The organism is Klebsiella sp. P1CD1 (assembly GCF_003790505.1).
GTDB lineage: Bacteria > Pseudomonadota > Gammaproteobacteria > Enterobacterales > Enterobacteriaceae > Klebsiella > Klebsiella variicola.
This window is the reverse complement of record NZ_CP033631.1, coordinates 2,337,555-2,394,759: the sequence shown is the minus strand read 5'-3', so window position 1 is coordinate 2,394,759 and position 57,205 is coordinate 2,337,555. Positions and strand designations below refer to the sequence as shown.

Here is a 57,205-nt window from a genome sequence, read left to right as displayed (position 1 = left end):
GCCAGATGAGTCGGGCGTTATCCAGCGGCGTCGGTAACAGGGAAGTGTAAAAATCCGGCAGTTCATCCCGCCAGTGGGTGGTAAAAGAAAGGGTCATGGTTCCTCCTTCCTTCAGTGTAGTGCCTCAAACAGCGGATTAACACGGGCGGAGTGCAGGGTTATCGGCATAAAAAAGGGAAGCGCTCGCTTCCCTCTTGCTTCTGAATGACGTTAGATACGCCGCGCCTGCCAGAACTTTTTGTTCCAGTAGACGTTATCCAGCGAGGAACGGGTGACGCCCTGGCTGGTGGAGGCATGGATAAACTGGTTGTCGGTATCGTAGATGCCAACGTGCAAACCGCTCTCCCCTGAGCCGGTTTTGAAGAACACCAGATCGCCGGGCAGCAGATCGCGCTTATCGATGCGGGTGCCGATTTCCGCCTGCTCGCGGGTTTCACGCGGCAGCTGGAGGGCAAATTTATCGCGAAACGTGCGCACCACGAAGCCGGAGCAGTCGACGCCGCGCGGCGTCATGCCGCCGTAGCGATACGGTGCGCCATGCCAGCTACGCAACTGCTCGTTCAGATTCGCCACCACCGTGATGGAGTCAGCCAGCCGTGGATTCGGCGGCGGTGCCCGATGGCTGCTGCAGCCGGCTAAAATTAACGCCGCCGCCAACATGAACCAGAAGCGCATTTCAGATGATCCCTCTGTCCCTAGTCTCTTTATCGCAATAATTTAGCTTGTTTATCAATACAGTGACAAGATAACTGCGTGCTACTGTGACGCGATGAGCATAATATGACCGGCCACCTCCACGCGCTGGAACGGGATCGCATAGGCAGCGGTTAAATTTTCCTCATTCAGCACCTCGGCGGTCTCTCCGCAGGCGATGGCTTCCCCCTGGCAGAGCAGCCAGCTTTGTCCGGCATGGCGCAGGGTATGGTTGAGATCGTGGCTGCTCATCACCACCGCAATCCCCGCCGCGCTCAGCTCACGTAACAGCCGATCCAGCGCCGCCTGCTGGGCCACATCCAGACTGTTCATCGGCTCATCCAGCAGCAGCAGTTGACCCGCGGGATGACTCAAGGGATCGATCTGCAGGATCACTGCCGCCAGCCGCACGCGCTGCCACTCACCGCCCGAAAGCTGATTAACCTGACGGTCCAGCTTATTGTCCAGACCAAGCCTGGCCGCGATATCGCTCAGACGGGCGCTATCGCCCTGCTGCTGCATATGCAGCGTTAGGTAGTGCCACACCGGCATGGCGAACGGCGGGGTCTGGTGTTGACATAGATATCCGCGACGGCGCGCCAGCTCCGTCGCCGGCCACTCGTCAAGCCGCCGTCCGTTAAAATGAACCGTGCCGGGGCCCTCGGACAGCCCCGCCATGCGGGTCAGCAGCGTGCTCTTCCCTGCGCCGTTCGGCCCCACCAGGTGGACAATCTCCCCGGCGCGAAAGGCCGCAGAAAACGGGGCCAGACGCCCCGCCGCTTCTACATCCTGTAGCTGCATCAGAAACGCCATTATTTCGCCAGCGCTCCTTTAATCGCCGCCACCAGCTGCGGATCGTCCGGCGTCATATCCGGAGAGAAGCGCTCAATGACGTTGCCCTGGCGATCGACGAGGAATTTTTCGAAATTCCACAGAATGTCGTCCACATACAGCGGCGCCCGGCCTTTGCTGGCCATCCGCTCATAAAAACCGCTGCCTTCCGGGGCCACCGCTTTCGGCGCGGCGGCAATCAGTTTTTGATACAGCGGCGCGCGATGTTCACCGTTGACGTCAATTTTGCTGAACAGCGGGAAGGTGACGCCGTAGGTGGTGCTGCAGAAGGTCTTAATCTCTTCTTCACTGCCCGGCTCCTGGCCGAGGAACTGGTTGCAGGGGAACCCCAGCACGCTAAAGCCCTCCCCGGCAAACTGCTTTTGCAGATCCTCGAGTTGCTCATACTGCGGCGTCAGGCCGCATTTCGAGGCCACATTGACGATCAACAGCACCTTGCCGGCAAAGGATGCCAGGGTGGTTTTCTCGCCATCAATGGTCGTCACTTCGGTATTCAGAATGTCATGTTGCATAGCCTGTCCTCAATGGATAAACCGGTTTCCGGTGAAGGTGATCCCTATCTACTGTAGCGGATTCAGCGGCCGCCATTCTACTGCCAATCCCCCCGAGTTGTCGCATGATGTAACAGCGCTTCGCTGGCCGCCAGCAACATGAAATCCTCTCAATTGGGCAGTCGACCATTTCCGTGTACAGTGTCCCGGTAATGTAATATGGTTTCGTTACTTGTTAATTTAAGAGAGTTTTATTGATGAAGAAGTTGTTTAGCCTGGCATTAATCGCCACCTCTGTCGCCCTGCTGAGCGCCTGCTCTCCGGATGAAGATAATAAAGTGAAAGTCGCTATCAATACCGGGCCGGACGAAGCCATCTGGAAAGTGGTGGAGCAGGTGGCGAAGGATAAATATCATCTCGACGTCGAAGTGGTCTCCTTCAATGATTATGTGCTGCCCAACGAAGCACTGAACAACAAAGATGTGGATGCCAACGCCTTCCAGACCCTGCCGTACCTTGAGGCGCAGTCGAAAGAGCGCGGCTATAAATTTGCGGTGGTCGGTAAAACCTTTGTCTTCCCTATCGCCGCCTATTCTCACCGGATCAAAAACATCAGCGAACTGCCCGAAGGGGCGACGGTGACCATTTCTAATGAAACCACCACCCTGGGCCGCAGCCTGCTGCTGCTCCAGGCGCAGGGGTTACTCAAGCTGAAACCGGGCGTCGGCTATTTACCCACCACGCTGGATATCATCGACAACCCGAAACAGCTGAAAATTGTTGAAGTGGATACCCCACAGCTGACCCGTACCCTTGATGATCCGAACGTTAGCTTGTCAATCATTAACACCAACTTCTCCGCCCAGGCGGGCCTGTCGGCCGCCCGCGACGGTCTGTTTATGGAGGGGCCGGATTCCCCTTACGTGAATGCGATTGTCGCCCGCGAGGATAATAAGGACAGCAAGAAAATTCAGGAGCTGAAAGCCGCCTTCCAGACCAGCGAAGTCGCGGAAAAAGCGAAGGAAGTCTACAAAGGCGACGCGATCAAAGGCTGGTAAGCCTGAACCGGCGCCGTCCCTGCCGACGGCGCCGCGCTATCCCCGCACCCGCGAACGCAGCAGCAACCAGATAAAGACCGGCGCGCCCAGCGTCGCCGTCACCACGCCAATCGGCAGCTCTGCGGCGGAAAGCGCCAGTCGGGCAATGATATCCGCCCCCAGCAAGACGCTCGCCCCGGCCAGCATGCAGGCCGGGAGCAACACCCGGTGATCGCTTAAACCGCATAGCCGCAGAATGTGCGGGATCACCAGGCCGATAAAGCCAATTGCCCCCGCCAGCGCGACGCTAACGCCGACCAACCAGCCGGTCGCCACCACCAGCAGCTTGCGCCATAGCCACAGCGGCAGCCCGAGCTGACGAGCGGAGACTTCGCCCAGCGCCAGTAAATTCAGGGGTTGCGACTGCAGACAAACCCAGCAAAGCACCGGCAGGAGGGCTATCATCAGCCACAGCTGCTGCCAGTCGACGCCGCCAAACCCGCCCATCATCCAGTACATCAGCTGACGCAGGTCAAAAGAGGTGGAGAAGTAGACCGCCCAGGTCATCAGGGCACTGCAGATGATCCCCAGCGCCACCCCCGCCAGCAGCAGACGGCTGGTAGAGAGATGGCGGCGGGCAAAACGCAGCAAAATAAAGGTGATCAGCAGCGCGCCGAGGATCGCGCACAGGCCGAGCGCCCAGCCGGGCAAGACTCCTTTGCCCAGCAGGACGGCGGCAATCAGCCCGACGCCCGCCCCGTTGGAGACGCCCAGCAGACCCGGCTCCGCCAGCGGATTTTCAAACAACGCCTGCATAATCGCCCCGGAGAGCGCCAGCGCCGCCCCCACCAGCACCACCGCCAGGGTTCGCGGCAGGCGGATCTGCCAGATGAACAACTGGCCTTTCGCGCTCAGCCATTCCCCAGGCGGGATCCATTGATCGCCCGCGCACAGGCTGACCAGCAGGGTGACCAGGAGCAACAGCGTTAATCCGAAGAGCCAACGCCGGCTGCGGCGCTGTTGAAGATGGGCGAGAGTCAGCATAGATTCCATTACGCAGTGGGAACAAGAGGCTGATTTTACGGTGGGTGTCGCGGTGAGAAAAGGAAAAGTTCCGCGAGGATTTAGTAAAAGACAACATAAAAAGAGTAAATATGACTTGTCAAATCCTATGCCAACCATCATATTTACTAAATTCTATAAAAAAAACAGTAAATTTAAGTGAGGGTAATCATGGGCGGTCAGGTACTTATCGAGTTAGCGCTTCAATCCACAGGCTTAACTCAAAAAGCTCTGGCAGAGAAGCTAGGTGTTTCACCTACACAAATCAGCAAGTGGAAAAAAGGCGAATATATATCATCAGAAATGGAGTCAGGTTTGCGCGCCATAACCGGTATTGGTGAACAAGACCCAGCCGTTATCCTGTGGTCAGGTTCGCTGGCCGATGCCAAAAAGTGGAATAAGTTAATTGGTTTCCTGGGCAAGCTGGCTTATGAAGGGGATGAAACAGGCTATGAAATTTACCCACTATTAGATGAACCTGAATCGCTAAGCAGCAGTATTTTTTACCTGCTTCACGAAATTGGCGTTAGTATTCCCTCCCCGTTCCCAACTGGGTTGGCTCTCGATTATGAAGATATGGAAGATGTTGAAGCCCAGGAAATTTTTGATAATTCTTTAGTTTCCCTGCTCAACCAAATCTTGAAAGCATACACCGACGTATATGGCTTTTACATGGCGTACATAGACGATCTGATACAAGATGATAGTCTGCAATTATATGATACGCCTGCAATAAATATTGAGTCCGAATTACTCGCTCTAGCGGCTTGCAAAGTCTCTATTTCAAGTAAGATAGCGCCTCAATACAGATCATTCAGGGCACGCACCTTATCAGATTATGAAGAGTGGCTCAGCATCGTCAAAGATCGAGCTTTCCGTGCCAATGTACCGCTAAAAGCAGAACTCCTCGATCTAATCCACGCCTCAAATGATGAGATAGGCGCCTGTGCAGAACAAGAGAGTTTAGGATTGAATGCCTCAAGGCTGCACCCGGACATCTACATGAATGAATTGCTGGTTGGAATGCGCGCAATCCACCAAGTACTTCCTGCGATAATTGAAAAGTTAGGTATCGATTTTACGCTCGATAGCTCCGTGTTTTCCCATAGTAAGCCCTCCTATACCTCCCCTAACGATGACTAAGTATTAACCTTAGATTCAGGACGATAGTTTTTAACCAGCAAAAAACGATTATCCCAATGTTCAATAAAGAAAAAGGCCGCAATGCGGCCTTTTTAATTAGTTCAGATTATTTGTCTTTCGGCGACGCGTTTTCGACACGGCTTTTCAGCTTCTGACCGGGTCTGAAGGTCACCACGCGCCGGGCTGTAATGGGAATATCCTCCCCCGTCTTCGGGTTACGTCCCGGGCGTTGGTTTTTATCCCGCAAATCGAAGTTGCCGAACCCGGAGAGTTTGACCTGTTCTCCGTTTTCCAGAGCACGACGGATCTCTTCGAAAAACAACTCGACCAGTTCTTTGGCATCCCGCTTGCTAAGCCCAAGCTTATCAAACAGATATTCTGACATTTCAGCTTTTGTAAGCGCCATAGGTTCAATCCCTCAATGATGCCTGGAATCGCTCTTTTAATGCCTCTACACATCTGGCAACGGTAGCGGCAATCTCCTCTTCTTCGAGTGTACGGCTGGTATCCTGCAGGATCAGGCTAATCGCAAGGCTCTTATACCCTTCCGCCACACCTTTACCACGGTACACGTCAAATAAGTTTACGCCAACTACCTGATTTACGCCAACTTTCTTACATTCGGCTAAAACATCGGCAGCAGCCACGTTTTCCGCGACCAGTACCGCGATGTCGCGACGGTTCGCCGGGAAGCGGGAAATATCGCGCGCCTGAGGCACCACGCGGTCTGCGAGCTTGTCCCACTCCAGTTCGAACACCAGAGTGCGACCGTTCAGATCCAGTTTACGTTCCAGTTCCGGATGAACAACCCCAATGAAACCAATGCGTTCACCTTTAAGATAAATCGCTGCGGATTGACCTGGATGCAGCGCGGCGATCGCTTCGCCACGGAACTCGATGTCGGCCAATTTACCGGTTAAATCCAGTACGGATTCCAGATCGCCCTTCAGATCATAGAAATCGACCGTCTCTTTCGCCAGCGTCCAGTGCTCTTCGTAACGGTTGCCGCAGATCGCCCCGGCCAGCATCACATCCTGACGAATGCCCAGCGGCGCCTGAGTATCCGGCACGAAGCGCAGGCCACTCTCAAAGATGCGCACGCGGCTCTGCTGACGGTTCTGGTTGTAGACCACGGTACCCAACAGGCCGGTCCACAGCGACAGACGCATCGCCGACATTTCGCTGGAGATCGGGCTTGGCAGGATCAGCGCCTCTTCCCCGGCGTGGATCAGCTGCTGGATTTTCGGGTCAACAAAGCTGTAGGTGATCACTTCCTGATAGCCTTTGTCGTTCAGCAGCGTTTTTACGCGCTTCAGCGACAGGTCGGCTTCACGATGGGTACCCATGATCAGACCCGCCTGTACTGGCTCATCAGGAATGTTGTTGTAGCCATAAACGCGAGCCACTTCTTCGACCAGATCTTCTTCGATCTCCATGTCGAAACGCCAGCTCGGGGCGACTGCCTGCCATTCGTCCTGACCCACCGTCACTTCGCAGCCGAGGCGCTGCAGAATGTCGGTGACCTGCGCGTCATCGATATGGTGGCCAATCAGGCGATCCAGTTTGCTACGACGCAGGGTAATGGTGGCGCGTTTTGGCAAGGTCTCTTCGTTTGTCACGTCGATCACCGGGCCGGCTTCACCGCCGCAGAGGTCGATCAGCAGACGCGTGGCACGCTCCAGCGCTTTATACTGCAGCGCCGGATCGACGCCGCGCTCATAGCGATGAGAGGCATCGGTGTGCAGGCCATGACGGCGCGCGCGGCCGGTAATGGACAGCGGGCTGAAGAACGCGCATTCCAGCAGCACGTTCTGGGTTTCGTCGTTAACGCCGGAGTGTTCCCCGCCGAAGATCCCGCCCATCGCCAGCGCTTTGTTATGGTCAGCAATAACCAGGGTGTCACTGTCGAGCTTCGCTTCAGAGCCATCGAGCAGCACCAGGGTTTCACCCTCTTTCGCCATGCGCACCACGATCCCGCCTTCGATACGGTCGCGGTCAAAGGCGTGCATCGGCTGGCCCAGCTCAAGCAGGACATAGTTAGTCACGTCAACCACCGCGTCGATGGAGCGGATCCCGCAGCGGCGCAGCTTCTCTTTCATCCACAGCGGGGTCGGCGCTTTGACGTTGATGCCTTTCACCACGCGGCCCAGATAGCGCGGGCACGCCTGCGGCGCGTCAACCTGAATCGGCAGCACGTCGTCAATGGTTGCGGCAACCGGATTGATTTCAGGCGCGTTTAGCGGCGCTTTGTTCAGCACAGCGACATCGCGCGCCACGCCGATGATACCCAGGCAGTCGGCACGGTTTGGCGTGACGCTGATTTCGATAGTGTTATCGTCAAGCTTGAGGTATTCACGAATATCAGTGCCGATCGGCGCATCCGCCGGCAGTTCGATGATACCGCTATGGTCGTCGGAAATACCCAGCTCGGAGAAAGAGCACAGCATCCCTTCTGACGGTTCGCCGCGCAGCTTCGCCGCTTTAATTTTAAAATCGCCTGGCAGCACGGCGCCGATGGTCGCCACGGCGACTTTCAGCCCCTGACGGCAGTTTGGCGCGCCGCACACGATGTCCAGCAGGCGTTCACCGCCCACGTTGACTTTGGTGACGCGCAGTTTGTCAGCATTTGGATGCTGGCCGCACTCCACCACTTCACCGACCACTACGCCGTTGAAGCTGCCGGCAACCGGCTCAACGCCGTCGACTTCGAGGCCCGCCATGGTGATCTGATCGGAAAGCGCTTCGCTGTCGATCGCCGGGTTAACCCACTCGCGTAACCACAGTTCACTGAATTTCATTGTTCTGTCCTGCCCTTATTTAAACTGTTTGAGGAAACGCAGATCGTTTTCGAAGAACGCGCGCAGATCGGTCACGCCATAACGCAGCATGGTCAGACGCTCCATCCCCATACCGAAGGCGAAGCCGGAGTAAACTTCCGGATCGATACCGACGTTACGCAGCACGTTCGGGTGTACCATCCCGCAGCCCAGCACTTCCAGCCATTTGCCGTTTTTACCCATGACGTCAACTTCTGCGGACGGCTCGGTGAACGGGAAGTAGGACGGACGGAAGCGCACCTGCAGGTCTTCTTCAAAGAAGTTGTTCAGGAAGTCGTGCAGCGTCCCTTTCAGGTTGGTGAAGCTGATATTTTTATCAACGATCAGACCTTCCATCTGATGGAACATCGGGGTGTGGGTCTGATCGTAGTCGTTACGATAGACGCGGCCCGGCGCGATAATGCGGATGGGCGGCTGCTGGTTTTCCATGGTGCGGATCTGCACGCCGGAGGTCTGAGTACGCAGCAGGCGAGTGGCATCGAACCAGAAAGTGTCGTGGTCAGCGCGCGCCGGATGATGACCCGGAATATTCAGCGCATCGAAGTTGTGGTAATCATCTTCGATTTCCGGGCCAGTCGCCACGGTAAAGCCGAGCTCACCGAAGAAACTTTCAATACGGTCGATGGTGCGAGTGACCGGATGCAGGCCGCCATTTTCAATGCGGCGTCCCGGCAGCGAGACGTCAATGGTCTCTGCGGCCAGACGCGCATTCAGCGCTGCGCCTTCCAGATCAGCTTTGCGCGCGTTCAGCGCCTGCTGCACCTGCTCTTTCGCTTCGTTGATGACCGCGCCGGCTGCCGGACGCTCTTCCGGCGGTAACTCACGCAGGGTGGTCATTTGCAGGGTCAGATGCCCTTTTTTACCCAGGTATTCCACGCGGACGTTGTCCAGCGCAGCAACATCTGATGCCTCGTTAATGGCTGCCTTGGCACTGGCAACCAGCTCTGCGAGATGTGACATGGTTTTCCTCATTATGTCGGTGCAGACACCGGTTATAGTGAAATTAATATCCCGAATCCATATACGAAAAAAGCCTCCACAGGGGAGGCTTTCTGGCGCTGTTTTCCGTTTCTTCTTTCACGCGCTAGCCTCCTGAGTTCAGGTGCTAAAGTAAAAAAAGAAGCGGAAAATAGCAGCATTCATGCTTGCATTACCTTGTCTGGTAAGAAACGTCAGACCTGTATTGAAAAGCCTGCGCCGATAAAAGTCAATGTATTGATGGTGTTGAAACGAAAAGAGGGAGACAAGCTCCCTCTTTCAACTGGCTTATGCCAGAGCTGCTTTCGCTTTTTCGACCAGAGCGGTGAACGCTACTTTGTCGAATACGGCGATGTCAGCCAGGATCTTACGGTCGATTTCAACAGAGGCTTTTTTCAGGCCATTGATGAATTTGCTGTAAGAAATACCGTTCTGACGTGCTGCTGCGTTGATACGTGCAATCCACAGTTGACGGAACTGACGTTTACGTTGACGACGGTCACGGTAAGCGTACTGACCAGCTTTGATAACAGCCTGGAAGGCAACGCGGTATACGCGAGAACGCGCACCGTAGTAGCCTTTAGCTTGTTTCAAAATTTTCTTGTGACGTGCACGTGCAATTACACCACGTTTTACGCGAGCCATGTGTGCTCTCCTGTATCTATTCTAAGTTAAAAAAGTTAAACGTTAACGACTTATGCGTACGGCAGGCACGCGATAACCAGGCCCAGATCGCCTTTGGAAACCATGGCTTTCGGACGCAGGTGACGTTTACGCTTGGTAGCTTTTTTAGTCAGAATGTGACGCAGGTTAGCGTGCTTGTGCTTAAAACCACCTTTACCGGTTTTTTTGAAGCGCTTAGCAGCACCGCGTACGGTCTTAATTTTTGGCATCTTAATAACTTCCACTTCGCATTGTTAATAAACGAAACATAGGCGAACAACATCAGTGAAGCCCTAAGGCTCCACTGACATCGCTACTTGAAGGCCTTACTGTTTCTTCTTAGGAGCGAGCACCATGATCATCTGGCGGCCTTCGATCTTCGTAGGGAAGGATTCGACTACTGCCAGTTCACTCAGATCGTCACGGACGCGCGTAAGCACTTCCATACCGATCTGCTGGTGGGCCATCTCACGACCGCGGAAACGCAGTGTGATCTTAGCCTTATCGCCATCTTCGAGAAAGCGAACCAGGCTGCGGAGTTTTACCTGGTAATCACCATCATCGGTCCCAGGACGGAATTTAATTTCCTTAACCTGGATAACTTTTTGCTTTTTCTTCTGTTCCTTAGAAGACTTACTCTTTTCATAAAGGAACTTGCCGTAGTCCATGATACGACAAACTGGCGGTTCGGCGTTAGGGCTGATTTCAACTAAATCTACTCCGGCCTCTTCAGCCTTTTCGAGAGCTTCTCTCAGACTCACAATACCCAAAGCTTCGCCTTCCAGACCTGTCAAGCGAACTTCCAGGGCGCGAATCTCGCCATTGATACGATTCGGACGTGCCGTTTGAACTCGTTTTCCGCCTTTAATACCTTATTCCTCCAGTTGTTGAAGACTGCGGCTGCGAATCTCTTGTTGCAGCTTCTCAATCACTTCACTTACGTCCATGCAGCCGAGGTCTTTCCCGCGACGGGTGCGCACGGCCACTTTGCCGGCTTCGACTTCTTTGTCGCCACAGACCAACATATACGGGACACGACGTAAAGTGTGCTCGCGGATTTTAAAGCCAATCTTCTCATTTCTCAAGTCTGCTTTTACACGAATGCCCGCATTTTGTAGTTTACGCGTCAATTCGTTAACGTATTCAGCCTGAGAATCGGTAATATTCATGACCACTACCTGCACTGGTGCAATCCAGGTTGGGAAGAAGCCAGCGAACTCTTCGGTCAGGATGCCAATGAAGCGCTCCAGGGAACCGAGAATCGCACGGTGAATCATGACCGGTACCTGACGCTCGTTGTTTTCGCCCACATAGGAGGCGCTTAAACGCTGCGGCAGAGAGAAGTCCAGCTGTACCGTTCCGCACTGCCATGCGCGATCGAGGCAGTCATACAGGGTAAATTCAATTTTCGGGCCGTAGAACGCCCCTTCGCCCAGTTGATACTCAAATGGGATGTTATTTTCTTCCAGCGCCACCGCCAGATCCGCTTCCGCGCGATCCCAGGTCTCATCGCTACCGATACGTTTTTCCGGGCGAGTTGACAGTTTGACGACGATCTTCTCGAAGCCAAAGGTGCTGTACATATCGTAGACCATACGAATACAGGCGTTCACTTCATCGCGAACCTGATCTTCAGTACAGAAGATATGCGCATCATCCTGGGTAAAGCCGCGAACGCGCATCAGACCGTGCAGCGCGCCAGACGGTTCGTTACGGTGGCAGCTACCGAATTCCGCCATACGCAGCGGCAGATCGCGGTAGGATTTCAATCCCTGGTTGAAGATCTGCACGTGGCCCGGGCAGTTCATCGGCTTGATGCAGTATTCACGGTTCTCAGAAGAGGTGGTGAACATCGCATCTTTGTAGTTGTCCCAGTGGCCGGTTTTTTCCCACAGCACACGGTCCATCATGAACGGACCTTTGACTTCCTGATACTGGTACTCTTTCAGTTTAGAACGAACAAAGGTTTCCAGTTCACGGAAGATAGTCCAGCCGTCGTTGTGCCAGAACACCATCCCCGGCGCCTCTTCCTGCATATGATACAGGTCAAGCTGCTTGCCAATTTTACGGTGGTCACGCTTGGCGGCTTCTTCAAGACGCTGCAGATAGGCATTCAGCGCTTTTTTATCTGCCCACGCGGTACCGTAGATACGCTGCAACATTTTATTGTTGCTGTCGCCGCGCCAGTAGGCACCGGCGGTTTTCATCAGCTTGAAGTGATGACAGAAGCGCATATTCGGTACGTGCGGGCCGCGGCACATATCGATATATTCTTCATGATGATACAGACCCGGCTTATCATCATGAGCAATGTTTTCGTCAAGAATAGAAACTTTATAGGTTTCGCCGCGCTTCACGAAGGTTTCACGCGCTTCGTGCCAGCTGACTTTCTTCTTGATGACATCGTAGTTTTTCTCGGCGAGCTCATGCATACGTTTTTCGAGCGCGTCGATATCTTCCTGAGTCAGGGTGTGGTCGAGGTCTACGTCATAGTAGAAGCCATTATCAACAACCGGACCGATAGCCATTTTGGTGTTGGGCCACAGCTGTTTAATGGCATGGCCTAACAGGTGCGCACAGGAGTGACGAATGATCTCCAGCCCTTCTTCATCTTTCGCAGTGATAATAGAGAGAGTGGAATCGGTTTCGATCGGGTCGCAGGCGTCTACCAGTTCACCGTTTACCCGCCCGGCAATGGTGGCTTTCGCCAGGCCTGGACCGATATCCAGCGCAACATCCATGGGGCTAACAGCGTGGTCAAAATGGCGTTGACTGCCATCAGGAAGCGTAATTACAGGCATTTTATGTCCTTATTTGCAGTGGTGCCCCACACGAAAGAGCACATACAAAACTATATAATCATAATTATCATCAGGTTAAGGCGCAGTTCCCGCTTCACTCTGCGAAAATAGGAGGACGACCGGATAGACCGTTCCCGCCTGCCACCGCCTGCTGATAACACCGGGGAGTAGTTTACACATCATTGGTACGTGATTAAAGCCGCAAGCGTATAAATGATGGCGGAATGTGGAGAAAACAAGAGAGATTGAGATAAAAAGACGAATATCCTGCTACTGCAGGCGAGAATAATCCCCGGCAAAGCCGGATAATATTATTCGGACGTGATAGTAGAGATGCAATGATATTGCATACTTAATCTTTAACACAGCGCGTTAAACCGGTACCGCTCCACCCGGCTTAATTGACGTATGACGAAATAAAGGTCTGGTATATTATGACCACTCGCCGGCCACCAGCGTATGCACATTAAAGGCATCGCTCATGGATTGTCCGGTAGTTCGGGAACCGGGGGCGATATTCGAGCCAGCCTCAACGTCAGTCGCTTTGGCGATGCCAACCTGAGTATGGTCCTGGTTGCCTGATGGCGGAACGGGCGTGGCAGCGGATGCACCAAAAGAAAGCACGCACAGCGCCAGGGCTGCGATGGTAAATGAAGTGTTTTTCATGATATTCATTCTCTTATTACGGAAGACAGACCGCGCGATTTCTCCGCCCGGTCAGTGCATATCATTATAGATCCAGATCACATATTTGTCCGTCGAATATTTAGCTTTTCTTGTCAAATAGAATGAATATTTGTCAACAAACCGGGAATAATGGAGAAAAGATGGAGGGCTATTTCTTTTTATAAAAACTAAAACGAAAGGCCAGAAAAAATAATGGCACTCATTGCTAAATTTAAAACGAACAGGCCGGGGAAACCCGGCCTGAAAATATTACATTTTATACCCAAGGGACAGCGACGTCCGGCGATCGGTATGCTCCGGCGCAGAGGAAGGCGGCGCCGAGTTCCAGGTCACGTTGTAGGCGACCTTCAGCGCGAAATGGGCGTTAATCGCCACGTTTAACGCGCTCTCAGAGTTGACGGTGGTGTCCTCAGCGCCAAACACCGAGACCCCTTGCGTAAATTTGGCGTTATCGGTCATCTGCCAGGCCCAGGTGCCGGAGGCGTAACCCAGCGGCTGAGTATCGGTTTCTCCATCGGTAAACTCGTCATAGCGAACGCCAGGACCGAATTCAAACCGCAGGCTGTGCACCGGACCGTTGAGGATCTGACGACCATAACCCGCCGTCAGGACATCACGCTGCTGATAGCCATTATAGCGGTCGGTCAGCCAGCTCCCCTGACCAAAGATATAGTTCATATCGGTCAGGTTGTAGCGGCTACGCCCACCGACTGCATATTTTTCTGAGGATCTCTCATCGTTGGAAGAGGTGTTGCTGGCATTCCCCCACAGCGACCAGGCGGTGGTATTACCATACCAGGTCAAGGTGGAATCTGCCGTCATCGAGGAGTTTTTGGTGTTGCCGGACTGCGCCAGGTAGCCTGCGTTAACCACACCTTCGAAAGGTTTTTTAGCAGCGGAAGGGTCATCCATGACGGTAAATACAGAATCATCGGCCATTGCGCCAACAGACGCAAAAAGCCCCCCCGCCAGCATAACCGCTGCGGGTACTGTCTTTAAAAGCTTCATTATAACTCTCTAAAATACATTTTTTAGGACAGTACAAATGATGAACAGACACAACCTGCCCGCTCATTGAATTTAGCGTCCGTACAACATAAAAGAGACCTGAGGGTCCCGGAAACTTTCGCGAGGATCGCGGTGTGCAGGTCCTAAGAAAGGTAGCAAATTATAAAAAAGCACGAATAACATAGCAATCACTTACTCTTTCGTTTTTTGAATAAGACAGCTCCGGAAACAATCTTTATTTCATAATGAAAATACAGGCTTCTTTGCAAATCTCTCAGGAACATCACTTTCCCTCCCGGAGCCATCGTGCCATGCTTAAATAAAGCACAGTCGCCGTATTAAGGAGGAGAAGGAATGACCAAAATTTATACGTTAACGCTGGCCCCCTCGCTGGATAGCGCCACGCAGACCCCACAGATTTATCCCGAAGGTAAACTCCGCTGCAGCGCGCCAGTATTTGAGCCCGGCGGCGGCGGGATCAACGTTGCCCGTGCCGTGACCTTTCTTGGCGGCAAAGCCACCGCCATTTTCCCGGTTGGCGGCGCCACCGGCGAGCACTTAGCAGCCCTGCTGGCCGATGAGCAGGTGCCGGTCGAGACCGTCGAAACCCGCGACTGGACGCGGCAAAACCTGCACGTTCACGTGGCCGCCAGCGGCGAACAATATCGTTTTGTCATGCCCGGCGCAGCGTTGACGGATGATGAGTTCCGTCGGCTGGAAGAGAAAGTCCTGACTATCGAACCCGGCTCACTGCTGGTGGTAAGCGGCAGCCTGCCGCCAGGTATCAGCGTCGAAAACCTGATGCAACTGGTGAAAAATGCGCAACAGCAGGGACTGCGCTGCATTATCGACAGTTCCGGCGACGCGCTGGCTGCGGCGCTGGACGTCGGCAATATTGAGCTGGTGAAGCCGAACCAGAAAGAGCTCAGCGCCCTCGTACAGCGCGATCTGAGCCAACCCGATGACGTACGACTTGCCGCCCAGTCGTTGATCCAGTCCGGTAAAGTACGCCGGGTGGTGGTTTCGCTCGGGCCGCAGGGGGCGTTAGGCGTTGACGCCAGCGGCAGCGTTCAGGTGGTGCCGCCGCCGATGAAAAGCCAGAGCACCGTCGGCGCCGGCGACAGCATGGTGGGCGCCATGACCCTGCGTCTGGCGGAAAACGCCGGGCTGGAAGATATGGTTCGCTTTGGCGTCGCTGCCGGTAGCGCCGCGACAATCAATCAGGGCACCCGTCTCTGCTCGCAGGCCAATACGCAAAAAATCTACGATTATCTCTGCGGTCGCTGATCTTCCCTGCCCCTCCGCGCTGGCGGAGGGAGCCACGATATTGGCTGGATGGTCTATGCTGGAAAGGCTATGGATAACAATGGGGTGTAGAGATGAGCAATGAGATAACCGCCTGGGTCGTCAGCGTCACCTTTCACGAACAGGCGCTGACGGAGATCAACGAGGTCAGCAACCACTTTACCCGTGCCGGGTTCGTACTGACGCTCAATGATGAAGACGGCAATCCCCATGAGCTGGGGACCAACACTTTTGGCCTGCTCAGCGCCCAGGATGCTGATGAAGTTAAGGCCCTCAGCGCAGGGCTGGCGGAATCGGCTCTGGGCCGCCCGGCAGAGATTACGGTCAGCACATTCGCCGAGTGGTTAAAAGCTCAATAAGTGCGTTTAACGCAACGGAAAGCGTCAGTTGTGCGTCAGTTCCAGGTTTACCCGGTAGCAGTGCGCTAACCTTATGATATGGTGGAAAACATGGGGAGAGACAGCATGTGGCAAGCAATCAGTACACTTTTACGCGATTGGCATTCCGAAAACGCTGAAATCGAACTGAAAACCGAGCTGCCCGGTGGGGAAATCCATTCGGCCTGGCATTTACGCTTCGGCGGGAAAGATTACTTCGTGAAATGCGACGAACGTGAGCTTCTGCCCATCTTCACCGCCGAGGCCGATCAGCTGGAACTGCTGTCGCGAAGCAAAACCGTTCGCGTGCCGCAGGTCTATGCGGTCGGCAGCGACCGTGACTACAGTTTTGTGGTCATGGAATACCTCCCTCCCCGTCCGCTGGATGCGCATAATGCCTTCCTGCTCGGCCAGCAGTTAGCGCATCTGCATCAGTGGAGCGATCAGCCGCAGTTTGGTCTGGATTTCGACAACGATCTTTCCACCACGCCGCAGCCCAACGCCTGGCAGCGTCGCTGGTCGGTGTTCTTTGCCGAGCAGCGTATCGGCTGGCAACTGGAGCTGGCGGCGGAGAAAGGGCTGCACTTTGGCGATATCGATACCTTAGTCGATGTGGTTCAGCAGCGGCTGGCCAACCATCAGCCGCAACCTTCACTGCTCCATGGTGACCTGTGGTCCGGTAACTGCGCCTTAGGACCAGATGGCCCCTATATCTTCGATCCGGCCTGCTACTGGGGCGATCGCGAGTGCGATTTAGCCATGCTGCCGATGCACCCGGAACAACCGCCGCAGATCTATGACGGCTACCAGTCCGTTTCACCGCTGCCAGCAGGTTTTCTCGATCGCCAGCCCATCTATCAGCTGTACACCCTGCTGAACCGGGCGATTTTGTTTGGTGGCCAGCACCTGGTGACGGTCCAGCAGGCGCTGGACGATGTATTGACGGAAAAAACGCGTTAGACAAGGCTCACGGCGGACCAGGGGGTCCGCCGCAACGCATTATCAGTTGATCTCGACCCCACTCAGACGGAATTTGATAGTCATCGTCACGCCGGTTCCCGGTCTTGCCTGCTCGTAACGCCATCTGCGCATCGCGCTTTTCACTTCGCGCTCAAACATATTGGCCGGCTGGGCAGAGAGGATCTGTAGGTTGTCGATTCGGCCATCAGGCGTCACGTCAAACTTCACCCGCACCGTCCCTTCGATGCGCAGCGCCTGGGCGCGGGCCGGATAGGTCGGCTGGACACGGCTGATCGCCCGCGGGCCGCTCGGGGCAGTAACGGTGGGTTTGGCGGCCGCGGTCGAGGTGCTTGGCGCGGTGCGCGCTGGCGTCGTGTTGTTGTTTTCAAACGGCGAGGCCGGACGCGGCTCTGCTGCCGGCTTCACGTCCCGCCTGGGCTGCTCAACCTTTTTCTCCGGCTTGGGTTTCGGTTTGGGTTTAGGCTTCGGCTTCGGTTCCGGTTTATGGATCACCACCGGCGCTTCTTTCGGCGGTTCAGGCACCACCTCGGGTTCCGGCTCAGGATCAGGTTCGACAACGGGCTCCACGACTGGCTGTGCCGCCGGGGGCGGTTCAAGATCGGCCGGCGCGACCATCGTAATCTCAATCGGCTGCGTCGGAGAAGGCTGTTCAATAACCTGATGTACCGAGGTATAAAGCAGCCCCGCCACAACGGCACCGTGGATAGCCACGGACAGCAGCGTTGGCCACGGGAAGCGGCGAGGTAAATCAAGGGTCATTGCGCTCATAGTCGTTTCTGTTGAAAAATGATGCTCCGATTTTAAATGCAAATAGCAATCATATTCAATAAGGCGTCTTAACCTGAGTCAATTTTTGCCACCATTTGCAGAAAAAAGCCGCGTCGGCAGCGCATTCGACACCGGTATGCATCTTTGCATTGCAGTCCAGGGCGGTTTAACTTAACGTAATTCGCCTGATTATTGATAAGGAGCTTTGCCGTGCTTTACGTTATCTACGCTGAAGATATCGCCGATTCTCTGGAAAAGCGGCTCTCGGTTCGCCCTGCGCATCTCGCGCGTCTGCAACTCTTACACGATGAAGGCCGGCTGCTTACAGCCGGGCCAATGCCGGCCGTTGACAGCAACGAACCGGGCGCAGCAGGGTTCAGCGGCTCAACGGTGATTGCCGAGTTTGAGTCGCTGGAAGCGGCGCAGTCCTGGGCCAATGATGATCCGTATATTGCGGCTGGCGTCTACCGCCAGGTCTCTGTTAAGCCTTATAAGAAAGTGTTTTGATAAATATTCCCTGCTATTTTTCTGGTTAGCCATAAAAAGACACCAGGCCATCAGATTAAAGGGCGCATTTTGGTACACAACATTAAAATGTCGCCCTTTTCCATCACGCGAAAATTTTGGCTGTTCTCTCACTGACATGTCCTGTACAGGGTCAGATCCCCTCTCCTGCCTCAACATCGTCGCCTAACGCCTCACCATCCCTGCATTAATATCAAAAGCCCCCGCTGTACGGCGGGGGCCTCTGATCGTTATCGCTGATCCAATTATCTGTTACTTATCGAGCGCATAGGCAATCACGTAGTCACCGCGATCCGGCGACTGGCGGGCTCCACCGGCGGAAATCAAAATGTATTGTTTGCCGGTCTTCGGCGAAACATAGCTGATGGGTCCCCCCTGGCTTCCTACCGGAAGACGGGCTTTCCAGACTTCTTCACCCGTAGATGAATCGAAGGCGCGCAGGTAGTAGTCCTGGGTTCCGGCAATGAACACCAGGCCGCCCTGAGTTGCCAGGGTTCCACCCAGCGTCGGCATACCGATCGGCATCTGAGCACGCATTTTTATGCCAAACGGACCGGTATCCTGGACGGTACCGACCGGCACCTGCCAGACGATTTTCTGTGTTTTCAGGTCAATCGCGGACAGCGTACCAAACGGCGGTTTCTGACATGGGATCCCCAGCGGCGACATGAAACGGTTTTTGTTGACCGAGTACGGTGTTCCTTTCATCGGGACCGCCCCCATCCCGGCGTTCACCGCTTCACCACCGGTGTTGGCCACCGCGCTTTGTGGGTCCTGCTTAATCAGCTGCACCCACAGACCCAGACGCATATCATTGACGAAGATATAGTGGTTGTTCGGATCGGTAGACAGGCTGCCCCAGTTCATTCCTCCCAAAGAGCCCGGGAAGCTGAGGGAAACATCGGTCCCCGGCATGGTGTACAGCCCATCATAACGCATCGATTTGAAGCTGATACGACAGACCAGCTGATCAAACGGCGTTGCCCCCCACATATCAGATTCTTTCAGGGTTTCCGCCCCAATCTGCGGCATCCCAACAGAGCGCGGCTGCGTCGCCGGATACTGTTCATTTGGGATATCAGCCGGTTTCACCGGGACCTCTTTCACTTCGGTAAGCGGTTGACCCGTCAGGCGATCAAGTACATAGATTTGACCCGCTTTGGTCCCCACCACCACGGCGGGTTTGTTGCCCTCTTTGGTCGGGAAATCGACCAGGCTTGGCTGCATCGGGACATCGAAGTCCCACAGATCGTTACGCACGGTCTTGTATACCCACTTCTCTTTCCCGGTGGTCGCATCCAGCGCCAGGATTGAAGTGGCGTATTTGTGATCGCCCTGAATACGGTCTGCGCCCCACAGGTCAACAGAGGAGCTCCCCATCGGAATAAAGAGGGTATTCATCGACGCATCCCAGGACATGGGCGCCCAGGAGTTAGCGGAACTGCGTTTGTAATGTTCCCCCGGTTGCAGAACATGATTGGGATCCGGATTACGCGGATCAAATGCCCAGCGCTGCTGGCCGGTAATCACGTCATAACCGCGCACCACGCCGCCAGGCATGTCAGTACTGACGTTATCCGCCACGCGGCCTCCAACCACCACCGTGGTGCCAGCCAGCGTCGGGGCTGAAGTCAACACATAGCTTGGATCTGCCGCTGCGCCCATCCCTTCTCGCAGATTCACGCTGCCGTTCGTCCCGAAGTCCGGGCAAAATTGGCCGTTATCTGCGTCTAAGGCGATCAATCTGTCATCAATCGTATTCATCAGGATGCGACGCTGGCATGCTGCACCTGGCGCGACCTGTGCCGGCAGAATCGGTGTGGAGCCTGCCACAGTGGGCTGCGTCAGTGGCTTCGTCGCATCAAAATACGCCAGGCCTCGGCAGCGCATCCAGATGGCGGATTTCGCATTAATTTCCGCTCTCCAGATCTCTTTTCCACTATCGGCATCGACGGCGATCACATTGTTATGCGGGGTACAGAGGAAAACACGATCGCCTACCTGCAGCGGTGTTTGCTGATCTTCTGCGCCATTGCCATCCGGGCTTAACGGGGTGTCGCCAGTATGGAAGGTCCAGACGGGTTTCAGGTTTTTTACATTGTCACGCGTGATCTGGTCCAACGCCACAAAGCGGCTACCGCCGGCAGTATTGCCGTAGTGGTCCCAGTTTTGCTGTTTAGCGTCTTCTTTTACCGGCACCAGCGGTAATTTCTCGCCGCTGAACGCCACTGTGGGATGGGGCTGAAACATCTGAACAAAGGTGACGCCCATGGCGATAACCAGAACAACGCAGACCCCCCATGCCCCTTTGGTGCTGTAAGGCTTTCCTTCATGCTTACGTAGCGCAGGCCAGGTGGCCGCCGCCAGCAGCATCAACCCGGCGGGTACCATCAAACGGGAAACGAGCGGCCAGAAGTCGAAGCCGGCATCAAACAGTGCCCAAATCAGGGTACCCACGAATACCAGAGCAAACAGCCACACCGCGGACGACCTGCGGCGGAAAAACTGAATCGCGGCGAGCAGGGTAATAACCCCGGCAATAAGGAAATACCAGCTTCCCCCCAGGGAAACCAGTTTATAACCGCCGATGACAAAGAACAGGCCTGTCGCAAGCAGTATCACACCGACCAGCAGGCACCACAGGCCTAACCAGCCGGATGAGCGGGGATTCGTATTTGACATAATAACTCTCCTGATAACACCATGAAATAAAACTATTTCTTATTTAACTATCGATGTTTTCCCCGCAGTAAGCCAAACGGCATAAATGAAGCATAATACCGGGATAGAAAATGGCGATAAAACATCGATGTCGGGAATTATATTTAATTGTTAATAAATTGTGTAAGTCCGTTATGTAAGATCTTGTATTTTATTTATTTATTGATTGTTTTTTGCGCGACACTATTGTGATAAAGCTAAAAAAACGCCAGGAAGGATTAAAAAGAAATGACTACAACAAATAAATAACACAGAATAATATATCGACATTTATTTATTTCACATCGACATTAGATTGGATAAATGCCTAATTTATGGTTATTGCTCTTTTTTTACATTGACTGGATAAGCATGTTGATGCGGGGAATTTCTCCCTGCCGATATTAAGCCATGGAATAAACGGGGATTAATGTCCGGTTTTCGCAAGGTACTGAACCGGTCTTAAACAACCTTCCTGCATTCAGGCTCGCGGTGATTTCTCTCCCCCGGAAAATAACCCCGCAATGATATAACCACACACAATATCCTGACATGGCCCAATAAAAATCTCACCGTCAGGTTAAAATTGCCGATGATCATTTTTTAACTTCTATTAATTGCCTTGCGTAAAGTTCACGCTGCGTTACTGTAGGGTTATTCGTGCTTGATTAAAAATTTTGAAAGGGAATAACAAATGTTTTCAATAAGACTTCCCTCTTTTTAAGCTACCCTTTGTGTACTTGCCCATTTTGAGGAATTTTTTGTGAACGTTCTGAAAAAAACAGCATTTCTTTCTCTGCTTGCCTTATATATCCCTGTATCACAAGCTGCGGCGACGGAATATAACCTGGATCCGCAGCACACGTCGGTGGTTATTGCCTGGAACCATTTCGGTTTCTCTAACCCTACCGCCTATATCTCTGATGTTTCAGGGAAATTATCTTTTGACAAAGAAAACCCTGAAAAATCTTCTGTTAGCGTTACTCTGCCGGTAAAAACCATTGACACGCATGTCAAAGCGTTAACCGATGAATTTTTAGGCAAAGAATACTTTGATGTCAAAACGTTTCCCGAGGCTACTTTCCGGAGTACCAAAGTGGAAAGCAAGGGTGACAATAAATATGATGTCGAAGGTAACCTGACCATTAAAGGCATCACCAAACCGGTAGTTCTGCATGCAACCCTCAATAAGCAGGACATGCATCCAATGGTGAAAAAAGAGGCGATTGGATTTGATGCAACAGGGGTAATCAAACGTTCAGACTTCAAGCTTGATAAGTATGTGCCCGCGGTAAGTGATAACGTGACCATCACTTTATCCACTGAAGCCTATGCAAAATAAAGTAATGCACGCGTAATAGCGTGCATTTTATTCAGGCGCGTTATCCAGACAACCGTTCTGAAAGGCAAACAAACAGGCGCAGATTATTTAAGACCAGGAGCGGCACGCTTAGCCTCATGCGCCATGATCTGACTGCGCCTGTTTCATCATTCTTCTCAACTTACTTCAGGCTGCATCTGCTGGCCAGTGTGGGCATGCATTCGACAGCGCCGCACCTGTCTGGGTAACAATAAATACTGCATGGCAATTAATTCCTGTGGCGGCAGGAATAGGTTCTGCCTGAAACAAACCGCCCGGAATAACGTGACATGCCTATTTTAATGAGACGTGAAAGCAAGCCAGGCGCAAACTGTCGTTGCACCGCAGTCGAGCAAAATAATGATGTCAAGATGGCAATGATAACGATAATTCAGCGCAGGGCTGAGAAAACGACAACGGCACCGCGTACGGTGCCGTTAGCCTGCTCGCTTAACAGTCGGGAAAAATAAACAGCAGAGCATGACGCTGCCGTTTCACCAGTCCCTTCCTGATAGCAAGGATCCGCATATTGCGGCGCGATTGGGCTTCCAGCCAGCGCGCTTTACGGCGATTCACCTGTCTCAGCATGCGCCAGCGCCCTACTTCCGTTCTACTACGCTTCATTGCAACGACTCTACGAGTGAAAACAGCCTCCATTATAAACCTCTGCCAGCAACTGACTACCGCTTTCGCTGCGTTTTTATTTGCCAGAAAAATACTGATGCGTAAACTCATCACATAACGTCATTCAAAAGGATTTTACATCTATGACAACCTTTTACACGGTGGTGAACTGGCTGGTCATTCTGGGGTACTGGCTGTTGATCGCCGGTGTAACATTACGAATTCTAATGAAACGCCGCGCTGTCCCGTCCGCCATGGCATGGTTGCTGATCATTTATATCCTGCCGCTGGTGGGGATTATCGCCTATCTCTCCTTTGGCGAACTGCATCTCGGCAAACGCCGGGCGGAACGCGCCAGGGCGATGTGGCCCTCGACGGCCAAGTGGTTAAACGACCTCAAAGCCTGCAAACATATCTTCGCGGAAGATAACAGCCCGGTGGCAGAATCCCTGTTCAAGCTGTGTGAACGGCGTCAGGGCATTGGTGGCGTAAAAGGCAACCAGCTGCAGCTGCTGACGGAATCTGACGACGTGATGCAGGCTCTGATCCGCGATATTCAACTGGCCCGCCACAATATCGAGATGGTCTTTTATATCTGGCAGCCAGGCGGTATGGCCGACAGCGTCGCCGAATCGCTGATGGCCGCCGCGCGTCGTGGGGTTCACTGTCGGCTAATGCTCGATTCTGCGGGCAGCGTGGCCTTTTTCCGCAGCCCATGGGCGGCGATGATGCGTAACGCCGGTATTGAAGTCGTCGAGGCCCTCAAAGTTAACCTGATGCGTGTGTTCCTGCGCCGGATGGATTTGCGTCAACATCGCAAGATGGTGATGATCGATAACTATATTGCCTATACCGGCAGCATGAATATGGTCGATCCGCGCTACTTTAAGCAGGACTCGGGGGTCGGCCAGTGGATTGACCTGATGGCGCGGATGGAAGGCCCGGTGGCGACCTCGATGGGCATCGTCTACTCCTGCGACTGGGAAATCGAAACCGGAAAGCGCATTCTGCCGCCACCACCGGACGTCAATATCATGCCGTTCGAAGAGGCCAGCGGGCATACCATCCACACGATCGCCTCCGGCCCGGGCTTTCCGGAAGATCTGATCCATCAGGCGCTCCTCACCGCCGCCTACGCGGCGAAAGAGCATCTGATCATGACGACACCTTACTTCGTGCCCAGCGACGACCTGCTGCACGCAATCTGTACCGCCGCCCAGCGCGGTGTCGACGTGAGTATTATTTTACCGCGCAAGAACGATTCACTGCTGGTGGGCTGGGCCAGCCGGGCCTTTTTCACCGAGCTGCTGGCGGCCGGGGTCAAAATTTATCAGTTTGAAGGCGGATTGTTGCATACCAAGAGCGTGCTGGTGGATGGCGAACTGAGCCTGGTGGGGACGGTGAATCTGGATATGCGCAGCCTGTGGCTCAATTTTGAGATTACGCTGGTCATTGATGACGCCGGTTTTGGCAGCGATCTGGCGGCGGTCCAGGATGACTATATCTCGCGTTCGCGCCTGCTTGACGCCCGTCGTTGGCTAAAACGACCGCTCTGGCAGCGGATCGTCGAGCGACTGTTTTACTTCTTCAGCCCGTTGCTGTAAAACGTGCCCATCAGATACCGAATGAGTAGCAATCATGGATATGGATTTAAACAACCGCCTGACCGAAGACGAAACGCTTGAGCAGGCTTACGATATCTTCCTCGAGCTGGCGGCCGACAACCTCGACCCGGCGGACATCATTCTGTTTAACCTGCAGTTTGAAGAGCGCGGGGGCGCCGAACTGTTCGACCCGTCCGCAGACTGGGAAGAGCATGTGGATTACGATCTGAATCCGGATTTCTTCGCCGAAGTGGTAATTGGCCTGGCGGATACCGATGGCGGGGAAATTAATGACATTTTCGCCCGTGTTCTGCTGTGCCGCGAAAAAGATCATAAGCTGTGTCATATTTTGTGGCGTGAATAACGCTCACTATCCAGTGAAAAGCCTGCCGCGGTTCACCCGGCAGGCTTTTTTTATGCTGGCAGCTTATTTCGGCAACGCATGGCCGCAGGCGTGACAAAAACGGGCGTTATCGTCATGGTCGCCCTGCTGGCACTGCGGACACAGGCGACGCTGACGCCGACGGTTCAGGGCGCTGGTCATATGGGTAGTGATAAGCCCGGTCGGTATCGCAATAATGGAGTAGCCGATCAGGATGAGGATCGACGCCAGAATGCGGCCCAGTGGGGTATGCGGGGTGATATCGCCATAGCCGACGGTGGTGATGGTCACGATGGCCCAATAGACCGAGGCGTTGAGCGTTGTAAAGCCGTACTCCGGCCCCTCGATCAAATACATTAGCGAACCGAAAATCACCATCACAATGGCGATAAACGAATAGAACAGAATCAGCTGGTGACGCGCACTGACGATTGCTCGCCAGAACACGTTGAGCGAAGGCATAAAGCGCAACAGTTTGAGAATACGCAGCGCGCGGATCGCTCGCATTGCTCGCCAGGCAAAGACATAATTCAGACTAATCTCCGGCCACAGCCACATCACATACAGCGGCAAAATCGTCGCCAGGTCAATCAGTCCCCAAAAGCTAAAAATATAGTGGAGCGGATTGGGCCAGGTGGCGATACGCAGCAGGTACTCCACGGTAAAAACCGCGGTCACCAGCAGCTCCAGCCAGACGAAAATATGCCATTCATCTAATGTCAGATGATATTGCGTGCCCAGCCCCGACTCGATAAAAATCACCAGCACGCTGAGCAAGGCGAAAAGTCCGCACAGCCCTTCGAAGCGGCGGCCGGAACGTCGGTTCTGATCGAAAAGTAAATGATAAAGCCGCAGACGAGCGGCAGAAAGCATACCCACTTCGTTAACCTCGCAAAAAAAGGGCTGACCTGCGTCAGCCCCTGAGATTATAACGGGTCTACCTTAAGGCAGGAAACCGCATGGCGGAAACTGCCCTCCAGTACCGGGCGGGTTTTCGCACACTCTGGCCCGGCGAGCGGGCAGCGGGTGCGGAACACGCAGCCCGACGGAGGGTTAATTGGCGAGGGTAATTCGCCCTCCAGCAACTGAATAGTTTTCGCTTTCTCGAGATCAGGATCGGGGATCGGTACCGCCGACATCAGCGCTTTGGTATAGGGATGCAGCGGATTATGATACACCTCGTCGTAGGTGCCCAGCTCCACCGCATGGCCCAGATACATCACCAGGACGCGGTCGGAGATATGTTTAACCACCGCCAGATCGTGGGCGATAAATATCAGCGACAGCCCCATCTCACGCTGCAGCTGCTGCAGCAGATTGACCACCTGAGCCTGAATCGACACGTCAAGCGCAGATACTGGCTCATCGCAGATAATCAGCTTCGGCTCAAGGATCAACGCCCGCGCGATGCCGATACGCTGGCACTGACCGCCGGAGAACTCATGCGGATAGCGGTTGATCAGGTTAGGCAGCAACCCGACCTTCATCATCATCGCTTTGACGCGATCGCGCACTTCCTGACGCGACATCTTCGGATGATAGGTGCGCAGCGGTTCAGCGATAATCTCCCCGATGGTCATGCGCGGATTCAGCGAGGCCAGCGGATCCTGGAAGATCATCTGGATATCGCTGCGCACATCGCGCCACTCTTCCTGCTTCATACCCAGCAGATCTTTCCCAAGCCAGGCCACTTTGCCATCGGTCGCTTTCACCAGGCCAATAATGGCGCGGGCGAAGGTCGATTTGCCGCAGCCTGACTCCCCTACCACACCGAGGGTTTCCCCCTCATAGAGGCGCAACGTCACGCCATCCACTGCTTTCAGCGTTTTCGACGGCTGCCAGAACCACTGCTTGCCATCTTTGATATCGAAGTGCACCTTCAGGTCGGCAATTTCAAGCAGGACTTTTCGTTGTTCAGTTACGGCGTTCATAGCAGATCCCCCACCGGTTTAAAGCAGGCGCGCAGGCGGCCTGGCGCGAACGACTCCAGCGGCGGTGCGCTGCTACACTGCTCCATGGCGTGCGGGCAGCGCGGCTGGAATGGACAGCCTTTCGGCAATCGCAGCAGGTTTGGCGGGTTGCCAGGGATGGTTAACAACGCATCGCCCTCGGCATCCAGACGAGGAACTGCATTCAACAGGCCAATGGAGTATGGATGTGACGGTTGATAGAAGACATCGCGCGCCTGACCGTACTCCATGGTGCGCCCGGCGTACATCACCAGCACTTTATCGCAGATCCCGGCCACCACCCCGAGGTCGTGGGTGATCATGATGATTGCCGTATTGAATTCGCGTTTAAGCTCATTCAACAGCGTCATGATCTGCGCCTGCACGGTGACGTCCAGCGCGGTGGTGGGTTCATCCGCAATCAGCAGCCGCGGCCGACACAGCAGCGCCATGGCAATCATCACGCGCTGGCGCATCCCGCCGGAAAACTCGTGCGGAAACATCTTCATGCGCTTGCGCGCTTCCGGCATTTTTACCGCATCGAGCATCTTCACCGACTCTTCAAACGCTTCGGCTTTGCTCAGTCCTTTATGCAACATCAGGACTTCCATTAACTGCTCGCCCACCCGCATATACGGGTTAAGAGAGGTCATCGGATCCTGGAAAATCATCGAGATTTGCTCGGCGCGCAGTTTGTTCAGTTCACGCTCGGGCAAATTGAGGATCTGCCGACCGTTAAAGGTGGCGGATCCTCCGATGCGGCCGTTGGCCGCCAGCAGCCCCATCAGAGCGAAGGCGGTTTGCGATTTACCGGAGCCAGATTCGCCCACAATGCCGAGCGTCTCGCCCGCCTGCAGGGTGAAGTTCAGGTCATTGACGGCGGTGACATCGCCATCCGGCGTTTTAAAGGTGACGCGGAGATCTTTCACGTCCAGCAGCAGGCCGCTGTGACTCTGCGCTTGCGGCGCCTTTGCCGTTTCAATCATGGTCATGGCAGCGCTCCTTAGCGGTCTTTCGGGTCGAGGGCATCACGCAGACCATCGCCGATAAAGTTGAAACAGAACAGGGTCACCACCAGGAAACCCGCCGGGAACAGCAGCAGCCAGGGCGAGACTTCCATTGAGTTGGCGCCATCGCTGAGCAATGCTCCCCAACTGCTGAGCGGCTCCTGGGTTCCCAGCCCGAGGAAGCTGAGGAAGGATTCGAAGAGGATCATGCTGGGGACCAGCAGCGAGGCGTACACTACCACCACCCCCAGTACGTTGGGGACGATATGGCGCAGCACGATGCTGGCCGTGGAGACCCCACCGACCTGCGCGGCTTCGATAAACTCTTTACGCTTCAGGCTCAAGGTCTGTCCGCGCACGATACGCGCCATATCCAGCCAGGAAACCATGCCGATGGCAACAAAGATCAGCAGGATATTCTGACCAAAAAAGGTCACCAGCAGGATGACGAAGAACATAAACGGGAAGGAGTTGAGGATCTCCAGCAGACGCATCATCACCGAATCCACTTTGCCGCCAAGATAACCGGAAAGCGAACCGTACAGCGTGCCGAGGATCACCGCCACCAGCGCCGCTGCCACCCCGACCATCAGCGAAATACGCCCGCCGATCGCCACGCGCACCAGCAGGTCGCGCCCGGAGGAGTCGGTTCCGAAGTAGTGGCCTGAAGCCATATCCGGGGCATTGGACATCATGCCCCAGTCGGTATCGAAGTAGGAGAACGACGACACCATCGGCGCAAAGGTGACAAACAGCGCAATAAGCACCAGCATGATCAGGCTGGTCACAGCGGCGCGGTTGTGCATAAAGCGGCGACGCGCATCCTGCCAGAGGCTACGCCCCTCCACTTCCAGCTTCTCACTGAAGTTTTCCAGCGCCTCGCTATTTTTCTTACTTAACATCATGGCGAACTCCGGCTTCAGTAGCGAATCTTCGGATCGATAACGGCGTACAGCACGTCAACGATGGCGTTGAACAGGATAGTCAGGGCGCCAACGAGGATCGTCAGGCTCAGCACCAGCGAGTAGTCGCGGTTAAGCGCCCCGTTAACGAACAGCTGGCCGATCCCCGGCAGGCCGTAAATGGTTTCAATGACCATTGAGCCGGTGATGATGCCCACGAAAGCTGGCCCCATATAGGAGAGCACCGGCAGCAGCGCCGGCTTCAGCGCATGGCGCAAAATAATGCGGCGCATCGGCAGCCCTTTTGCCCGCGCGGTGCGGATAAAGTTAGAGTGCAACACTTCTATCATCGAGCCGCGGGTGATACGGGCGATACTGGCGATATAGGCCAGGGAAAGCGCCACCATCGGCAGGATCATAAATTTCAGCGCTCCGCCGTTCCAGCCGCCGCCCGGCAGCCAGTGCAGGGTAATGGCAAAAATCATCACCAGCAGCGGCGCCACCACAAAGCTCGGAATAACCACGCCGGTCATGGCTACCCCCATCACCGCGTAGTCCCATCGGGTGTTTTGCTTCAGAGCGGCTATCACCCCGGCGGCTACGCCGATCACCACCGCGAGTAAAAAGGCGGCGAAGCCCAGTTTCGCAGAAACCGGGAAGCTGGCGGCCACCAGATCGTTGACCGAATAATCTTTGTATTTAAAGGAGGGACCAAAATCGCCATGCGCCAGTTGCTTCAGATAATTGAAGTACTGCGTCATGATAGGGTCATTTAAATGGTATTTTGCTTCAATATTCGCCATGACTTCCGGCGGCAGGGTGCGCTCCCCGGTAAAAGGACTTCCCGGTGCCAGACGCATCATGAAGAATGAGATGGTAATAAGAATAAATAGCGTCGGAATCGCTTCCAGACAGCGACGTAAGATAAATTTTAACATTGCCCGTACCTTCTGGCGTGTGCCTTTGCACTGCTCTCAAATAAGACACGATGGAGCGAGCACAGGCCCGCCCCACGTATTGCCATTAATGTTTGATAACGTAGAGATCTTTGGTATAGACGTTATCCATCGGGTCTTTACCGGTATAGCCCCCAACCCACGGTTTCACCAGGCGGGCGTTGACGTAGTAATAGACCGGTACGATCGCGCTGTCTTTGTCCAGCTGCTGTTCCGCTTTCGCATAGGCTGCCGTACGCTGCGCTTCATCAGACGCTTTTACGGATTCAGCCATAATCTTGTCGAACGCCGGGCTCTTATAGTGCGCAGTGTTCATTGAGCTGTCAGAGAGCATGGTGTTCAGGAAGGAAGTTGGCTCGTTATAGTCGGCGCACCAGCCCGCGCGTGCCACGTCATAGGTGCCCTGGTGACGGGTATCGAGGAACGTTTTCCACTCCTGGTTAACCAGCTTCACGTCAATGCCCAGGTTTTTACGCCACAGCGAGGCGGCGGCAATCGCCAGCTTCTTGTGTAAATCGGAGGTGTTATACAGCAGGTTAAAGGTCAACGGTTTATCCGCGGTATAGCCGGCTTCGGCCAGCAGTTTCTTCGCTTCTTCGTTGCGTTTTTCCTGCGACCACGTAAACCATTCCGGCTCGCTCAGCTTCGCGCCATCGGTGTACGGCGGCGTGTAGCCGTAGGCCGGCAGATCGCCCTGTCCTTTCACTTTATTAGCAATAATATCGCGATCCAGACCCAGCTTCAGCGCGGTACGGACGCGTACGTCGGTAAACGGCGCTTTCTGGTTGTTGATTTCGTAATAATAGGTACACAGATACGGGTCAACGTGCAGCTCGTTGGGGATCTCTTTTTTCAGCTTCTGGAAGAGTTCGATCGGCAGCTGGTTATAGGTCATGTCCAGTTCACCGCTGCGATAGCGGTTAACATAGGTCACTTCGGAAGAGGTCGGCAGCCAGGTAACGGTGTTAATGACGGTTTTTGCATTATCCCAGTAGTGCGGGTTGCGCTCCATCACGATACGTTCGTTGACCACCCAGTCTTTCAGAGTATACGCCCCGTTGGTGACGATATTGCCAGGCTGTGTCCATTTCTCGCCAAATTTTTCAATAGCCGGTTTGTAGACAGGAGACATCGCCGGGTTAACCAGCAGCTTATAAAAATAAGGGACTGGCTCGCTGAGGGTTACTTCCAGCGTGTGGTCGTCAATGGCTTTTACGCCTAGTTCGCTCGGCGCTTTCTTGCCATCAATGATGTCGTCGACGTTAACGATATGACCATATTGCGGATAGCTGGCATAAGGAGAAGCGGTTTTCGGATCCACCAGACGCTGCCAGCTGTAGACGAAGTCCTGAGCAGTAACCGGCTCGCCGTTAGACCATTTCGCATCTTTACGCAGATGGAAGGTCCAGACTTTAAAATCTTTATTATCCCAGCTCTCTGCTACGCCAGGGATCGGGTGGCCATCTTTCGGCGAAGTATTCAGCAAGCCTTCGAAGAGGTCGCGGCTAATATTGGCCTCGGGTACCCCTTCAATTTTATTCGGGTCCAGCGATTGCGGCTCAGCGCCGCTATTTCGCACCAGCGTTTGCTTATCCGACAACTGCACACCGGCCGGGACATCCGCTGCCATAGCCATATTGCCGGCAAGCAGTGCGGATAGCACTCCCGCGGCGATCAAACGTTTTTTAGTGATGATGGTCATTGTGTTGTAACTCCAGTCATTATAATTACTGGTTTTTTAACCAGCCTGTTTTTTCCCGTTTGCGGGGATCTGTCCAACGCAGGAGCGTTTGCGATTGGCAGATTGCTATCACCGACTTATTTATTACGACCGCTCGAACGGCAGCCTTAACGTCGATTCTTTGCCCCCTCGCTGGAGGGCAGTTCCGGCGCAGTGAGATTATTAATAATAATTCTCATTTACGCATATAATTCAGCAGACGATAACGGCGGAAATTACCAAAAGGTAAACACCTCCGCCAATGCAATTTGCAAATATGTTACCGGATTCTCTTTTATCGCCGATATTGCCCGCGATGCTCAAGATCTTCGCGGACTACCGACAAAAAAATATCATTGTTAATCATAGTGATATGATTTTTTAATCGCGTTGAGAATCGAGTATCGGCTAAAAGATGTTTTTTTGTACAAAAATTTAACAACAGGTTACTTTTTAGCACATTCATCTACTGCCTTGTTAAAATTACTAATATCATTTCGATGATCCGACAGCAAGTGCCAGAGAATGATGTGAAGAAAATAACATCGCAGGCAGGAAGAGCGTGAGGGGAAAACAATGAACAAAAACAGATATCTTAATGAAAAATATGGATTTAAAGATATTATCGCAAAACGTTATCTCAACAGCCGATCTCGCGCTGGTTAATAGGTTTTGCTAATAATCGCGCAAGCGCGAAGTGAAGCCTCCACGCTTGCATGGTGTTCCACTAATTAAGCAGTCCGGGGAACAGCGCTTTAATACCGGTTACGATAAACTCGATCCCCAGGGCCATCAGCAGCAACCCCATGATACGGGTGATGACGTTGATTCCCGTCTGTCCCAGCAGACGAACCAGCCACGGCGCCATTCGGAAAATGCCCCAGCAGCAAAGAGCGAATACCGCTATCGCCAGTGAGAACCCGACCAGGTGCACCCAGGAATGATATCGGGTGCCCCAGACAATAGTTGAACTGATTGCCCCCGGTCCGGCCATTAAGGGGAGCGCGAGAGGCACGACGCCGATGCTCTCCCGGACCGCCGTCTCCGACTTCTCCTGCTTGTTCTGCTTATCTTCGCCGAGCTTGCCGCTGATCATCGACATCGCAATGGTCACCACCAGGATGCCGCCGGCAATGCGGAAGGAATCAATCGAGATGCCAAAAATCTGCAGAATGCCATCGCCGAGAAACAACGACGTCAGGAGAATGATCGCCACCGACAGGTTTGCGGTCAGGTTGGTCTTGTTGCGCACCGCTGCCGGTTGGTAGCTGGTCATACTGATAAACACCGGAATGATGCCGACCGGGTTGACCAGGGCAAATAAGCCAATGAAAAACTTGAAATAGGTAGCAAAATCGAACAGTGGTTGAGTCACAATGGGCTCCGCAGCATCATCAAAATTGGCGGTTGACTATTAACAGCATAAAATAACTGCGCGAAACATACGCTTTTTGCATGCAATATTCATTATAAATATGCATAACCCGGTGATATGTATCGAATGTTAGTTATTTGTAGCTTTAATGCTAATCGTTTTTTTAATTTCAAAACCCTTCCATTACACTTGATCGAATCGGTTAAAAAGCAGCCAGCTGAAAGGTATCAGCCACGCCAATACTTGATCTAAATCACGTATTTTGTACTCAGAAGTGAGTAATCTTGATGACACCAACAGAGTGGAAGGCAGCATGACCTGAAAGTTAAAGTAATAGAGCTTTTTTAGTAAATCGGTAAAACAGTGTCCTGATTTTTCTACATAAACATTTACATGCAAGCTGTTAACAGCCTGTCTATAATGTCGAATCGAGCGACTGATTTACTAAAAAAGTTTAACATTATCAGGAGAGCATTATGGCTGTTACTAATATCGCTGAACTGAACGCGCTTGTTGAGCGTGTCAAGAAAGCCCAGCGTGAATATGCCAGTTTCACTCAAGAACAAGTCGATAAAATCTTCCGCGCTGCCGCTCTGGCCGCTGCAGATGCTCGAATCCCTCTCGCTAAAATGGCCGTTGCCGAATCCGGCATGGGCATCGTTGAAGACAAAGTGATCAAAAACCACTTCGCTTCCGAATACATTTACAACGCATATAAAGATGAAAAAACCTGTGGCGTCCTGTCAGAAGACGACACCTTTGGTACCATCACTATCGCTGAACCGATCGGCATCATCTGCGGTATCGTACCGACCACTAACCCGACTTCAACAGCCATCTTCAAATCGCTCATCAGCCTGAAGACACGTAACGCCATCATTTTCTCTCCGCACCCGCGTGCAAAAGAAGCCACCAACAAAGCGGCTGATATCGTACTGCAGGCTGCCATCGCGGCTGGCGCGCCGAAAGACCTGATCGGCTGGATCGATCAGCCGTCCGTAGAACTGTCTAACGCGCTGATGCATCACCCGGACATCAACCTGATCCTTGCGACCGGTGGTCCAGGTATGGTGAAAGCGGCGTACAGCTCCGGTAAACCAGCTATCGGCGTTGGTGCCGGTAACACCCCGGTGGTCATTGATGAAACGGCTGATATCAAACGTGCTGTTGCTTCCGTTCTGATGTCTAAAACCTTCGATAACGGCGTTATCTGTGCTTCTGAGCAGTCTGTTGTCGTCGTTGATTCAGTGTATGACGCGGTTCGCGAACGTTTCGCCAGCCACGGCGGCTATCTGCTGCAGGGTAAAGAGCTGAAAGCGGTTCAGGACATCATCCTGAAAAATGGCGCGCTGAACGCTGCTATCGTTGGTCAGCCAGCGGCAAAAATCGCGGAACTCGCAGGCTTCACCGTTCCGGCTACGACTAAGATCCTGATTGGCGAAGTGACCAACGTTGACGAAAGTGAACCGTTTGCTCACGAAAAACTGTCTCCGACGCTGGCGATGTATCGTGCGAAAGATTTCGAAGACGCGGTCACCAAAGCAGAAAAACTGGTTGCCATGGGCGGTATCGGTCACACCTCTTGCCTGTACACCGACCAGGACAACCAGCCGGCTCGCGTGGCTTACTTCGGCCAGATGATGAAAACCGCACGTATCCTGATCAACACCCCGGCTTCTCAGGGTGGTATCGGTGACCTGTACAACTTCAAACTCGCGCCTTCCCTGACTCTGGGTTGTGGTTCCTGGGGTGGTAACTCCATCTCTGAAAACGTTGGTCCGAAACACCTGATCAACAAGAAAACCGTTGCTAAGCGAGCTGAAAACATGTTGTGGCACAAACTTCCGAAATCTATCTACTTCCGTCGTGGCTCCCTGCCAATCGCACTGGATGAAGTGATTACTGATGGTCACAAACGCGCGCTGATCGTGACTGACCGCTTCCTGTTCAACAACGGCTATGCCGATCAGATCACTTCCGTACTGAAAGCAGCGGGCGTTGAAACCGAAGTCTTCTTCGAAGTTGAAGCTGACCCGACTCTGACCATCGTACGTAAAGGTGCCGATCTGGCGAACTCCTTCAAACCAGACGTCATCATCGCGCTGGGCGGCGGTTCCCCGATGGATGCGGCGAAAATCATGTGGGTCATGTACGAACATCCGGAAACCCACTTCGAAGAACTGGCGCTGCGCTTTATGGATATCCGTAAACGTATCTACAAGTTCCCGAAAATGGGCGTCAAAGCCAAGATGGTCGCCATCACCACCACCTCCGGTACCGGTTCTGAAGTGACGCCGTTCGCCGTAGTGACCGATGACGCAACTGGTCAGAAATATCCGCTGGCAGACTACGCGCTGACCCCAGATATGGCCATCGTCGATGCCAACCTGGTGATGGATATGCCGAAGTCGCTGTGTGCGTTCGGTGGTCTGGATGCGGTGACTCACGCCCTGGAAGCTTACGTTTCCGTGCTGGCTTCCGAGTTCTCTGACGGCCAGGCTCTGCAGGCGTTGAAACTGCTGAAAGAGTACCTGCCGGCTTCCTACCACGAAGGTTCCAAGAACCCGGTTGCCCGTGAGCGCGTACACAGTGCTGCGACTATCGCCGGTATCGCGTTTGCGAACGCCTTCCTCGGGGTGTGTCACTCCATGGCGCACAAACTGGGCTCTCAGTTCCATATTCCGCACGGTCTGGCCAACGCCCTGCTGATCTGCAACGTTATTCGCTACAACGCGAATGACAACCCGACCAAGCAGACTGCGTTCAGCCAGTACGACCGTCCGCAGGCTCGTCGTCGCTACGCTGAAATCGCCGATCACCTGGGTCTCTCTGCACCGGGCGACCGCACCGCAGCGAAGATCGAGAAACTGCTGGCATGGCTGGAAAGCATCAAAGCTGAGCTGGGAATTCCGAAATCTATCCGCGAAGCTGGCGTTCAGGAAGCTGACTTCCTGGCTAACGTTGATAAGCTGTCTGAAGATGCCTTCGATGACCAGTGCACCGGCGCTAACCCGCGCTACCCGCTGATCTCCGAACTGAAACAGATTCTGCTGGATACCTACTACGGCCGCGAGTTCGTCGAAGGCGAAACTGCTGCGAAAACCGACGCGGCTCCGGTGAAAGCTGAGAAAAAAGCGAAGAAATCCGCTTAATCAACAACGGTAAACATACTGCAAGCCCCGTCAGATGACGGGGCTTTTTTATGCCTGCTTGTCAGCCAATCCCGAGCTCCAGCCTTCCAGAGTATAAAAAAGGCGCCCACAGGCGCCTGTATGAGCTTCTGAGCAACTCAGCAGGAATAACGCTGGTTTTGTACCTGGGTTAAAGAACCCACGCTCAGCGCCTCTTTATAATGCTTACGACAGACGGACACATACCGCTCATTGCCGCCGATGACAACCTGCTCGCCTTCATTATAAGGTCGCCCCTCTTGATCGAGACGTAGCACCATGCTCGCCTTACGGCCGCAGAAGCAAATGGTTTTCAGCTCCACCAGTTTATCGGACCATGCCAGCAAATACTGGCTACCGGTAAAGAGCTCGCCGCGAAAATCCGTCCGCAGTCCATAGCACAGCACCGGAATATCCAGTGTATCGACAACTTCGGACAGCTCATGAACCTGTTCGCGCGTCAGAAACTGGCTTTCATCCACCAGCACGCAGTGAATCGGCTTAAGCTTGTGCTCTGCCGCAATATCGTTAAATAGCGACGTCTGCGGATTATACAACCGGGCCGGCGAGGAGAGGCCGATACGCGAGCTGACTTTTCCAGCACCGAAGCGGTCATCTATCTCAGCGGTATAAACGATGGTACGCATCCCCCGCTCCTGGTAATTGTACGAAGATTGCAACAGAGCGGTCGACTTACCTGCATTCATTGCAGAGTAGTAGAAATAAAGTTGTGCCATCGGCTGCGTGACCCCAATCAAAGTGTTTTATCGCGGCGGCGATTGTACCATATTTTATGCGTACAGCCGCCCTTTCCGCAGGGGTATTGTCGCAGCGCTGAAGGGCATGGAAACGGAAAGGGTGACGTGGATGAATTGAATTTACAGGGCCATTATTTGTACGCCCCGTTACGCTATCGGTGAGGTAACCATTGTCTTTTCGTGCTTATAGGACCAGTATCCATGCACTATAAGCGGGCTTGCGGGTTGTTTTATATTAAGGCGCGTAACCAAAAATGCGCTAATACTGACGAGGGTTATTTACCCATGCAAAGGATAATTTTTCTCACTGAACCTCAGAAAAAGCATATGGTCTCAGTGTTTTAGCTGGCCCCCTACTCATGGCTATAAGGAGCAAAGATGTGAAGCGGCACGAGAATTTTAACTTAAATTAATTAATTCCCGCGACAAATAACCAGTAATTTTGAATTCCTTACATTCTCCCCTATTGCACAACGCATTTTATCGCTCTATTATTAGTTCAACAAACCACCCCACAATATAAGTTTGAGATTACTACAATGAGCGAAGCACTTAAAATTTTGAACAACATCCGTACTCTTCGTGCGCAGGCAAGAGAATGCACCCTTGAAACGCTCGAAGAAATGCTGGAAAAATTAGAAGTCGTTGTTAACGAGCGCCGTGAAGAAGAAAACGCCGCCGCAGCAGAAATTGAAGAGCGTACGCGTAAGCTGCAGCAATACCGTGAAATGCTGATTGCTGACGGTATTGACCCGAATGAACTGCTGAGCACTATGGCTGCCGTTAAAGCCGGTACCAAAACTAAGCGTGCTGCACGTCCGGCTAAATATAGCTATGTAGACGAAAACGGCGAAACCAAAACCTGGACTGGCCAGGGCCGTACTCCTGCGGTGATCAAAAAAGCAATGGACGAACAAGGTAAATCACTGGACGATTTCCTGATCTAATCTCCGTTGTCGCAATATTAAAAATCCCGCTCCGGCGGGATTTTTTTTGCCCTCAGGCTCGATAAACAAAACCGGGAGTCGCTGACGCGCTCCCGGTTTCTGGCTTTTAATCGCGCTGCGGATTACTTCGTCACCGCGGTTTCCAGCCAGGCTTTAAAATCGTCACCAAGCGTCTTGTGACGAATACCATATTCGACAAACGCCTGCATGTAGCCAAGCTTATTGCCGCAATCATGGCTCTTGCCTTTCATATGATAAGCTTCAACCGTTTCTTTCTCGATCAGCATATCAATCGCGTCAGTCAGCTGAATTTCATCACCGGCGCCCGGAGGGGTCTTCGCCAGCAGTGGCCAAATATCTGCGCTGAGGACATAGCGCCCCACTACCGCCAGGTTGGACGGCGCAACGTCAGCTTTTGGCTTCTCGACCACGCCCACCATCGGCACGCTTTCGCCCGGCTTCAGGGATTCGCCTTTGCAATCGACCACGCCATACGCGGTCACATCCTCGACAGGCTCAACCATAATCTGGCTGGCGCCAGTCTCATCAAAACGAGAGATCATCTCCGCAAGGTTATCACGGCTCAGATCGGACTCAAATTCATCCAGAATAACGTCTGGCAGAATAACCGCTACCGGCTCATCACCCACTACCGGATGGGCGCACAGCACGGCGTGACCAAGGCCTTTCGCCAGGCCCTGACGAACTTGCATAATTGTCACGTGCGGCGGGCAAATAGACTGCACTTCTTCCAGAAGCTGGCGTTTTACACGTTTTTCCAGCATCGCTTCCAGCTCAAAACTGGTATCGAAATGGTTTTCGATAGAGTTTTTCGATGAGTGCGTTACCAGAACAATTTCAGTAATTCCTGCAGCGATACATTCATTAACAACGTACTGAATTAACGGCTTATCTACCAGCGGCAGCATTTCTTTTGGAATTGCTTTGGTGGCAGGCAGCATCCTGGTGCCTAATCCCGCTACCGGGATAACCGCTTTTCTGACTTTAGAATTAAGGGCAGCCATTGAAATCTCCTGGACTGTTTGTTTTTTAAACTTCTCGTTACAAATAACGTGTCGAGTATATCAGTCAACCGCGTATTCACTGGTCTGAAAAGGTTCCGATAGCCTCGAATTAGGACTTTTACGCATAAAACTGCTCGATGGTACCACCAGTATAGGGCTGCAGGTAATGCCGTCTGCTTAGATATAAACGCAATTGCTCATTCCGCAGACAACATTAAGCGTAAACGCCCCCCGGCCCCCCAAATTTGGCACTGCCATGAGGCGCAGCGCTGGCTAATTTGGTTAAGATAGGCATTGCCTAGCGTCCCTAAAGGAACGCCATTACTTATCTGAATTTGATGCTCACCAGTATTCAACGTGCCATTGAGCCCTGCGGACACCAGAATTAAATTTTTCAGTCCACTGTGGTAATAACCCACCAGCAAAGGGAACTGACCGGGAAGATTCGCCTGGCGGAGTAACTGATTGACCTGTTTTAACAGACTCCCCATTTCAGGTAGCCGTTGCCCCTGATGCGCCAGTTGCTCTTGCAGCAGGCTATTGAATAGCGCGCGCAGTAATAAAGCCGCCAGCACGCCATTATCCCCTGCTCGTGTGACATCCAGACAATAGAAAGCCAAATCATTTTCCGAGAGCGGCGCAATATCGAGCACCAGCCCCGGCTTATCCGCCGATACCAGCTGTCGATAATGAATACGGCAATGTGACATTTCCTGTTGCACCGGAGGCTGTAGCTCCTGCAGCAGTCTCGATGCGGCGGTCGGATTACTGACCAGCGCGTCCCAGTCCTCAAATAAACGCTCTTCCTCTTCCACACGTGAACTAAACATCGCGGGATACAGGCAGGCATAAACGGTCTCACGCAGGCGATCGAAATCTTTCACCGGTTTTAACAGCACATCCTGGACGCCCAGCCGTAACGCTTTGGCAATATCCGCCATGTTTTCGGTGGCGGAAATCATCAGAATCGGTAGCTGCTCGCCGCGGTTACGCAGCGTCTCGACCAGTTCCAGACCGTTCATTCTCGGCATTGAAATGTCGCAAATCATCAGGTCCGGACGTACCTCGGTCATTTTATGCAGGGCATCCATGCCATCTTCCGCCAGCCAGGTCGTTGCTCCCAGCGAGGCCAGCCATCCATGCAAGAGTGAGCGGAAAACGGGTTCGTCTTCAACTATCAGAATCTGTTTTCCCGCCAATGGCTGCGTCATGATATCTCCCCTGGCTGACGATAATTCAATAGTGGCACGCTATTCTCACTATCGCCTGTCAGATTTTACTTAAGTCAGGTACTTGTACGTCAAACCGCTGTACGCACTAAGGGTAATAGTTCATCCATTTTCTTTTCCACGGCCAATTGGCCCGCGGCAATCGCCTCTCCTGCGCGATGGAAGTCGAGCGTCGACACTTGCGGACAGTATGGCTGCAGCAGGATATCCGGCGGGTCACCCGCCATGCGGTTGCGTTTAAGACGGTTCTCCAGGACCTGGATAGACGTGGTCATGATCTCCATCGCCGTCGGCGTCACGGCCGTACGACGGGAGCTCATTTGCGTCAATCGCGCGCGCAGACGAGTATGCCATGGGCCCTCCTTCTCTTCAGCTTCCGGCCGCGGCGTTTCGAGGGAAAATAAATCTTGCTGCATGAGATGGGCATCATGTTGCAGGTCAACGGCAATCACGATATCGGCCCCCATTGCCCGCGTCAGCGACACGGGAACCGGGTTGACCACTGCGCCATCGACCAGCCAGTAACCATTATGCCTCACCGGCGCCATCAGTCCAGGCATGCTGCAGGAGGCTCGAACGGCTAAATGCAGATCGCCTTCAGTAAACCACAGTTCCCGGCCGGTACTTAAATTGGTCGCGACGGCAGCAAACCGACGCTCGCAGCGTTCGATATCGGTCACCGGCATAATGCGACGGTAATGATTGAATACCTTTTCACCGCGCAGCAGGCCCCCACGTCGCCAGGAGAGGTCCATCAGCTTCAGGACATCCCAGTTGCTGAATGAGCAGATCCATGACTCGAGCGCCGGGAGCCGGTTGCAGGCATACGCCGCCCCTACCAGCGAACCGATAGAACACCCCGCGACGATATCAATCTCGATACCAGCCCGACGGAGGGCGTTGATGACGCCAATGTGCGACCATCCTCGGGCAGCTCCCGCCCCTAACGCCAGACCAATTTTAAGCTTTCTCATTATTACTGATAACTATCCTTCCACTCTGAGCGTGGCAACATTGTCACGGCTCAGTTAACATAAACACCTTTGGCGTTGAAGCGCCGTAATTCTTTCTTCCATGGAGGCAGTTTTGTCGCAATTATGCCCCTGTGGCAGCGCACTGGAGTATAGCTCATGTTGCCAGCGATATCTGTCCGGCGCAGAGCTTGCGCCAGGCCCGTCACAGCTTATGCGCTCCCGCTATAGCGCGTTCGTCATGAAAGATGCCGACTATCTGATCAAAACCTGGCATCCGTCCTGTCAGGCGCAGACGTTTCGCGCCGAGCTGGAGAAGGGGTTCAGCCAGACCGAGTGGCTGGGTTTAACCCTGTTCGCCAGTGATGAAGGGCGAGTCCCAAATGAAGGCTTTGTCAGCTTTGTCGCCCGCTTTAATGACAATAACCGTCCGGGCGCCATTATTGAACGTTCCAGATTCTTAAAAGAAAATGGACAGTGGTACTATATCGACGGGACACGACCGCTGATTGGTCGTAATGACCCCTGCCCTTGCGGCTCAGGTAAAAAATTTAAAAAATGCTGCGGCCAGTAACGCTGCCGTAGCGCTTGCAAACACTACAGGATTTTCCTCGCGATGCATTCATTACAACGTAAAGTACTACGCACTATTTGCCCTGATCAGAAAGGCCTCATCGCGCGTATCACCAATATCTGCTACAAACACGAACTTAACATTGTGCAGAACAATGAATTTGTTGACCACCGTACCGGTCGTTTCTTTATGCGCACCGAACTGGAGGGCATTTTTAACGACGCTATTCTGCTGGCCGATCTGGATAGCGCCCTGCCGGAAGGTTCCATCCGCGAACTGAATCCGGCAGGCCGTCGCCGGGTGGTCATTCTGGTGACCAAAGAGGCGCACTGTCTCGGCGATCTGCTGATGAAAGCCAACTACGGCGGACTGGATGTCGATATCGCCGCGGTTATCGGCAACCATGACACGCTGCGCCCGCTGGTGGAGCGTTTTGGTATTCCGTTTGAGCTGGTCAGCCACGAAGGGTTAAGCCGCGAAGAACACGACAAGCAGATGGGGGATGCCATTGCGGCACATGAGCCGGATTACGTGGTACTGGCCAAGTATATGCGCGTCCTCACCCCGGAGTTTGTCGCCCGCTTCCCGAACAAAATCATCAATATTCACCATTCATTTTTGCCGGCGTTTATCGGCGCCCGTCCTTATCATCAGGCCTATGAGCGCGGCGTAAAGATCATTGGCGCCACCGCCCACTATGTGAATGACAATCTGGATGAAGGCCCAATCATCATGCAGGACGTGATTCATGTCGATCATACCTATACTGCAGAAGATATGATGCGCGCTGGCCGCGATGTCGAAAAAAACGTCTTGAGCCGGGCGCTGTATCAGGTACTGGCGCAGCGCGTCTTCGTTTACGGTAACCGGACGATTATTCTTTAATCGACTGAGAAATGAATTGGTTAGCTTTACGGCGTTACGCGTAAAAATCAGGCAACCAGTTTATTTTTGTCAAACGAATGCTTTACAGGGGCGCATCATTTGGTATGATGCGCCCCGCTTCCCGAGAAGGAAGCAGGCCAGTACCAAGCATTACCCCGTGGTGGGGTTCCCGAGCGGCCAAAGGGAGCAGACTGTAAATCTGCCGTCATCGACTTCGAAGGTTCGAATCCTTCCCCCACCACCATTATTCACTACAGTGATATGGTTTCCCCGACAAACGTAAACGATGTTTGCACTTTGCGGGAAGGGTAAGAACCTTCGACTAAGGTTCGACTCGAGCGCCAGCGAGAGAACGTTGCCACAGGCAACGGTCCGAAGGGCGAGGAGCGATAGCGACGAGTTATCCTTCACCCAGCACCATTCATTTTGCTGAATAGCCTACAATGTGATTTTACCCCTGGTGGGGTTCCCGAGCGGCCAAAGGGAGCAGACTGTAAATCTGCCGTCATCGACTTCGAAGGTTCGAATCCTTCCCCCACCACCATCTACCCATGTCATGCCCAGCTTAATCAACCTACGATATTTTATATTCTACCCTACGGGGAAGGATGAGAAGCTTCGACTAAGGTTCGACTCGAGCGCCAGCGAGAGAACGTTGCCGCAGGCAACGGCCAGAAGGGCGAGGAGCGATAGCGACGAGTTATCCTTCCCCCACCACCATCCTCTTAAAAACACCGCAATCCAATTACTCTACGATATTCTAGATTCTACCTTACGGGGAAGGATGAGAAGCTTCGACCAAGGTTCGACTCGAGCGCCAGCGAGAGAACGTTGCCGCAGGCAACGGCCCGAAGGGCGAGGAACGATAGCGACGAGTTATCCTTCCCCCTCTATTCTCGCGCTCTCTGCAACCACCTGTACTGCTACCTCCTCGCTCGCGCTTCGCTTAGCGAGGCTACAGGTGGCGCCGTCTGGTAAGCCCGGACAGGTGCGCAGCACCGCCTCCGGGAAACTCACAGCGGTGGCAAACGCCTTTTTACCGGCGAGCTTTTCACCACCGAGGTGTTACACTGCGCATACTCGGCCAGACCGTCCAGCAGGGTATCCAGCTGGGCAATATCGCGCACCACGAGGCGCATCACGAAACAATCTTCCCCGGTCACTTTGTCACTTTCAATGCATTCCGGCATCGCCTGGATATATTTATCCACTTTCTGCAGCAGCCCAGGCAGCGGCCGGACCCGCACCAGCGCCTGGAGGCTGTAGCCCAGCGCGGCGAGATTCACCCGCGCACCATAGCCCTGAATGACGCCCCGCTCCTCCAGGCGCTTCACCCGCTCGGCCGTGCTCGGCGAGGTCAGCCCTACTCGCGCGCTCAATACCTTTAGCGAGACTCTGGCATCCTGAGTCAGGCAAGTGAGGATGGCCCGGTCAATTTCATCAAGTACGTCATTCATGTTTTTCACCTAATTATAAAAGGCATTCGCGTCTTTCTACCTTAATTCAGCCATATCACCCTGTCAGGGTTTTTCGCACAATAACTGAAAAATGATGGAGGTGAAAAATGCAACTTACCCGCGGCGTCTGGCAAATGAGCCTGGCAATGATAATCTCCGGCTCGATCGGCGCGTTCGTGCTGCTCTCTGGTTTGCCGGTGATGGATGTGGTGTTCTGGCGCTGCCTGATTGGCGCGCTAACCTTACTGGTGTTTATCGTGTTAAGCGGCCAGCCCTTCAGCCGGCTAACGCGTTTCACTCTCGCTCTGGCAGTAATTGGCGGCGCGGCGCTGGTCGTCAACTGGCTGCTGCTGTTTGCCGCCTATTCGCGGATCTCAATCGGTATGGCCACCGTGGTCTATAACACCCAGCCGTTTATGCTGGTACTGATGGGGATGGTGCTGGGGGAACGGGTCAGCGCCGTGAAATGGGGATGGCTACTGCTGGCCTTTGGCGGCGTAGTGATCCTGTTGTCAAGCGAGCTGACGTCTGCGCATGGAGAGGGGCTTACCACCGGCGTTTTGCTGGCGCTGGGCGCGGCATTCTTCTATGCCCTGACCGCCATTATCGCGCGCAAATTGCATCCGCTCCCCGCGCAGCATATCGCCTTTATTCAGGTGCTCGTTGGCGTCGTGATGCTGCTGCCGCTGGTGCATGCCCCCGAATGGACGGCCAGCTTCCCCTGGCGCTATTTGCTGATCCTCGGCATCGTCCATACCGGGATCATGTATCAGCTTTTATATAGCGCGATACAGAAACTGCCGACGCCCATTACCGGTTCGCTCTCCTTTATTTATCCGCTGGTGGCAATGGTGGTCGACTATCTGGTCTTCCACCATGCATTGACCCCTGTGCAGTTGATTGGCGGGATGCTTATTCTGTTTGCCGCCGCAGGGAATAACCTCGGCTGGGGCGAAAAAAAACCCCGCCGCGGCGGGGTCAGTGAGCAGTCGCGGGCCAGTTAGCGACGGGCGCGGACAATCTGGTATTTGCGCGTCAGGTATTCGACCGGCGCGCTCCAGATATGAACCAGACGGGAGAACGGGAACAGCAGGAACAGGGTCATGCCCAGCACCAGATGAACGCGGAAAATAAATGCCACGCCATCCAGATGCTGTGACGCGCCGCCGTGGAACGTCACCACCGACTGCGCCCAGCCAACCAGCTTCATCATTTCACTGCCGTCCATATGCTGGGCTGAGAATGGGATCGTCAGCAGGCCGAGCGCACACTGCACCATCAGCAAGGAGAGGATCAGAATATCCGCTCCGGTGGTGGTGGCGCGAACGCGCGGGCTGAGCAGACGACGCTTGAGCAGCAGTAACCCGCCCACCAGGGTCATCACGCCGCAGGCGCCGCCGGCGATCATCGCCATCTTCTGCTTGACGTCGATCGGCAGAAAGGACTCATACATCCAGTGCGGGGTCAGCATGCCGAGGAAGTGGCCGGCGAAAATACCCAGGATGCCGATATGGAACAGGTTCGACGCCAGGTTCATCCCCTTACGGTCCAGCATCTGGCTGGAGGCGGCGCGCCAGGTGTACTGGCCATAGTCATAGCGCAGCCAGCTGCCGATCAGAAACACCGAGCCCGCAATGTACGGATAAATGTCAAAGAAGAACATATTCAGGAAGTGCATTATTGCTGTCCTCCGTTAGAGATATTCAGATATTGCGGGGCTACGGCTCCGGCAAAACGACGCTGGTGAGCGGAAATTTCCGACTCGCCGCAGCCCTGGTCGGCAAAGAATTTGACCTGTTCTTCTTCCCAGACCGCATCCAGCGCCTGCGGCGTATCGTCGCGCGCCTCGTCGGCAATCTTCTCCGCCACCTTCTGACTGTCGACCTGGGTATTGGCCAGCTTCAGCAACAGCTCGAACAGCACCGCATAGCGACTTTCGCGCTGCTGCAGGCGCGCGCTGAGCAGGCCGAGGATCGGCGCGACGTCCCGCAGGCCGCCGAGCGCTTCCTCTTCCGGCAGTTGCGCCAGATACTCAAGGTACAGCGGCAGGTGATCCGGCAGCTCATGGCTATCAAGCAGCAGACCGTGGCGCTCATACTGCGCCATCAGATCCACCATCGCCTGCCCGCGATCGCGGGATTCGCCGTGGACATGTTCAAACAGCAGCAGCGAGGTGGCGCGGCCGCGGTCAAACAGTTCGCTATAGGCCGCCTGGGCGTCCAGCGGATCCTGAGCCACTAAATCGCGCAGGAAAACGCCCAGCGCGTGGGCATCCTCTTTGCTGAGTTTCTCTGATGACGCGAGCGCCTCGAACATCTCCTGCTGATGCTGCCATAAGGCAGCGTCAGGGTATTCGAGCAGACGCGACATAATCACGAGTTCAATCATGCGTGCGGCTCCGTTTTGCTGGTCACGTCGATAGCGTCGATGCGACGGCTGTTGAACAGGTTGAACTGGCTGTCCGAGCCGTGGCAGCCATCGCCAAAGCTGAAGCCGCAGCCGTTTTTCTCCGGAAACGCTTCTCGCGCCTGTTCACGGTGGCTGCTCGGCACCACGAAACGATCTTCGTAGTTAGCGATCGCCAGATAGCGGTACATCTCCTGGGCCTGCGCTTCGCTCAGCCCCACCGCTTCCAGCGCGCGGGTATCGACGACGCCGTCAACGGTTTCCGCACGTTTATAGTGGCGCATCGCCAGCATGCGTTTCAGGGCCAGCAGGACCGGCTGGGTATCGCCCGCGGTCAGCAGGTTCGCCAGGTATTGCACCGGAATACGCAGGCTTTCCACGTCCGGCAGAATACCGTTGCTACCCAATTCGCCAGCGTCCGCAGCCGACTGAATTGGCGACAGAGGCGGCACGTACCAGACCATTGGCAGGGTGCGATATTCCGGGTGCAGCGGCAGGGCCAGCTTCCAGTCCATCGCCATTTTGTAGACCGGCGACTGCTGCGCAGCCTCAATGACCCCCTGCGGTACGCCATCTTTTAACGCCTGTTCAATCACTTTTGGATCGTTTGGATCGAGGAACACATCCAGCTGGCGCTGATACAGATCTTTCTCGTTCTCGGTGCTGGCGGCGTTTTCAATCGCATCTGCGTCATACAGCAGTACGCCAAGGTAGCGGATACGGCCCACGCAGGTTTCGGAGCACACCGTCGGCATTCCGGATTCAATACGCGGGTAGCAGAAGATGCATTTCTCGGATTTCCCGCTCTTCCAGTTGAAATAGATCTTCTTGTACGGACAGCCGGTGATACACATCCGCCAGCCGCGGCACTTGTCCTGGTCGATCAGTACGATGCCGTCTTCTTCACGCTTATAGATAGCGCCGCTCGGGCAGGTCGCGACGCAGGCCGGGTTCAGGCAGTGCTCGCACAAGCGCGGCAGATACATCATGAAGGTGTTTTCGAACTGACCGTACATCGCCTTCTGCATGTTGTCGAAGTTCTGATCTTTGGCGCGTTTTTCGAACTCGCCGCCGAGGATCTCTTCCCAGTTCGGACCGCTGGTGATCTTGTCCATCCGCTGGCCGGTGATCAGCGAGCGCGGGCGGGCGATCGGCTGATGTTTGCTTTCCGGCGCGTTATGCAGATTCTGGTAGTCATAATCAAACGGCTCGTAGTAATCATCGATCCCCGGCAGATGCGGGTTGGCGAAGATTTTACCCAGCAGCATCGCGCGGTTGCCCATGCGCGGCTGCAGTTTACCGTTGATTTTGCGGATCCAGCCGCCCTTCCATTTTTCCTGGTTTTCCCAGTCGTTCGGGAAGCCAACGCCAGGTTTGCTCTCCACGTTGTTGAACCAGGCGTATTCCATCCCTTCCCGGCTGGTCCAGACGTTTTTACAGGTCATCGAACAGGTATGGCAGCCGATGCACTTATCGAGATTCAGCACCATGCCGACTTGTGAACGAATTTTCATTTTACGCTCTCCTGTACCTGGTCGTTGCCTTCGCCGTCTAACCAGTTAATGTTCTTCATCTTACGTACCACTACAAACTCATCGCGGTTGGAGCCGACGGTACCGTAGTAGTTAAAGCCATAGGCCAGGTGGCCGTAGCCGCCGATCATGTGGGTCGGTTTTGGCGTAATACGGGTGACGGAGTTGTGGATCCCCCCGCGCTGACCGGTGATTTCAGATCCCGGCAGGTTCACGATGCGTTCCTGCGCGTGATACATCATGGTCATCCCGGCCGGTACACGCTGGCTCACCACCGCACGCGCCGTCAGGGCGCCGTTGGCGTTAAACACTTCGATCCAGTCGTTATCTTCGATACCCAGATCTTTCGCATCCGCTTCGCTCATCCAGACGATCGGCCCGCCGCGCGACAGGGTCAGCATCAGCAGGTTATCGCTGTAGGTCGAGTGGATACCCCATTTCTGGTGCGGGGTCAGGAAGTTCAGCGCCTTCTCCGGGTTGCCGTTGGACTTCTCGCCCATCACCGCTTTCACCGAACGGGTGTCGATCGGCGGACGATAGACCAGCAGGCTTTCGCCAAAGTCGCGCATCCACTGATGATCCTGATACAGCGATTGACGGCCGGACAGCGTCCGCCACGGGATCAGCTCGTGAACGTTGGTATACCCAGCGTTATAGGAGACATGTTCATCTTCCAGGCCAGACCAGGTCGGGCTGGAGATAATCTTCCGCGGCTGCGCCTGAATATCGCGGAAGCGGATCTTCTCGTCTTCTTTGTTCAGCGCCAGGTGCGCGTGCTCGCGACCGGTGATCTCGCTCAGCGCTTTCCACGCCTTCACCGCCACCTGACCGTTGGTTTCCGGCGCCAGGGTGAGGATCATTTCCGCGGCGTCGATGGCCGTTTCCAGCTTCGGCTGGCCTTTCGCCGGGCCTTCCGCCTTGGTGTAGTTGAGCTTACGCAGCAGGTCCATCTCGCTCTGGGTGTTCCAGGCGATGCCTTTCCCGCCGTTGCCGATGGTTTCCAGCAGCGGACCGATCGAGGTGAAACGTTCGTAAGTCGCCGGGTAATCACGCTCAACCGGAATAATATGCGGCGCGGTTTTCCCCGGAATGAGATCGCATTCGCCTTTTTTCCAGTCTTTGACATCCAGCGGCTGCGCCATTTCCGCGGCGGAGTCGTGCTGGATCGGCAGCGTGACGACGTCGGTTTCTTTGCCGAGGTGGCCCACGCAGACTTCAGAGAATTTCTTCGCGATACCTTTATAGATATCCCAGTCGCTCTTCGATTCCCAGGCCGGGTCAACGGCGGCCGACAGCGGGTGAATAAACGGATGCATATCCGAGGTATTCATGTCGTCTTTTTCGTACCAGGTGGCGGTCGGCAGCACGATGTCGGAGTAGAGACAGGTGCTCGACAGACGGAAATCGAGGGTCACCACCAGATCCAGTTTGCCGTCGAGGCCGTTATCCCGCCATTCGACTTCTTCCGGCTTCACGCCGCCCTGCTTGCCGAGGTCTTTGCCCTGAATGCCGTTCTCGGTACCCAGCAGGTACTTGAGCATATACTCATGGCCTTTACCGGAGGAGCCCAGCAGGTTGGAGCGCCAGATAAACAGGTTACGCGGGTGGTTTTTGCCGTTTTCCGGCTGCTCGGCCGCAAAACGAATCGAGCCCTCTTTCAACGACTTCACGGTGTAATCCACCGGGGTCATGCCGGCTTTTTTCGCTTCATCAGCGATACGCAGCGGGTTCACCCCTAACTGCGGCGCAGACGGCAGCCAGCCCATGCGCTCTGCGCGCACATTAAAGTCGATCAGGTGGCCGCTGTAACGGGATTTATCCGCCATCGGCGACAGCAGTTCCTGCGCAGTCACGGTTTCATAGCGCCACTGACTGGAGTGGTTATAGAAGTACGAGGTACTGTTCATGTGACGTGCCGGACGCTGCCAGTCAAGGGCGAACGCCAGCGGCTGCCAGCCGGTCTGCGGACGCAGTTTTTCCTGGCCCACATAGTGCGCCCAACCGCCGCCGCTCTGACCGACGCAGCCGCAGAAGACCAGCATATTGATCAGGCCGCGGTAGTTCATGTCGAGGTGGAACCAGTGGTTAAGGCCCGCCCCGACGATAATCATCGAGCGACCATGGGTCTTATCGGCATTATCGGCAAATTCACGTGCAGTGCGGATGATATGCGCGCGGGAGACGCCGGTGATCTTCTCCGCCCAGGCCGGGGTGTAGGCTTTCATGTCATCGTAGCCGGTGGCGCAGTTTTCATCGTTCAGACCGCGTTCCAGGCCATAGTTGGCCATGGTCAGATCGTAAACGGTGGTCACCAAAGCGGTGGAGCCGTCGGCCAACTGCAGGCGTTTGGCCGGCAGTTTGTGCAGCAGAATATTTTCGAGGTCGACTTTGTTGAAGTGCTCAGAACCTTCGCCGCCGAAGTACGGGAAGCCGACGTTCGCCACTTCATCATGGCTGCCCAGCAGGCTCAGACGCAGCTCAATCTCTTCGCCAGTTTTACCGTCGCGCTGTTCGAGGTTCCATTTGCCTTTGTCGCCCCAGCGGAATCCGAGGGAACCGTTCGGTACGGTCATGTCGCCCCTCTCGTCAAAGGCGACGGTTTTCCATTCCGGATTGTTCTCCTGACCAAGGGAATCAACGAGGTCGGAGGCGCGCAGCGTACGGCCAGCGGCATAATAACCGTCGCGCTCCTCGAGCATCACCAGCATCGGCATATCGGTATAGCGACGCACATAATCGGTGAAGTACTGGCTCGGTTTATCGAGATGGAACTCGCGCAGCATCACATGGCCCATCGCCAGCGCCATCGCAGCATCGGTACCCTGCTTCGGCGCCAGCCACAGATCGCAGAGTTTGGCGATTTCGGCGTAGTCTGGGGTGATCGCCACGGTTTTGGTGCCTTTGTAGCGGACTTCGGTAAAGAAGTGGGCATCCGGGGTACGGGTCTGCGGCACGTTGGAGCCCCAGGCGATAATGTAGCTGGAGTTATACCAATCCGCCGATTCGGGGACGTCGGTCTGTTCGCCCCAGGTCATCGGCGAAGCTGGCGGCAGGTCGCAGTACCAGTCGTAGAAGCTCAGGCAGGTGCCGCCGATCAGCGACAGATAACGGGCGCCGGAGGCGTAGGAAACCATCGACATCGCCGGGATCGGCGAGAAACCGGCCACGCGGTCCGGACCGTAAGTTTTGACGGTATAGACGTTGGAGGCGGCAATCAGCTCATTCACTTCCTGCCAGGAGGAGCGGACAAACCCGCCGCGACCGCGAGCCTGTTTGAAGCTTTTGGCTTTGTCGGCGTCTTCAATAATCGAGGCCCATGCCTCAACCGGATCGCTATGCTGAACTTTCGCTTCCCGCCACATCTTCATCAGACGTTTACGCATCAGCGGGTATTTCAGGCGGTTCGCGCTGTACAAATACCAGGAGTAGCTGGCACCGCGCGGGCAACCGCGTGGTTCGTGGTTCGGCAGGTCCGGACGGGTGCGCGGGTAGTCAGTCTGCTGCGTTTCCCAGGTCACCAGACCGTTTTTCACATAAATCTTCCAGCTGCATGAGCCGGTGCAGTTGACACCGTGAGTGGAACGCACAATTTTGTCATGCTGCCAACGTTGACGGTATCCATCCTCCCAGTCCCGGTTGGTGTTTAGAAGCTGGCCGTGCCCATCGGCAAAGGTTTCACCCTTCTGTTTGAAGTAGCGAAACCGGTCCAGGAATTTACTCATCGGGTTTCTCCTGATATGGAGCCTGACGGCTCTCTGATAAATCGACATTGCTGGATTTGCAGCGAAGGTAACGCTATGAAAGAGGGCGAGAATTGATGGCGATCAATCCGGACTGGCTTGTCAAAGCGGAGGGAAACCGCGATTACCACCAAGGTGGTATGAGATACTATTTTTTAATTTTATGTTTTATAAGCTCTTTTTCCTAAAAAGCCGTCATCATGGAAGGATTTGTTAACAAAGGAGGTATTAAGGGGTAGAGCCGTTTCGCTGGCAAGCCGTCCCTTCCCGGCTCTGTGGCCAATATGAATCAAATCATCCATTAGTATGTTGTAACTAACGAGTAACGTAAAAAAAGGCGCCGCCCTGGCAGCGCGCCTTTTCAAACGTCATGATGAACGCGGCGGATTACTGACGCTTACGGCCGTATACCGCCCAGGTGATGATCACGCAGGCGATATAGAAGATCAGGAAGATTTTCATCGCGCCGGCCGGCGAACCGGTCAGATCCAGCGAGATACCGAATGCTTTTGGAATAAAGAAGCCGCCGATGGCGCCAATAGCGGAGATAAAGCCCAGCGCCGCCGCAGTATCGGTCGCCGCCTCGCGCATCGCCTGCGCTTCGCTGCCGCCCTGGGCCTTCACGCGGTCCATGGTCAGCTTACGGAAGATCACGGAGATCATCTGGAAGGTGGAGGCGCTCCCCAGCCCGGCGGTCAGGAACAGCACCATGAACACCGCGAAGAAGGCGATGAAGTTGCCGCCCTGGCCGTTAGTCGGCAGGGTCAGGAACAGCAGCGCGCAGAAGACAGCCATCACCACGAAGTTGACCAGCGTCACGCGAGTCCCGCCGAGACGATCGGAGATCGTCCCGCCCATCGAACGCGCCAGCGCGCCAATAAAGGGGCCGAAGAAGGCGTAGTGCAGGATCTGCACGTCCGGGAACTGGGTTTTCGACAGCATGGCGAAGCCGGCGGAGAATCCGATGAAGGAGCCGAAGGTGGCCAGATAGAGCAGCGCCATAATCCACAGGTGCAGGCGTTTGAGCACCGGCAGCTGTTCGCTCAGCGAGGCTTTAGAAGCCGACAGGTCGTTCATAAAGAACCACGCCGCCAGGGTGAAAATAATCAGGAAAGGTACCCAGATCCACGCGGCGTTTTCCAGATACAGCATTGAGCCGTCCGGCTGCTCGCTGCCGGTCCCGCCAAAAAAGGCAAACACTGAGACCGACACCACCAGCGGCGCGACCAGCTGCATCACGCTGACGCCCATATTACCAAGGCCGCCATTGACGCCGAGCGCCCCGCCCTGCTTCGCTTTCGGGAAGAAGAAGCTGATGTTAGCCATACTGGAGGCAAAGTTGGCCCCGGCGAAGCCGCACAGCAGCGAGATAATCACGAAGACGCTAAACGGCGTGGAAGTATCCTGGACCGCAAAGCCCAGCCAGACGCACGGAATAATCATGATCCCGGTGCTGAATGCCGTCCAGCGACGGCCGCCGAACAGCGGCACCATGAAAGCGTAAGGCACGCGCAATAAGGCGCCAGACAGCGCCGGCAGCGCGGTCAGCATAAACAGCTGATCGGTCGTAAACTGAAAGCCCACTTTGTTGAGATTAACGGCGACGGCGCTGAACAACATCCATACGCAGAACGCCAGTAACAGACAGGGAACGGAGATCCATAGATTACGGCTCGCCACACGGTGACCGCGCTGTTGCCAGAATTCAGGATCTTCAGGGCGCCAGTCGGTAATGACCGAGCGGTTAGCCTTCTCCGGTAGGGAAGATTGACTCATAGATACCTCTGATTATTCATATTTCCTGCCGCTACCTTAGGGGTTGCCCGGGGCGGTAAGTTGATATAAATCAAAGGAAAAGCGCGCACTAATTTGTGCAAAAATAAACCATGCTCCGAAGTGAGTAGAGAAAGGTGAGGAAAAAAGTGTGGTTTTTCACGCGGCTGCCGGGTTGCGTATAACCCCACCCCCAATAGCGCCTACCACCGACAATTAAGGAGTAACTCTTTAGGGGTATGGGTATACTCCAGGGGATAGCCGAGAATAAGCGCCACTCCCGGAGAGATCACCGGTCAGGAGCCACGCATTCCATGTTAAAACGTCTTTTTACTCCGCTGACGCTGGTCAATCAACTGGCGTTAATCGTGCTGCTCGCCACCATTATTGGCGTCGCCGGCATGGCGATCTCCGCGCGTCTGGTGAACGGCGTCCAGGGCAGCGCCCACGCGATTAACAAGGCCGGTTCATTGCGTATGCAAAGCTACCGGCTGCTGGCGGCGATCCCGCTGAATGAAAACGATCAAAAGCTGGTGTCGGACATGACCGCCACCGTCTTCAGCCCCGAGCTGCAAAATTCCGCCCGCCGCGACGGCCAGGAACAACAGTTAAAAGCGCTGCAGCAATACTGGCAGCAGGCGCTGGCCCCCGGCATGCAGCGTGCGATTAACCAGGCGGAAGTGGCTCAGGATGTCGCCGACTTTGTCGATCGTATCGACCAGCTGGTCACCGCATTCGACCACACCACCGAGCAGCGTATCGAGCGGGTAGTCTGGATCCATCGCATTCTCGCCATTGGTATGGCGCTGCTGCTGATTTTTACCATCATCTGGTTACGCGCGCGCCTGCTGCGGCCGTGGAAACAGCTGCTGGGCATGGCGCGGGCGGTCAGCCAGCGCGATTTCACCCAGCGGGCGCACATCAGCGGGCGTAACGAAATGGCGACCCTCGGCATGGCGCTGAATAACATGTCGGAAGAGCTGGCGGAAAGCTACGCGGTGCTTGAGCGGCGGGTGCAGGAGAAGACCGCCGGGCTGGAACAGAAGAACGAGATCCTTGCTTTCTTATGGCAGGCCAATCGCCGGCTGCATGCCAGCGCCCCGCTCTGCGAGCGGATTTCACCGGTACTGAATGGCCTGCAGGGGCTGACGCTGCTGCGCGATATCGAGGTACGGGTTTACGACCTGGAAGACGAAGATAATCACCAGGAGTTTACCTGCCACTCGGATGATGAGTGTGATGATAAAGGCTGCTACCTCTGTCCACGCAATCTGCCGCCGCTGCCGGATGGCGGAACAACGCTGAAGTGGCGGCTGTCGGATGCGCATAATCAGTACGGCATTCTGCTGGCGACGCTGCCGGTTGGCCGCCATCTCAGCCACGACCAGCAGCAGCTGGTGGACACTCTGGTGGAACAACTGACCAGTACCCTGGCGCTGGACCGCCATCAGGAGAAACAGCAGCAGTTGATCGTCATGGAAGAGCGGGCCACTATCGCCCGCGAGCTGCACGACTCCATCGCCCAGTCGCTGTCCTGTATGAAGATGCAGGTCAGCTGTCTGCAGATGCAGGGCGACGCCTTACCGGCGGAGAGCCGCCAGCTGCTGGGGCAGATACGCAACGAGCTGAATACCTCCTGGGCCCAGCTGCGCGAGCTGTTAACCACCTTCCGCCTGCAGCTGACCGAGCCGGGACTGCGCCCGGCGCTGGAGGCCAGCTGTCAGGAGTACAGCGCCCACTTCGGCTTTACGGTACAGCTTGATTATCAGCTTCCGCCGCGCTTTGTACCGTCGCATCAGGCCATTCACCTGCTGCAGATCGCCCGCGAAGCGTTAAGCAACGCCCTGAAGCATGCCAGCGCGACGGAAGTGACCGTGACGGTGTCACAACGCGATAATCAGGTCCGTCTGGTGGTGGCGGATAACGGCCGCGGCGTGCCGGATCACGCCGAGCGGAGTAACCATTACGGTTTAATTATTATGCGGGATCGCGCCCAGAGCTTGCGCGGTGACTGTCAGGTACGACGCCGGGAAACCGGCGGAACCGAAGTGATCGTCACGTTTATCCCGGAAAAAACGTTTTCCATCCAATAAGGAGACCCCCATGAGTCAACAGGAACGGGCAACCATCCTTCTCATTGACGACCATCCGATGCTGCGCACCGGCGTGAAACAGTTGATCAGCATGGCGCCGGACATCCAGGTGATTGGCGAGGCCAGCAATGGCGCGCAAGGTATCGAGCTGGCGGAATCGCTGGATCCGGACCTGATCCTGCTCGACCTCAATATGCCGGGCATGAATGGCCTGGAAACGCTGGACAAACTGCGTGAGAAATCCCTTTCTGGCCGGGTGGTGGTCTTTAGCGTCTCCAACCATGAAGAGGACGTTGTCACCGCCCTGAAGCGCGGCGCCGATGGCTATCTGCTGAAAGATATGGAGCCGGAAGATCTGCTGAAAGCCCTGCAGCAGGCCGCCGCCGGAGAGATGGTGTTAAGCGAGGCGTTAACCCCGGTGCTGGCCGCCAGCCTGCGCGCCAACCGCGCCACCTCCGATCGCGACATCAGCCAGTTGACCCCGCGCGAGCGCGACATCCTCAAGCTGATCGCCCAGGGACTGCCGAACAAAATGATCGCCCGTCGCCTGGATATCACCGAAAGCACCGTCAAAGTACACGTGAAGCACATGCTGAAGAAAATGAAGCTCAAATCCCGGGTGGAGGCCGCGGTATGGGTCCACCAGGAGCGAATTTTCTAAGGCGATTCCGTCCAGGAGACGCCAGGCGCGGTGAACTTGACCAGCGGCTCGGTCAGCGCCAGAGCGATCTCATTGGAGGAGACGCGCTGCCCCTGTTTATCCTCCACCACCACCGACAGGCGCCAGCGGTTCGCGGCGCCCGGTTCACTGTTCCACACCGGCATAATGACGCTCCAGCCATCCGCGCTGCTGGCATCCACCGGCGGCGTCAGGCTGAGGGCCTGGGTGTCACCCTGCCAGTGCAGCGCCTTGATGCCATGCAGACTATGGATCTGCAGCTTCAACTGCACCGTCTCCCCGGACTGCAGATCCCAGGGCGGCGTGGCCAGATAGACTGTCAGATTTTTGCGCTGACGATACTCCACCACCGGCAGATTATCCCGCTCCGCACTATCGAAGCGGCTCCCGCGCAGCGAATTGCTGATCGCTACCTCGTCTGCGGCCAGCTGCTGCTTAAGGGGGACGCCAAAGCGATAGTTTAGCTTCAGGCCCACATTGTTCTGGCTGACGCCATTTTCCCCCTGCTTATGCTTAGCGGTAACGGTGACCAGCGGGACCGGGGTGTAATTGAGCCCAACGGAGACGGCTACCGGGTTATGGTAGCCGGTACCGGTGTGAAAAAGATCGACGCTATCGCCGAAGTACTGTTCGACGCTGACGCTGGTATTAATGTGCTGGTAGAATGGTAGCCGCGCCTGGGCGGTGACGTCATACCCTGCGGCCATCCGCTGCTCCTGAGTCTGATTATCGCGCAGTTGCCAGTCGCCCAGCGGATGGTAATAGTTTGCCGACAGGCGAAGATATTCTCCCCACGCCTCCGCGCCGACGCTGCCGCGCGCCAGGCTTTCGCTCAACACTTTGTCGTAAAACGAGTTATAGCCCAGCAGCCAGCCACCGACCCGCCAGCGCTGACCAAGCCCGATGTTGCCCACCAGATCGTTCTCGCGCCGGGTCACCGAATACTGGTTCCACGTCAGGTAACGGTCGTTATCCTGCAACGGCACGAACCAGCTCCCTTTACTGCCGGTGAATTTGCCCTCTTTATCGACCAGCAGGTCGACATTGGCGTTGCCCCACGGCGAGAGCCAGCTCTCCAGCTGATGGCTCACTTCATTGCCGATTTTACTGATGGCGAACAGCTGCGCCTGCTCGCCCGCCGTCAGGCCGTTATCGCTCATGCTGGCCTCGCCAAACTTC

54 protein-coding genes, 2 tRNA genes, 3 other RNA genes and 1 other annotated feature (2 of these 60 only partly in view) are annotated in these 57,205 nt (G+C 54.7%); of the genes, 22 read left to right on the top strand and 37 right to left on the bottom strand.

Annotated elements, in window-relative coordinates; genetic code table 11:
* From selO to DTA24_RS11930, 4 genes are all read right to left on the bottom strand, one after another.
* Window positions 1–97, bottom strand: partial view of a protein adenylyltransferase SelO gene (gene selO, locus DTA24_RS11945; protein ID WP_110196294.1) — the start only. The gene continues 1,346 nt to the left of window position 1, outside the view; 97 of the gene's 1,443 nt are visible here — the first part of the coding sequence; its start codon is at window positions 95–97; its stop codon lies beyond the left edge, outside the window.
* A 113-nt stretch (window positions 98–210) separates the two neighbouring features.
* A complete protein-coding gene (locus DTA24_RS11940; protein WP_048963711.1) occupies window positions 211–675 on the bottom strand; it encodes an NlpC/P60 family protein in 465 nt (154 codons plus the stop codon).
* A gap of 81 nt (window positions 676–756) precedes the next feature.
* Window positions 757–1,506, bottom strand: a complete 750-nt coding sequence (gene btuD, locus DTA24_RS11935; RefSeq protein WP_008804443.1) for a vitamin B12 ABC transporter ATP-binding protein BtuD — start codon at window positions 1,504–1,506, stop codon at window positions 757–759.
* Window positions 1,506–2,057 (bottom strand): glutathione peroxidase, encoded by a 552-nt coding sequence (locus tag DTA24_RS11930; RefSeq protein WP_008804442.1) that lies wholly within the window; start codon window positions 2,055–2,057, stop codon window positions 1,506–1,508. Before DTA24_RS11930 ends, btuD begins: the two co-directional genes overlap by 1 nt.
* Window positions 2,058–2,293: 236 nt before the next feature.
* Here DTA24_RS11930 and DTA24_RS11925 point away from each other — a divergent pair, with 236 nt between their 5' ends.
* On the top strand, window positions 2,294–3,094 hold the full coding sequence (locus DTA24_RS11925) for a MetQ/NlpA family ABC transporter substrate-binding protein (RefSeq protein WP_002909085.1): 801 nt from the start codon (window positions 2,294–2,296) through the stop codon (window positions 3,092–3,094).
* Between the two features lie 36 nt (window positions 3,095–3,130).
* Here DTA24_RS11925 and btuC read toward each other — a convergent pair whose 3' ends face one another.
* Complete coding sequence (btuC, locus tag DTA24_RS11920; RefSeq protein WP_110196295.1) at window positions 3,131–4,117, bottom strand: vitamin B12 ABC transporter permease BtuC; 987 nt, start codon at window positions 4,115–4,117, stop codon at window positions 3,131–3,133.
* 189 nt (window positions 4,118–4,306) lie between these two features.
* On the opposite strand from btuC, the gene DTA24_RS11915 reads away from it, so the two are divergent.
* Window positions 4,307–5,278 (top strand): helix-turn-helix domain-containing protein, encoded by a 972-nt coding sequence (locus tag DTA24_RS11915; RefSeq protein ID WP_049010342.1) that lies wholly within the window; start codon window positions 4,307–4,309, stop codon window positions 5,276–5,278.
* A gap of 106 nt (window positions 5,279–5,384) precedes the next feature.
* On the opposite strand, the gene ihfA is transcribed toward DTA24_RS11915, so the two are convergent.
* From ihfA to DTA24_RS11865, 10 genes are all read right to left on the bottom strand, one after another.
* Window positions 5,385–5,684 carry an integration host factor subunit alpha gene (gene ihfA / locus DTA24_RS11910; RefSeq protein WP_002909098.1) on the bottom strand — a complete coding sequence of 100 codons (300 nt, stop codon included), beginning with the start codon at window positions 5,682–5,684 and terminating at the stop codon, window positions 5,385–5,387.
* A 4-nt stretch (window positions 5,685–5,688) separates the two neighbouring features.
* A complete protein-coding gene (gene pheT / locus DTA24_RS11905; protein WP_064323600.1) occupies window positions 5,689–8,076 on the bottom strand; it encodes a phenylalanine--tRNA ligase subunit beta in 2,388 nt (795 codons plus the stop codon).
* A gap of 15 nt (window positions 8,077–8,091) precedes the next feature.
* A complete protein-coding gene (gene pheS / locus DTA24_RS11900) occupies window positions 8,092–9,075 on the bottom strand; it encodes a phenylalanine--tRNA ligase subunit alpha (protein ID WP_008804435.1) in 984 nt (327 codons plus the stop codon).
* A 63-nt stretch (window positions 9,076–9,138) separates the two neighbouring features.
* Window positions 9,139–9,263 (bottom strand) — a sequence feature (Phe leader region).
* Window positions 9,214–9,258 (bottom strand): pheST operon leader peptide PheM, encoded by a 45-nt coding sequence (gene pheM, locus DTA24_RS28125; RefSeq protein WP_001386830.1) that lies wholly within the window; start codon window positions 9,256–9,258, stop codon window positions 9,214–9,216. Its footprint overlaps the feature before it by 45 nt.
* A 118-nt stretch (window positions 9,264–9,381) precedes the next feature.
* Window positions 9,382–9,738, bottom strand: a complete 357-nt coding sequence (gene rplT / locus DTA24_RS11890) for a 50S ribosomal protein L20 (RefSeq protein WP_000124850.1) — start codon at window positions 9,736–9,738, stop codon at window positions 9,382–9,384.
* A 50-nt stretch (window positions 9,739–9,788) separates the two neighbouring features.
* A complete protein-coding gene (gene rpmI / locus DTA24_RS11885) occupies window positions 9,789–9,986 on the bottom strand; it encodes a 50S ribosomal protein L35 (protein ID WP_001124225.1) in 198 nt (65 codons plus the stop codon).
* 96 nt (window positions 9,987–10,082) lie between these two features.
* Window positions 10,083–10,625: a translation initiation factor IF-3 gene (gene infC, locus DTA24_RS11880; protein ID WP_012967832.1), complete on the bottom strand. Its 543-nt coding sequence runs from the start codon at window positions 10,623–10,625 to the stop codon at window positions 10,083–10,085.
* A 3-nt stretch (window positions 10,626–10,628) separates the two neighbouring features.
* Window positions 10,629–12,557, bottom strand: coding sequence for a threonine--tRNA ligase (gene thrS / locus DTA24_RS11875; RefSeq protein ID WP_123836834.1), 1,929 nt, complete (start codon window positions 12,555–12,557; stop codon window positions 10,629–10,631).
* Between the two features lie 432 nt (window positions 12,558–12,989).
* Window positions 12,990–13,223 (bottom strand): hypothetical protein, encoded by a 234-nt coding sequence (locus DTA24_RS11870; protein WP_012541368.1) that lies wholly within the window; start codon window positions 13,221–13,223, stop codon window positions 12,990–12,992.
* Window positions 13,224–13,493: 270 nt separating this feature from the next.
* Complete coding sequence (locus DTA24_RS11865; protein ID WP_008804431.1) at window positions 13,494–14,252, bottom strand: YdiY family protein; 759 nt, start codon at window positions 14,250–14,252, stop codon at window positions 13,494–13,496.
* Window positions 14,253–14,606: 354 nt separating this feature from the next.
* Between DTA24_RS11865 and pfkB the strand changes: the two genes are divergently transcribed.
* The 3 genes from pfkB to DTA24_RS11850 all read left to right on the top strand — a co-directional run bounded on the left by pfkB (window position 14,607) and on the right by DTA24_RS11850 (window position 16,894).
* Window positions 14,607–15,539 (top strand): 6-phosphofructokinase II, encoded by a 933-nt coding sequence (gene pfkB / locus DTA24_RS11860; protein WP_008804430.1) that lies wholly within the window; start codon window positions 14,607–14,609, stop codon window positions 15,537–15,539.
* Between the two features lie 92 nt (window positions 15,540–15,631).
* Window positions 15,632–15,916 carry a type V toxin-antitoxin system endoribonuclease antitoxin GhoS gene (gene ghoS, locus DTA24_RS11855; protein ID WP_008804429.1) on the top strand — a complete coding sequence of 95 codons (285 nt, stop codon included), beginning with the start codon at window positions 15,632–15,634 and terminating at the stop codon, window positions 15,914–15,916.
* A 105-nt stretch (window positions 15,917–16,021) separates the two neighbouring features.
* A complete protein-coding gene (locus DTA24_RS11850; protein WP_012541366.1) occupies window positions 16,022–16,894 on the top strand; it encodes a fructosamine kinase family protein in 873 nt (290 codons plus the stop codon).
* Window positions 16,895–16,936: 42 nt separating this feature from the next.
* Here the strand turns inward: DTA24_RS11850 and tonB are convergent, their stop codons facing one another.
* On the bottom strand, window positions 16,937–17,683 hold the full coding sequence (tonB, locus tag DTA24_RS11845; RefSeq protein WP_043875109.1) for a TonB system transport protein TonB: 747 nt from the start codon (window positions 17,681–17,683) through the stop codon (window positions 16,937–16,939).
* 210 nt (window positions 17,684–17,893) lie between these two features.
* Between tonB and DTA24_RS11840 the strand changes: the two genes are divergently transcribed.
* The gene (locus DTA24_RS11840) at window positions 17,894–18,190 is read left to right on the top strand and encodes a YciI family protein (protein ID WP_008804420.1); all 297 of its coding nucleotides are present in this window, start codon (window positions 17,894–17,896) and stop codon (window positions 18,188–18,190) included.
* A 270-nt stretch (window positions 18,191–18,460) separates the two neighbouring features.
* Here DTA24_RS11840 and DTA24_RS11835 read toward each other — a convergent pair whose 3' ends face one another.
* Window positions 18,461–20,890 (bottom strand): glucose/quinate/shikimate family membrane-bound PQQ-dependent dehydrogenase, encoded by a 2,430-nt coding sequence (locus DTA24_RS11835; RefSeq protein ID WP_012967823.1) that lies wholly within the window; start codon window positions 20,888–20,890, stop codon window positions 18,461–18,463.
* Window positions 20,891–21,671: 781 nt separating this feature from the next.
* Here DTA24_RS11835 and DTA24_RS11830 point away from each other — a divergent pair.
* Window positions 21,672–22,250 carry a YceI family protein gene (locus DTA24_RS11830; RefSeq protein WP_008804418.1) on the top strand — a complete coding sequence of 193 codons (579 nt, stop codon included), beginning with the start codon at window positions 21,672–21,674 and terminating at the stop codon, window positions 22,248–22,250.
* Window positions 22,251–22,718: 468 nt separating this feature from the next.
* Here DTA24_RS11830 and DTA24_RS11825 read toward each other — a convergent pair whose 3' ends face one another.
* On the bottom strand, window positions 22,719–22,892 hold the full coding sequence (locus DTA24_RS11825) for a YciY family protein (RefSeq protein WP_023290120.1): 174 nt from the start codon (window positions 22,890–22,892) through the stop codon (window positions 22,719–22,721).
* 143 nt (window positions 22,893–23,035) lie between these two features.
* Between DTA24_RS11825 and cls the strand changes: the two genes are divergently transcribed.
* Together cls and DTA24_RS11815 are read left to right on the top strand one after the other, a co-directional pair.
* Entirely contained in the window at window positions 23,036–24,496 is a 1,461-nt protein-coding gene (cls, locus tag DTA24_RS11820; RefSeq protein ID WP_008804416.1) for a cardiolipin synthase, read from the top strand.
* A gap of 34 nt (window positions 24,497–24,530) precedes the next feature.
* The gene (locus DTA24_RS11815; protein ID WP_002910079.1) at window positions 24,531–24,860 is read left to right on the top strand and encodes an HI1450 family dsDNA-mimic protein; all 330 of its coding nucleotides are present in this window, start codon (window positions 24,531–24,533) and stop codon (window positions 24,858–24,860) included.
* Window positions 24,861–24,923: 63 nt separating this feature from the next.
* Here DTA24_RS11815 and DTA24_RS11810 read toward each other — a convergent pair whose 3' ends face one another.
* The 8 genes from DTA24_RS11810 to DTA24_RS11775 form a co-directional block, all read right to left on the bottom strand.
* Window positions 24,924–25,751, bottom strand: a complete 828-nt coding sequence (locus DTA24_RS11810) for an ion transporter (protein ID WP_012541359.1) — start codon at window positions 25,749–25,751, stop codon at window positions 24,924–24,926.
* Between the two features lie 53 nt (window positions 25,752–25,804).
* The gene (gene oppF / locus DTA24_RS11805; RefSeq protein WP_008804414.1) at window positions 25,805–26,809 is read right to left on the bottom strand and encodes a murein tripeptide/oligopeptide ABC transporter ATP-binding protein OppF; all 1,005 of its coding nucleotides are present in this window, start codon (window positions 26,807–26,809) and stop codon (window positions 25,805–25,807) included.
* Window positions 26,806–27,819: an ABC transporter ATP-binding protein gene (locus tag DTA24_RS11800; RefSeq protein WP_004151853.1), complete on the bottom strand. Its 1,014-nt coding sequence runs from the start codon at window positions 27,817–27,819 to the stop codon at window positions 26,806–26,808. Before DTA24_RS11800 ends, oppF begins: the two co-directional genes overlap by 4 nt.
* Before the next feature lie 11 nt (window positions 27,820–27,830).
* On the bottom strand, window positions 27,831–28,739 hold the full coding sequence (gene oppC / locus DTA24_RS11795) for an oligopeptide ABC transporter permease OppC (protein ID WP_004145396.1): 909 nt from the start codon (window positions 28,737–28,739) through the stop codon (window positions 27,831–27,833).
* A gap of 14 nt (window positions 28,740–28,753) precedes the next feature.
* Window positions 28,754–29,674: an oligopeptide ABC transporter permease OppB gene (gene oppB, locus DTA24_RS11790; RefSeq protein WP_002910089.1), complete on the bottom strand. Its 921-nt coding sequence runs from the start codon at window positions 29,672–29,674 to the stop codon at window positions 28,754–28,756.
* An 85-nt stretch (window positions 29,675–29,759) separates the two neighbouring features.
* Window positions 29,760–31,394 carry an oligopeptide ABC transporter substrate-binding protein OppA gene (gene oppA, locus DTA24_RS11785; RefSeq protein ID WP_008804413.1) on the bottom strand — a complete coding sequence of 545 codons (1,635 nt, stop codon included), beginning with the start codon at window positions 31,392–31,394 and terminating at the stop codon, window positions 29,760–29,762.
* A gap of 745 nt (window positions 31,395–32,139) precedes the next feature.
* Window positions 32,140–32,787, bottom strand: a complete 648-nt coding sequence (locus DTA24_RS11780) for a YchE family NAAT transporter (RefSeq protein WP_008804412.1) — start codon at window positions 32,785–32,787, stop codon at window positions 32,140–32,142.
* Between the two features lie 183 nt (window positions 32,788–32,970).
* Window positions 32,971–33,186 carry a hypothetical protein gene (locus DTA24_RS11775; RefSeq protein ID WP_012541357.1) on the bottom strand — a complete coding sequence of 72 codons (216 nt, stop codon included), beginning with the start codon at window positions 33,184–33,186 and terminating at the stop codon, window positions 32,971–32,973.
* 77 nt (window positions 33,187–33,263) lie between these two features.
* Here DTA24_RS11775 and adhE point away from each other — a divergent pair, with 77 nt between their 5' ends.
* The gene (adhE, locus tag DTA24_RS11770) at window positions 33,264–35,939 is read left to right on the top strand and encodes a bifunctional acetaldehyde-CoA/alcohol dehydrogenase (protein ID WP_008804411.1); all 2,676 of its coding nucleotides are present in this window, start codon (window positions 33,264–33,266) and stop codon (window positions 35,937–35,939) included.
* Window positions 35,940–36,076: 137 nt separating this feature from the next.
* On the opposite strand, the gene tdk is transcribed toward adhE, so the two are convergent.
* A complete protein-coding gene (gene tdk, locus DTA24_RS11765) occupies window positions 36,077–36,694 on the bottom strand; it encodes a thymidine kinase (protein ID WP_008804410.1) in 618 nt (205 codons plus the stop codon).
* A 7-nt stretch (window positions 36,695–36,701) separates the two neighbouring features.
* Here tdk and DTA24_RS28120 point away from each other — a divergent pair, with 7 nt between their 5' ends.
* Both DTA24_RS28120 and hns read left to right on the top strand, forming a co-directional pair.
* Entirely contained in the window at window positions 36,702–36,833 is a 132-nt protein-coding gene (locus DTA24_RS28120; protein WP_048271801.1) for a hypothetical protein, read from the top strand.
* Window positions 36,834–37,254: 421 nt separating this feature from the next.
* Entirely contained in the window at window positions 37,255–37,662 is a 408-nt protein-coding gene (hns, locus tag DTA24_RS11760) for a histone-like nucleoid-structuring protein H-NS (protein WP_002910103.1), read from the top strand.
* Window positions 37,663–37,784: 122 nt separating this feature from the next.
* Here the strand turns inward: hns and galU are convergent, their stop codons facing one another.
* From galU to rssA, 3 genes are all read right to left on the bottom strand, one after another.
* Window positions 37,785–38,687: a UTP--glucose-1-phosphate uridylyltransferase GalU gene (gene galU / locus DTA24_RS11755; RefSeq protein WP_008804409.1), complete on the bottom strand. Its 903-nt coding sequence runs from the start codon at window positions 38,685–38,687 to the stop codon at window positions 37,785–37,787.
* Window positions 38,688–38,884: 197 nt separating this feature from the next.
* A complete protein-coding gene (rssB, locus tag DTA24_RS11750; protein ID WP_094284979.1) occupies window positions 38,885–39,898 on the bottom strand; it encodes a two-component system response regulator RssB in 1,014 nt (337 codons plus the stop codon).
* Between the two features lie 89 nt (window positions 39,899–39,987).
* A complete protein-coding gene (rssA, locus tag DTA24_RS11745; RefSeq protein ID WP_008804407.1) occupies window positions 39,988–40,890 on the bottom strand; it encodes a patatin-like phospholipase RssA in 903 nt (300 codons plus the stop codon).
* A gap of 112 nt (window positions 40,891–41,002) precedes the next feature.
* Between rssA and DTA24_RS11740 the strand changes: the two genes are divergently transcribed.
* The 7 genes from DTA24_RS11740 (at window position 41,003) to DTA24_RS11710 (ending at window position 43,242) form a co-directional block, all read left to right on the top strand.
* A complete protein-coding gene (locus DTA24_RS11740; protein WP_008804406.1) occupies window positions 41,003–41,461 on the top strand; it encodes a YchJ family protein in 459 nt (152 codons plus the stop codon).
* 42 nt (window positions 41,462–41,503) lie between these two features.
* Entirely contained in the window at window positions 41,504–42,346 is an 843-nt protein-coding gene (gene purU / locus DTA24_RS11735; RefSeq protein WP_004203178.1) for a formyltetrahydrofolate deformylase, read from the top strand.
* Window positions 42,347–42,505: 159 nt separating this feature from the next.
* Window positions 42,506–42,590 (top strand) — tRNA-Tyr (locus tag DTA24_RS11730).
* A gap of 43 nt (window positions 42,591–42,633) precedes the next feature.
* Window positions 42,634–42,766, top strand: a non-coding RNA gene (locus DTA24_RS11725) — RtT sRNA.
* Between the two features lie 39 nt (window positions 42,767–42,805).
* Window positions 42,806–42,890 (top strand) — tRNA-Tyr (locus tag DTA24_RS11720).
* Between the two features lie 43 nt (window positions 42,891–42,933).
* Window positions 42,934–43,066, top strand: a non-coding RNA gene (locus DTA24_RS11715) — RtT sRNA.
* Between the two features lie 43 nt (window positions 43,067–43,109).
* A non-coding RNA gene (locus DTA24_RS11710) (RtT sRNA) lies at window positions 43,110–43,242 on the top strand.
* A gap of 117 nt (window positions 43,243–43,359) precedes the next feature.
* On the opposite strand, the gene DTA24_RS11705 is transcribed toward DTA24_RS11710, so the two are convergent.
* Window positions 43,360–43,803, bottom strand: coding sequence for an Lrp/AsnC family transcriptional regulator (locus tag DTA24_RS11705; RefSeq protein WP_004152249.1), 444 nt, complete (start codon window positions 43,801–43,803; stop codon window positions 43,360–43,362).
* A gap of 107 nt (window positions 43,804–43,910) precedes the next feature.
* Here DTA24_RS11705 and DTA24_RS11700 point away from each other — a divergent pair, with 107 nt between their 5' ends.
* Window positions 43,911–44,807 carry a DMT family transporter gene (locus tag DTA24_RS11700; protein WP_012541354.1) on the top strand — a complete coding sequence of 299 codons (897 nt, stop codon included), beginning with the start codon at window positions 43,911–43,913 and terminating at the stop codon, window positions 44,805–44,807.
* Here the strand turns inward: DTA24_RS11700 and narI are convergent.
* The 5 genes from narI to DTA24_RS11675 form a co-directional block, all read right to left on the bottom strand.
* Window positions 44,804–45,481 (bottom strand): respiratory nitrate reductase subunit gamma, encoded by a 678-nt coding sequence (gene narI / locus DTA24_RS11695; protein WP_002910189.1) that lies wholly within the window; start codon window positions 45,479–45,481, stop codon window positions 44,804–44,806. The genes DTA24_RS11700 and narI overlap by 4 nt on opposite strands.
* The gene (gene narJ / locus DTA24_RS11690) at window positions 45,481–46,191 is read right to left on the bottom strand and encodes a nitrate reductase molybdenum cofactor assembly chaperone (RefSeq protein ID WP_012541353.1); all 711 of its coding nucleotides are present in this window, start codon (window positions 46,189–46,191) and stop codon (window positions 45,481–45,483) included. The genes narI and narJ overlap by 1 nt, the downstream gene beginning before the upstream one ends.
* Window positions 46,188–47,723 (bottom strand): nitrate reductase subunit beta, encoded by a 1,536-nt coding sequence (gene narH / locus DTA24_RS11685; protein WP_123836833.1) that lies wholly within the window; start codon window positions 47,721–47,723, stop codon window positions 46,188–46,190. The genes narJ and narH overlap by 4 nt, the downstream gene beginning before the upstream one ends.
* Window positions 47,720–51,463: a nitrate reductase subunit alpha gene (locus DTA24_RS11680; RefSeq protein ID WP_049164939.1), complete on the bottom strand. Its 3,744-nt coding sequence runs from the start codon at window positions 51,461–51,463 to the stop codon at window positions 47,720–47,722. Before DTA24_RS11680 ends, narH begins: the two co-directional genes overlap by 4 nt.
* Before the next feature lie 405 nt (window positions 51,464–51,868).
* Window positions 51,869–53,257 carry a NarK family nitrate/nitrite MFS transporter gene (locus DTA24_RS11675; protein ID WP_070544551.1) on the bottom strand — a complete coding sequence of 463 codons (1,389 nt, stop codon included), beginning with the start codon at window positions 53,255–53,257 and terminating at the stop codon, window positions 51,869–51,871.
* Between the two features lie 311 nt (window positions 53,258–53,568).
* On the opposite strand from DTA24_RS11675, the gene narX reads away from it, so the two are divergent.
* Window positions 53,569–55,347, top strand: a complete 1,779-nt coding sequence (gene narX / locus DTA24_RS11670; protein ID WP_012541350.1) for a nitrate/nitrite two-component system sensor histidine kinase NarX — start codon at window positions 53,569–53,571, stop codon at window positions 55,345–55,347.
* Between the two features lie 10 nt (window positions 55,348–55,357).
* The gene (narL, locus tag DTA24_RS11665; RefSeq protein WP_002910198.1) at window positions 55,358–56,008 is read left to right on the top strand and encodes a two-component system response regulator NarL; all 651 of its coding nucleotides are present in this window, start codon (window positions 55,358–55,360) and stop codon (window positions 56,006–56,008) included.
* Here the strand turns inward: narL and DTA24_RS11660 are convergent.
* Window positions 56,005–57,205, bottom strand: partial view of a YchO/YchP family invasin gene (locus DTA24_RS11660; RefSeq protein WP_110196298.1) — the 3' portion only. Its footprint extends 182 nt past the window's final position; only the last 1,201 of its 1,383 coding nucleotides appear in the window; its start codon lies beyond the right edge, outside the window — the gene reads right to left on this strand; its stop codon occupies window positions 56,005–56,007. The genes narL and DTA24_RS11660 overlap by 4 nt on opposite strands.

Excerpts from the sequence above, each read along its gene's own strand:
- rssB (WP_094284979.1), bottom strand. The coding sequence starts at position 39,898 with ATGACGCAGCCATTGGCGGGAAAACAGATTCTGATAGTTGAAGACGAA.
- DTA24_RS11850 (WP_012541366.1), top strand. The coding sequence starts at position 16,022 with ATGTGGCAAGCAATCAGTACACTTTTACGCGATTGGCATTCCGAAAAC.
- narL (WP_002910198.1), top strand. The coding sequence starts at position 55,358 with ATGAGTCAACAGGAACGGGCAACCATCCTTCTCATTGACGACCATCCG.
- rpmI (WP_001124225.1), bottom strand. The coding sequence starts at position 9,986 with ATGCCAAAAATTAAGACCGTACGCGGTGCTGCTAAGCGCTTCAAAAAA.
- narI (WP_002910189.1), bottom strand. The coding sequence starts at position 45,481 with ATGCACTTCCTGAATATGTTCTTCTTTGACATTTATCCGTACATTGCG.
- ihfA (WP_002909098.1), bottom strand. The coding sequence starts at position 5,684 with ATGGCGCTTACAAAAGCTGAAATGTCAGAATATCTGTTTGATAAGCTT.
- btuD (WP_008804443.1), bottom strand. The coding sequence starts at position 1,506 with ATGGCGTTTCTGATGCAGCTACAGGATGTAGAAGCGGCGGGGCGTCTG.
- narH (WP_123836833.1), bottom strand. The coding sequence starts at position 47,723 with ATGAAAATTCGTTCACAAGTCGGCATGGTGCTGAATCTCGATAAGTGC.
- DTA24_RS11680 (WP_049164939.1), bottom strand. The coding sequence starts at position 51,463 with ATGAGTAAATTCCTGGACCGGTTTCGCTACTTCAAACAGAAGGGTGAA.
- thrS (WP_123836834.1), bottom strand. The coding sequence starts at position 12,557 with ATGCCTGTAATTACGCTTCCTGATGGCAGTCAACGCCATTTTGACCAC.
- DTA24_RS11700 (WP_012541354.1), top strand. The coding sequence starts at position 43,911 with ATGCAACTTACCCGCGGCGTCTGGCAAATGAGCCTGGCAATGATAATC.
- narJ (WP_012541353.1), bottom strand. The coding sequence starts at position 46,191 with ATGATTGAACTCGTGATTATGTCGCGTCTGCTCGAATACCCTGACGCT.
- DTA24_RS11930 (WP_008804442.1), bottom strand. The coding sequence starts at position 2,057 with ATGCAACATGACATTCTGAATACCGAAGTGACGACCATTGATGGCGAG.
- tonB (WP_043875109.1), bottom strand. The coding sequence starts at position 17,683 with ATGAGCGCAATGACCCTTGATTTACCTCGCCGCTTCCCGTGGCCAACG.
- DTA24_RS11835 (WP_012967823.1), bottom strand. The coding sequence starts at position 20,890 with ATGTCAAATACGAATCCCCGCTCATCCGGCTGGTTAGGCCTGTGGTGC.
- cls (WP_008804416.1), top strand. The coding sequence starts at position 23,036 with ATGACAACCTTTTACACGGTGGTGAACTGGCTGGTCATTCTGGGGTAC.
- DTA24_RS11705 (WP_004152249.1), bottom strand. The coding sequence starts at position 43,803 with ATGAATGACGTACTTGATGAAATTGACCGGGCCATCCTCACTTGCCTG.
- hns (WP_002910103.1), top strand. The coding sequence starts at position 37,255 with ATGAGCGAAGCACTTAAAATTTTGAACAACATCCGTACTCTTCGTGCG.
- purU (WP_004203178.1), top strand. The coding sequence starts at position 41,504 with ATGCATTCATTACAACGTAAAGTACTACGCACTATTTGCCCTGATCAG.
- DTA24_RS11800 (WP_004151853.1), bottom strand. The coding sequence starts at position 27,819 with ATGACCATGATTGAAACGGCAAAGGCGCCGCAAGCGCAGAGTCACAGC.
- oppB (WP_002910089.1), bottom strand. The coding sequence starts at position 29,674 with ATGTTAAAATTTATCTTACGTCGCTGTCTGGAAGCGATTCCGACGCTA.
- narX (WP_012541350.1), top strand. The coding sequence starts at position 53,569 with ATGTTAAAACGTCTTTTTACTCCGCTGACGCTGGTCAATCAACTGGCG.
- DTA24_RS11870 (WP_012541368.1), bottom strand. The coding sequence starts at position 13,223 with ATGAAAAACACTTCATTTACCATCGCAGCCCTGGCGCTGTGCGTGCTT.
- oppA (WP_008804413.1), bottom strand. The coding sequence starts at position 31,394 with ATGACCATCATCACTAAAAAACGTTTGATCGCCGCGGGAGTGCTATCC.
- pfkB (WP_008804430.1), top strand. The coding sequence starts at position 14,607 with ATGACCAAAATTTATACGTTAACGCTGGCCCCCTCGCTGGATAGCGCC.
- DTA24_RS11825 (WP_023290120.1), bottom strand. The coding sequence starts at position 22,892 with ATGAAGCGTAGTAGAACGGAAGTAGGGCGCTGGCGCATGCTGAGACAG.
- adhE (WP_008804411.1), top strand. The coding sequence starts at position 33,264 with ATGGCTGTTACTAATATCGCTGAACTGAACGCGCTTGTTGAGCGTGTC.
- DTA24_RS11675 (WP_070544551.1), bottom strand. The coding sequence starts at position 53,257 with ATGAGTCAATCTTCCCTACCGGAGAAGGCTAACCGCTCGGTCATTACC.
- ghoS (WP_008804429.1), top strand. The coding sequence starts at position 15,632 with ATGAGCAATGAGATAACCGCCTGGGTCGTCAGCGTCACCTTTCACGAA.
- rplT (WP_000124850.1), bottom strand. The coding sequence starts at position 9,738 with ATGGCTCGCGTAAAACGTGGTGTAATTGCACGTGCACGTCACAAGAAA.
- DTA24_RS11940 (WP_048963711.1), bottom strand. The coding sequence starts at position 675 with ATGCGCTTCTGGTTCATGTTGGCGGCGGCGTTAATTTTAGCCGGCTGC.
- oppF (WP_008804414.1), bottom strand. The coding sequence starts at position 26,809 with ATGAACGCCGTAACTGAACAACGAAAAGTCCTGCTTGAAATTGCCGAC.
- btuC (WP_110196295.1), bottom strand. The coding sequence starts at position 4,117 with ATGCTGACTCTCGCCCATCTTCAACAGCGCCGCAGCCGGCGTTGGCTC.
- pheT (WP_064323600.1), bottom strand. The coding sequence starts at position 8,076 with ATGAAATTCAGTGAACTGTGGTTACGCGAGTGGGTTAACCCGGCGATC.
- rssA (WP_008804407.1), bottom strand. The coding sequence starts at position 40,890 with ATGAGAAAGCTTAAAATTGGTCTGGCGTTAGGGGCGGGAGCTGCCCGA.
- DTA24_RS11815 (WP_002910079.1), top strand. The coding sequence starts at position 24,531 with ATGGATATGGATTTAAACAACCGCCTGACCGAAGACGAAACGCTTGAG.
- oppC (WP_004145396.1), bottom strand. The coding sequence starts at position 28,739 with ATGATGTTAAGTAAGAAAAATAGCGAGGCGCTGGAAAACTTCAGTGAG.
- DTA24_RS11810 (WP_012541359.1), bottom strand. The coding sequence starts at position 25,751 with ATGCTTTCTGCCGCTCGTCTGCGGCTTTATCATTTACTTTTCGATCAG.
- DTA24_RS11915 (WP_049010342.1), top strand. The coding sequence starts at position 4,307 with ATGGGCGGTCAGGTACTTATCGAGTTAGCGCTTCAATCCACAGGCTTA.
- DTA24_RS11925 (WP_002909085.1), top strand. The coding sequence starts at position 2,294 with ATGAAGAAGTTGTTTAGCCTGGCATTAATCGCCACCTCTGTCGCCCTG.
- tdk (WP_008804410.1), bottom strand. The coding sequence starts at position 36,694 with ATGGCACAACTTTATTTCTACTACTCTGCAATGAATGCAGGTAAGTCG.
- DTA24_RS11865 (WP_008804431.1), bottom strand. The coding sequence starts at position 14,252 with ATGAAGCTTTTAAAGACAGTACCCGCAGCGGTTATGCTGGCGGGGGGG.
- galU (WP_008804409.1), bottom strand. The coding sequence starts at position 38,687 with ATGGCTGCCCTTAATTCTAAAGTCAGAAAAGCGGTTATCCCGGTAGCG.
- pheS (WP_008804435.1), bottom strand. The coding sequence starts at position 9,075 with ATGTCACATCTCGCAGAGCTGGTTGCCAGTGCCAAGGCAGCCATTAAC.